We start from the raw sequence: 57,066 nt of genomic DNA, 5'->3' as shown, positions 1-57,066 counted from the left end.
CGTCCTTTTTCAGATGACCCAGTAGCACTATTAAAGGCTAAAGAGGTCTGGATTAGGCATCCCGGTGACCCTGGTAACTTAAAAAATTATCAGGTCTATTCTTCTCGAAATCATAGTGGTACGATTCTTTTGGAACTGACGGGATTAACTGATCGTGAGTTAGTTTTAAGTCTCAAATCTGCAGAAATCTTGGTTTCTCGCAAATCCTTTCCTAGCCTAAGTCAAGATGAGTATTATTGGTCGGATTTGATCGGCTTGTCAGTCGTCAATCAACATCAAGAAATACTTGGCAATGTTACTGAATTGATGGACAACGGCGTTCAATCTGTCTTAGTCATTGAGGATGATGTAAAAAAACAACGTTTAATCCCTTTTGTGGCACCTTTCATTCTGGAAGTGTTTTTACGGGGAACGGATGAGCCGAAAATTGTAGTTGATTGGGAAAATGACTGGTGATTCTAAAGCAAACTAATCTTCGATTAGCTTGAGTACTTAAATCAAAATTCATTGAAAATCAACAAAAGTTCAATTTCCAAGGAAGCATCGAAATGCGATTTGATGTACTAACTATTTTTCCTGAAATGTTTGAGGCTATTACTCAATATGGAGTGACTAGTCGTGCTTTTTCAAAAGAAATTCTCCATTTAAAAACCTGGAACCCAAGAGACTTTACTAGCGATCCTCGTAAGACAGTAGATGATCGTGCTTATGGTGGTGGCCCCGGAATGGTAATGATGGTTGGGCCATTAGAAGATGCTCTACAGGCGGTGCAAGAGGATATTGCTAGCTCCAGTGCGATGAAAAAAGGACCCACAGTTCTGATGTCCCCCCAAGGTAGGGTCTTCAACCAAGATTTAGCCAAGGAAATGAGTCAGTTAGAACAGATCACATTTGTTTGTGGCAGATATGAAGCGGTAGATCAACGATTTATCGAACGGCATGTTGATTTTGAATTAAGTATTGGTGATTACGTGGTTTCAGGAGGGGAGTTACCCGCTTTAGTGGTAATGGATAGCCTTATTCGATTGATGCCAAATGTACTTGGAGATGCAAATTCTGCTCAGCAAGATAGCTTTAGTGATGGACTTTTAGACTGTCCTCACTATACAAGACCAGAAAATTATAAAAATTTTTTAGTTCCGGGGGTGCTTTTAGGCGGACATCACGGTAGAATAGAGAGTTGGCGTCGTAATGAATCATTAATTGCGACACAAAAGAGTCGTCCTGATCTTATTTTGGCGGCTCGAAAAAAAGGGTTGTTGAGTTTAAAGGATGAAAAAGTTTTGCAAGAGTATTTAGAAACCTTGGCATCTGGGCTCAACAAATAACTGTTTAATCGTATCCTCTTACGAGTCCCGAATCAAAGTAGTTATAGATTCACGAGGGAATAAAACGTCGTAATGATACTTAAGGAAATCACATGAATTTGATTGAAAAAATTGAGCAAGAAGAAATTGCTCGTCTAACTAGTAATAAAGTAATTCCACCATTTGCTCCTGGCGATACACTCATTGTGAGCGTTAACGTGGTTGAAGGTACACGTAAGCGTGTGCAGGCATTTGAAGGCGTTGTAATTGCGAAACGTAATCGTGGCTTAAATTCTAGCTTCATCGTTCGTAAAATCTCCTCTGGTGAGGGTGTTGAAAGAACATTCCAAACTTACTCTCCTTTAATCGCAAGTATTGAAGTTAAACGTCGTGGTGATGTTCGCCGTGCGAAACTTTATTACCTCCGTGAGCGTTCTGGTAAATCAGCACGTATTAAAGAGAAGTTAGTTGCTCGTACTAAGGTTGCTAAGGTTGTAGAGACTCCAGCTCAATAAGCTTGGAATCAACGCTAGAGATAGCGGATCAATCCAAAGTAATCAGAAGCCCCGGGGTTTATCTTCGGGGCTTTTTTATTGGTAAGGTGGTCAACTAGTCGAAGATTCTTTATAATTGAATGATGCGACCTAGAGTTCCTAAGTATGACCCTCAATTGGTACCAATTTTGGTGCCCTCATTAGACACCCCCGCAATTGATGAAAAATTTCTCAATGAGACCGCATTGCGTGATCGTTTTACGAATCATGTTGAGTGGGTTCCAGAGTTAACAGACGAGTCTAGATTATCCATTGGTTATCTAGATACCTATGAGAAGCGCATTGCTGGTGTTTTAGTACCTCTCCTCAATATCGATGATCAAATTCATGTACTACTCACGAAGAGAGCCGCTCATTTAAACGATCACGCCGGACAGATTAGTTTTCCAGGCGGGCGTAAAGAAGATTCTGATTCGGATATTCAAATCACTGCACTACGAGAGGCAAAAGAAGAAATTGGCTTAAATCCATCTCATGTGGAGATTTTAGGATCCTTACCTGACTATCATACGATTACAGGTTATCAAGTTACGCCAGTCGTTGGTATGGTGAGTCAATTGAAGGATTTTTCGCCCGACACGAACGAAGTCGATGAGATTTTTATGGTCCCTCTCGCTTTTTTAATGAATCCTGCTAATCATCAAATTCGTCAACGAACCACTGAAGATGGAAGTCGTACTTTTTATGCGATGCCCTATGAGAATCGGTTTATTTGGGGGGCTACTGCTGGGATGCTAAGGAACTTGTATCACTTTTTGAGGGCGCCTCAACAATGACCTTTTTTTCAGTTTTATTTGCTTTATTTGCCGAGCAATATATTCCTGTCGGTAAGGATCACTGGATCGTAAGAATATGTCGCAATTGGGTAAAAAAAGTACCAAATTATTTTGATACAGGCGAAGCTGACTCGGCAAAAATTGCGATTGCAGTTCTTTTAATTCCACCTGTAATGATCGTTTTAGGTGTGCATTTATGGTTAATTTTTAATCAACCACTTTTCGCCTTAATTTGGAATGTTACGATTGTTTATTTTTTCATGGGCTTCAGACAATTTAGTCATCATTTCACAAAAATTCAAGAACTTCTCAATAATCGTCAAATTGAATTAGCTAGAGCCGAGTTAAGCGCATGGGTAGGTCCAAGTTTAAATACTGAGACCTTACCTGAATCTGAATTGGTAAGGCATACCTTGGAGCGATCTATTTTGGCCGTTCATTCACATGTATTTGGTGTGTTTTTTTGGTTTTTAGTACCGATTGGTCCTGCTGGGGTTGTGATGTATCGCTTGAGTTTAATGGCTCAAGAGAATTGGAAATTTGGTAATGCAAGCCCAATTCTGATCGATCATATCAATAAATGGCGTTATTTAATTGATTGGGTACCAACTAGACTAACTGCGATTGGTTTTACGATTGTGGGTAATTTTGAAAAAGCGGTTTATGCATGGCGATTTCATCAAAAAAAATGGGATAACCAGTCTGCGGCAATTTTAATTGGTACAGGAGGCGGTGCTTTGGGGGTTCAACTCGGAGAGCCTTTGGCGCAAGTCAATAGTTTAGAGGCTATTCAAATGGCAGAGGAGGGGGTTTTACCCGTGCAAGAATATGGAATGTTACCTATTGCCGCACATCTAGCCTCTGGAGCCTCTTTGGTGTGGAGAGCAGTCATTTTGTGGATGATTCTACTTGCTATGTTATCGGTAGCAATTTGGATTTGATCTTTTTCTTGGCTTTGACGCTTGACCAAATGAAGTTTTAGACTATTTAGTCGGACGCTCTAAAACTTGGGTCGTAGCATTTCTGGTTTCGTGAACTAATTGACGAAACAAGTTCAAGCGTTGTGGGGCGATTTTTCCTAAACCAACTGCTTTTAAGACAGCACAATCTGGTTCGTGTAAATGAGTGCAATTATGATATTTGCAGTGCCCAAGATAGGGTCCAAACTCAGTAAATGCGTGTTGTAGTTCACTTTCTGAAATATGCGCTAAGCCAAACTCTTGGAAACCAGGAGAATCAATTAAAGCGCCTAACTGGCCATTTTTGATACCCCATTCATTAGGTAAATCATAATATCGACATGCAGTCGTTGTGTGTTTACCCGTATCGAGTTTGATTGAGTGCTCACGAGTTTGTGCAAGTGCAGTTGGGATCCATTGGTTGAGAAGTGTAGATTTGCCCATGCCAGATTGACCAACTAAAACCGAGACCTTCCCAGCAAGGTGTTCTCTCAAAGAAAGCAAACTTTGTGGGGAGGACTTTGCCGAAATCTCGTGGATAGGAATATCTAAATTTCGATAAGGGGCCAAGAGCTCACGCGCTTTTTCGAGTGAATCGCTTAAATCTATTTTGTTCAATAAAATTCTAAATTCAATACCGTCATGTTCTGCAGCAATGGCGGCTCTACCCAATAAATCTGGTGAGAAAGCAGGCTGGGTTGCTAGGACTAAAATGACCTGATCCACATTAGCAGCGATTGATTTCGAGCGAAAGGCATCGGATCGAAAGAGTAGATTTTTCCTTGGCTGAATTTTTTCAATTACCGCTTGGTCATTTGATGTTTTCGAGAGCGATAAACGATCACCAACTGCAGCGAGGTGTTTTTTCCCGCGACTATTCACTTCCCAATATTCATCTTCCCCTGATGGGAGCTTTTGAATCGATCTAGCAATATAGTTTCTACCAAAAGAAGCAATTAATAACGAGTCAATAAGCTCAATTGGCATGAGTTAGTAATTTACCGAAGGGATAACTGGTAAAGATGCTCAATCCGAATCGGTGCTGGAGGATGGGAGTCATAAAATGCTGAATACCATCGATCGGGTGTCAAGGTTGCGGCATTATCTTGATAAAGCTTAATGAGTGCTTTAATTAGTTCATGGGCATCCGTTTTTTCAGCAGCAAATGCATCAGCTTCAAATTCATGTTTTCTAGATAAGAGGCTAGAGAGCGGTGTGATGAAGAAGGTAAAGACTGGCGTGACTAAAAAGAATAAGGCTAATGCGAGACCAGCATTGTTTCCAGTTAGGGACGGTTCAACGCCAAGACCCTCATAAAACCACACTTGATTCATGAGCCAACCTAGCAAAGCGAGACCTAATAAGGTCGTGATAAAGGTCATCACCATTCTTTTACGAATATGGTTTTTCTTAAAGTGTCCAAGCTCGTGTGCCAAAACTGCCTCAATCTCAGAAGGAGACAATTTTTCGATGAGAGTATCAAAAAATACAATTCGCTTACTTTTGCCGATACCAGTAAAGTAAGCATTGCCATGAGCGCTACGTTTACTGCCATCCATGACAAATAAACCTTTACTGACAAAGCCGCAACGGTTTAAGAGGAGTTGGATAGAGTCTTTTAATGAGCCATCTTCTAGCGGTTTAAATTTATTAAAGAAAGGTGCAATCCAAATAGGAAAGACCCAAGTCGCAATCAAGATAAAACTCACCATGGTGATCCAAGCATAAACCCACCAATAATCACCAGCTTTAGCCATCAGAGTTAAAACAACCCAAAGGAGGGGAACTCCGATACAAAGACTTAAGAGGATGTTTTTGAAAAAATCAATGAAAAAGAGCTTTTTACTCATCCGGTTAAAACCAAAGTTTTCTTCTAAATGAAACTGACGATACCAAGAAAAAGGAAGATCAATCGCGCTTGAGAGAATACTAATACTCAAAATTAATGCAATTTGTTGCCAAACGCCAGCTGATAAAAAATTCAATAACTCTAAATGGACTAGATACAACAAACCGAAGATGGTGAAAACTAATAACATCGCTTGAGATAATGCGATTTCTAAGATTCCAAAACGTAGTTTAGCGACGGTGTAGTCTGCAGCCTTTTGATGATTTTCTAAAGTGATTTTTTCTTCAAAGCCTTTAGGGACAGTAGGGCGATGTTGAATCACCGATTTAATTTGACGATTTGCCAAAATAAATTGGATAAAAAGTCCGAGAAATAAAAAAAGAAGGAAAATATAGGTAAATATCATTTAGTAATTATAAGAGCGAGAGAGAAATTGAACACAGAATTGAAAAAAGACCGTTTAGTTTGGTTGGATATGGAAATGTCAGGTCTTGATCCTGACAAGGAAAAGATCTTGGAAATTGCTATTTTAATCACTGATGGTGAGTTGGAAATTGTTGCTGAGGGTCCGGTTCTAGTCATTCATCAAAGTGATGAAGTTCTGGACGCTATGGATTCTTGGAACAAAGGTACGCATGGTAAGTCAGGACTTATTGAAAAAGTGAAGGCTTCCCAGATTTCAGATGAGCAAGCACAAAAGATTTGTTTGGACTTCCTCAAGGAACACATCAAGCCGAATACTTCTCCGATGTGTGGCAATACGATTCATCAAGATCGTCGCTTTATGGCGAAATATATGCCGGAGTTAGAGGCATACTTTCACTATCGAAATATTGATGTTTCGACAGTAAAAGAGCTTTGTAAACGTTGGCAGCCCCAAACTGCAAAACTCTTTACGAAAAAACAAGCGCACACGGCCTTGGCCGATATCGTGGAGTCAATTGAAGAGTTACGTTTTTACCGCGCTAACTTCTTCCGGTCACCCGAAAGCTGAATACATTTTTATAGGGCGAAAATCTTACCTCCTCCGAATCGCTGACTTAGGGCGAAATGCTTTGACAATTTCTGGGTTGGTCTCGATATAGGGACCACCTATTAAATCAATGCAGTAGGGTACCGCAGCAAAAATTCCAGAAACTAAGGATTTACCCTCTTTATCTTTTAAACCCTCTAAGGTTTCGGTAATTGCTTTGGGTTGGCCCGGTAAGTTAATCATGAGCGCAGCATGGTTTTCTATTTCTCTGAGTGCTCCAACTTGTCTAGATAGAATCGCTGTCGGCACAAAATTCAAACTGATTTGACGCATTTGCTCACCAAATCCAGGCATTTCTCGGGTTGCAACGGCCAGGGTTGATTCCGGGGTAACGTCACGTCGACTAGGGCCCGTACCACCAGTGGTTAGTACTAAATCACAAAGTTCAACATCAACTAGCTCTTTAAGAGCAGTTTCGATCATCGATTGTTCATCAGCAATTAGACGTGTTTCAAATATCAATGGGTTTTGAACCACTTTTTCAAGCCAAGTTTTTAAAGCCGGAATACCCTCGTCCTGATAAATGCCAAGACTTGCTCTATCAGAAATAGAAATTAAGCCGATCTTGACCGATTCAAGCGATAATAATTGATCTGTTGTAGTGTCTGACATGGTGTGAATTCTTTCTGCTTTAGGGCCAATCAAAATTTATCGTTATGATATTCGAATGACAAAAAAAATATTTACTTACTCAAAAGAGCAATTTCAACAAATTATAAAAGATACCCTCGCTGACGCCAAAGCTTTAGGGGCGACCGATGCTGCAGTCGAGATCTCTGAAGGGCATGGTTTATCGATCAGTACGCGTTGTGGAGAAATTGAAACCATAGAACAAAGTGTCGATAAATCCATGGGAGTCAGTATCTACCTTGGGTACAAAAAAGGCAATGCCAGTACGAGTGATTTTTCTGAGGCGTCATTGAAAAGAACAGTGCAAGCTGCTTACGATATAGCAAGATTCACAGCCGAAGATACCTTTTCAGGGCTTGCTGAGGGTGAACTTTTAGAATTGTCGCCAAAAGATTTAGATTTATTCCATCCATGGGAGCTGTCCGTTGAAGAGGCAGTAGAGATTGCACGAAAGGCTGAGGCAGCTAGTTTTGCTGTCAGTAAATTGATTACGAATAGTGATGGTGCGACAGTCGCATCGAATCAAGCGCATTTTCAGATGGGGACTACCAAAGGCTTCTTAGCTGGCTATCCATTTTCAAGACACTTTATTTCTTGTGCACCGATTGCGAGTAAAAGTAAAAAACAGGGTAGTGCCATGCAACGAGATGATTGGTATACCTCTTCTAGAATGCCTCAATCCTTGGCGAAGCCGGAAGAAATTGGTGCCTACGCCGCCAAGCGCGCTTTGTCTAGGCTGAATACCCGCACTATTAAAACCCAAAAATGTCCTGTGATTTTTGAGGCACCTTTAGCAGCAGGGCTTCTTGGTAGTTTCGTGCAGGCTGTTTCAGGTGGATCTTTATATAGAAAATCGAGCTTTTTACTTGATTCATTAGGAAAACAAATTTTTCCAAAACATATTCAAATTGATGAAGATCCTCATCGTCCGCGTGAGACTGGCAGTACCCCGTTTGATGATGAAGGGGTTAAAACTCGGAAGAGAATCGTAGTGGATGACGGCATATTGCAGGGATACTTTTTATCAACCTACTCAGCTAAAAAATTAGGCATGCAAACTACCGGTAATTCTGGGGGGTCTCATCATTTACGACTTCGAAGTAAGCTTACCTCAGTAGATCAAACTTTAGATGATTTATTGCAACAAATGGGTACTGGTTTATTAGTTACTGAGGTGATGGGGCAAGGGGTCAATTATGTAACGGGAGATTACTCCAGAGGTGCCTTTGGGTATTGGGTCGAAAATGGACAAATTTGTTACCCCGTGGAAGAAATTACTATTGCAGGAAATCTTAAAGAGATGTTCATGAATATTGCGACGATTGGTGGTGACAGCTTGGTTCGTGGCACAAAAGAAACAGGCTCAATCCTCATCAATGAAATGATGATCGGTGGAAGTTAAGCGACTAGGTTTCGCTGGTAGGTTATAAATGAATAAGCCGGAAAAGACTCGCCTGGCTTTTGAGGGTTATCTTGAGAAGGGTAATCTTCCCGATCTACAATCCTCCACCTTGAGTCAATTTTTGGAAAAAAGGCATCACCTGCAACCTCAATATCCACTTCTGTAATAATTAATTGGTCGACGAGGGGCAGAGCCTGTTCGTAAATCTGAGCGCCACCAATCACAAAGACCTCACTAGCACCCTTACACGCCGCAATCGCAGATTCTAGAGATGAAAAACACTCAGCTCCAGAGAGTTCTATATCAATCTGCCGACTAATGACGATATTTCTACGGTTCGGTAAGGGCCTACCAAGAGAGTCCCAAGTTTTCCGACCCATGACTATGGGATGTCCAGTTGTAAGCGCTTTAAAGTGCTTTAAATCGGCTGGAAGATGCCATGGTAATTGATTATTGATGCCAATCACACCTGATTTTGAACGCGCGACAATAATGCTTATAGCCAAAATAATTTCCTAAATAGCTACAGGCGCTTTAATCGCAGGATGACAAGAATAGTTAATTACCTCAAAGTCTTCGAATTCATAATCAAAAATCGAATCTGGATGACGTTTAATGACCAGTTTTGGTAAAGGATAAGGATCTCTGGAAAGTTGTAAATCGACTTGTTCTAAATGATTGAGATACAAATGGCAATCGCCACCAGTCCAAACAAAGTCACCTACGTCTAAATTAGTTTGTTGCGCAATCATATGCGTTAGTAAGGCATAACTAGCGATATTAAAAGGCACTCCTAAGAAAATATCCGCACTACGTTGGTAGAGTTGGCAAGATAACTTACCGTCAGCTACATAAAACTGGAAAAAGGCATGACATGGAGCAAGAGCCATTGATGGAATATCTGCAACGTTCCATGCAGAAACAATCAATCTTCTCGAATCAGGTGTTTTCTTAATTTGGTCAATTAATTGCGTAATTTGGTCAATATGCCCACCATTTGGGGTTGGCCATGAACGCCATTGATAACCATAAATTGGACCAAGTTCGCCATCTTCTTTTGCCCATTCATTCCAAATAGAGACACCGCGATCTTTAAGCCAATTATTGTTCGTACTTCCTTGCAAAAACCAAAGCAGTTCGTGAATGATTGACTTTAAGTGAACTTTCTTGGTGGTAACCAAAGGAAAGCCAGCAGACAGATCAAAACGCATTTGATGACCAAAGACTGAGAGCGTACCAGTCCCTGTGCGGTCCGTTTTCTTGGTGCCATGTTCTAAAACATGGCGCATCATGTGTAAATAAGAGTCCATAACTAATTCTAATTGATTAATCGGTTGAATTTAATAATCTAACCGATTTTTACAATCAATCGAAGGTTGGGGTTTCAACTCCTAAAACTTTGTGGAGTTTAGGTGAGGTAGTGGTGTACTGTAAATGAACCTTCTTATCAGGATACATATATTCTTTTGCAGCAAAAGCAGCCAGGGCTGCTTCATGAAATCCTGAAAGAATCAATTTCTTTTTACCTGGGTAGGTATTGATATCACCGACTGCGAAGATTCCCGGAATATTAGTGGCAAATTTTTCCGTATCGACGACGAGTTGTTTACGTTCGATATCTAATCCCCAGTCCGCAATTGGGCCTAATTTGGGAGATAAACCAAAGAAAACTAATAACATGTCGAGAGGAATCCGACGTGTTACACCATCAGTTCCGGTGAGTTTTATATGAGATAAAGAATCACCATTTTGCTCAAAGCCAGTGATCTGACCCACTTCAAACTGCATTTCATACTGTTCGCAAAGGTCTTTCATTTTAGCCACGGATGCTGGCGCAGCTTTAAAGCCATCGCGACGGTGAATTAAGATGACGCTCTCAGCCTTACCTACAAAGTTGAGGGTCCAATCTAGAGCTGAATCGCCACCACCAACTATGACTAAGTTTTTACCCATAAATTGGTCTGGGTTTTTAACACGATAAAAAAGTTGTTTGTTTTCAAACTGCTCAATGCCGTCAACTTTGATCGTTCTAGGCTGGAACGAACCAACTCCTGCGGCGATAAAAATTGTCTTGGTCAAAAAGCGTGTTCCAACTGAGGTTACCAAAATAAATCGGCCATCATCTTGGCGGGATACTTCAACAACTTCTTGATTTAAGTGAAACGTAGGACCAAATGGTTCTATTTGTTTGAGAAGGTTATCAGTGAGTTCTTGACCTGTACAGACTGGCACTGCTGGAATATCGTAAATCGGTTTATCGGGGTACAACTCAACGCATTGGCCACCAACCACTGGCAAGGAATCAATCACATGAGCTTTTATTTCTAATAGACCAAGTTCGAAAACCTGAAAAAGACCTACAGGACCAGCTCCAACGATAACAGCCTCTGTTTCGATTGTTTCTGATAGGTTGAATTGGGGGGTGTTAAGTTCTGCCACGAAAATTTCCTAGATACACAAAAAAGATTTTACAAGTCACTTCGGTTTTAAGCTGAGTGGAGGTTTGCATCAAACTATTTTGCAAACCTGTCAGATTAAAGACAATCAATCTTAGCGAATGAGTAACTCGAGTTTATTCTTTACATCTTTAAATTCATCAGCATCAGGGAGTGATGCCTTCGATTTAGTAATTGACTTCCACTTACGAGAAAGTTCAGTATTTAGCTGAATAAATGCTTGCTGGTCTCCAGGCACATCATCTTCCGCATAAATCGCATTAACAGGACATTCTGGAACACAAACAGCACAATCAATGCACTCGTCTGGATCGATGGTTAAAAAGTTAGGACCTTCTCTGAAGCAGTCGACAGGGCAAACATCGACACAGTCGGTATATTTACATTTGATACAAGCTTCGGTGACAACGTAAGTCATGTGATGTATAAAGTAGGTTGAAAAACATATTTTAGCCGAGAATATTGTGTTTCGGCAAAAACACTGTGAAATTCGTTATACATTGTTGTGATTTACATATTACGTTGTGAGAAAAATGTCCTTTAAAATCTAATTTTTTCTGTTGAAGAAAGTCTGCTTATGAATTCTAGTAATACTCGCCCTAAAATTCTAGTTGCCCGTAGGATTTTCCCTGAGGGGATTGAAAGACTAGAGGCTATCTGTGACATTGATTATGTTGATCAAATCGAGCCTTTGACTAAAGTTGAATTAGCCCAACGTTTAATTGGTAAAGATGGGGCACTCGTGACTGGTAGTGAAAGAATTGATGCCGATACAATTAAAGACGCAAAAGCACTCAAAATCATTTCCAACATCGCAGTAGGGTTTAATAATTTCGATGTTGAAGCCCTTAATCAAAGGGGGATTATTGGCACTAATACTCCTGACGTTCTAACAGATACAACTGCCGATATGGGATTTGCCTTGTTAATGGCAATTTCAAGAAGATTATCTGAGGCAGAGAGATGGCTTAGAGACGGTCAATGGCATCATTGGGAAATGGGACGTATGTTGGGTGTAGATATTCATCACTCAACCCTTGGGATTATGGGAATGGGCCGGATTGGACAAGCCATTGCAAAGCGGGGTTTAGCGTTCGGTATGAATGTCATTTATTACAATCGTAAACCTTTATCCAAAGACCTTGAACAAGCCTGTCAAGCTACCTATGTAGATAAAGAAACCTTATTAAAAAATGCAGATCATGTGATGTTAGTAATGCCATACTCTGCAGATAGTCATCATTTCATTGGTGCTAAAGAATTAGCAATGATGAAGTCCACGGCAACTCTTGTGAATATTGCAAGAGGCGGGATCGTAGATGATAACGCTTTGGTGGAGGCGCTTCAACGGAATCAAATATTTGGTGCTGGACTTGATGTTTATGAAGGGGAGCCTAAACTGCATCCAGGTTTACTCGATTTACCGAATGTGGTTTTAGCGCCCCATATTGGTAGTGCAACAGAAAAAACTCGTTATTCGATGATGAATCTTGCGATTGATAATTTATTAGCAGGACTTGCGGGTCAGAAACCAAAAACGATGATTAATCCTGAGATTTGGGGTAAGTAATCTTTAATTTTGGCTTGAGTTTTCTTTGGAGGTAGGTTGTTCAACTGGAATTTCTTTTAAGTCCAGCTCAATCCCTCCAAATTTACCAGCAACCCAGTTGTAAACTTTACACGCCAACCAAAGAATAGAAAAACCAAAAATAACGTTTAAAAATACCCCGTAAAGAACCACAAATAGAGGGATTTCGCCGTATCGAAAATAGGCGTCAAAGAAGAATAAGCCAATGATTGGTAATGAAAAACACAAATAAACTAAAACTAAGGTTTTAGCCGTATGTATGGGGTCAACTGAAATGATTTCTCTCTTACTACTGCTCATAACTACAATCCGGTTTGTGGTAACGATGGCGTTATAAAATTTATTATTGTAGGAATTATATTGGAAATGTTACAAAAGCATTTCTATATTTACCAGAGCACCTTCTTCTATCGAAGAAGTTTGGGCAGATAAGACAATTAAGCAATCTGCTTGACTCATTGAGCTAAGAACACCTGAGCCTTGATTTTTATAGGGCTCAACCCATAATTGGCCTGAGAAATCAGTTGAAAGCCGCGCTCTCAAAAACTCTGTCCGACCAACCCGTTTTTTAAAAGGAACTTTCAATTTTGCAACAAGTGAAACTTTTTTAGTTGTATTAGCACCACTTAAAAACTCAATCATGGGGCGCACAAATTGTAAAAAAGTAATCATGACTGCTACAGGGTTGCCAGGTAAGCCAAATAAAATAGATTCACTTTTGGGTTGGACTATTTTGCCAAATGCCATGGGACGTCCCGGCTTAATCGCTAGAGTCCAAAAAGCCACATCTCCTAACTCTCGCATTACATGTTTTGTGAAGTCTGCTTCTCCAACAGAAACACCCCCTGAAGTAATAATGATATCCGCTTGATCTGCTGCCTTTGAGAAGGCAATTTTGAGAGCCTCTGCATCATCTTTGACGATACCAAAATCTAGTAATTGGATATTTAGGTCATGTAATAGGCCAATTAAGGTAAATCGATTACTATCGTAAACTCGCCCTGGTAATAAGGGTTCCCCTAGAGGAGTTACCTCGTTTCCAGTAGAAAAGATGGCAACCTTTAATTGATCGTAAACCTCAACATCACTCAAACCCATGGATGCAAGCATGCCCAGATCGCTTGCCTTTAGACGCCGACCTTTGGATAAGACAATTTCTCCAATCTTTAAATCTTCGCCCATCATTCGACAATTTTCATGTCCACGAATCTTATTTTTGGGGAAGGTAATGACAGCATTTTCGTGCTGAACCCACTCTTGAGGAATGACCGTATCACAAACAGGTGGCAGAAGAGCGCCGGTCGTGATTTGGATTGCTTGGCTTGCGGGCTGAAAGTTCGAAAAATCCTGCAACATATCGCCGGCAAATTGTTTGCCAATCACATTTAATTGAATTTCTGACAAATCACCCTGAAGCACCTGGCTGTGAAAGGCATAGCCGTCCATGGCCGAGTTATTAGCAACTGGTACATTCATTGAGGCTTTTATATCTACCGCTAAGACTCTACCAAAAGCTTCTTCGATGGGAATTTTCTTAACCTTTAACTGACTCAAGCGGGTTTGTGTGTAGCCACGCATGAAGTCTAACGCGGCATCTAGACCTAATGACTTCGGGTTAAATAAATCAGATCCAAGCTTACTTTGCCACTCGTCTTGAAAAGTATCTAAGGAGGGAAGTTTACTGGGCATCATAGCAAGCTTTGTTCAATTTGCAATAACTCTTCAGGAGTATTGATATTCAGAAAGGCCTTAGGATCGTCAAATAGTACTTTTTGATGTGATAAGGAAGCAAACCATCGATCAATTTTTCGTTGTCCAGTTTGTAAAAAAAGATTCAAGCTTTCTAAAGTCGTTTTTTTTAATAAACAAAAGACGGGATGAACTTGTTCCTTACCATTCTCAATAGTCATCGCATAAGTGCAGTCAACTTCGGATTGAGTCATTGCTTGTGAGAGTCTTTCGACTAAATCAACTGGAAGTAAGGGGGTATCGCAGGGAAGGATGAGCACGTAGGGCGTTGAGGCTTTGGTTAAACCAACCTGAAATCCAGCCAGAGGTCCAGGGTAGTCAGGGGTTATATCACTTGTGACAGGCCAGCCAAAAATTTGATATTGGTCAATATGTCGGTTCGCATTCAGTAATATAGAGCCCACTTGATCTTTGCAACGATCAATTGCCCAGGCAACGAGTGCTTTATTTTGAAGTCGGATCAGTCCTTTATCTTGCCCGCCCATCCGTTGAGCTTGCCCACCACACAAGATTAATGCAGTAATCTCTTTTACATCAATTTTTTTCACTAGCCACCTATATAAGACATTTCAACTTTTGCATGAGAAATTTCTCCTGCATGAATTTTGCCTCTCAGTTCAGAATAGCGATCTTGCCTTCCCTGCCAAATATTTGCAATCGCATTACTAATTTCAAGATCGCTTACATTGGTTCTTAACAATTGCTTTAAATCAAAACCAGTGTTAGCAAATAAACAGAGAAATAATTTACCTTCCATCGAAATCCGTGCTCTAGTACAAGTGCTACAAAAGGCCTGAGTAACGCTAGAAATAACGCCGATTTCACCAGACCCATCTACAAATTGCCACTTTTGCGCAACTTCCCCAGAGTATCCTTGCTCAACTGGGACAATTGGGTATTTTTCGTTAATTAAATCTATCACTGATTGGGATGGGACTACTTCAGACATTTGCCAACCATTTGTATTTCCTACGTCCATATATTCGATAAAACGTAAAATTACGCCACTATTTCGAAAATGCTCGACCATGGGCAAAATCTCATGTTCATTGACCCCTTTTTTAACCACCATATTGACTTTAATATTCTTAAAGCCTACTAGGGAAGCAGTTTCAATACTGTCTAATACATCTTGGACTGGGAAATCAACATCATTCATTTGACGAAATACTGCATCATTGATACCGTCTAAACTCACTGTTACTCGACTGAGGCCAGCGTCAAATAGGGCCTTTGCTTTTTTCTGTAGAAGACTTCCATTGGTCGTAAGTGTCAGGTCAATAGGTTTTCCCGAGGGAGTCTTCATGACACTGAGCATACTTACGAGATCTTCAATGCCTTTTCTTAACAGAGGCTCACCACCTGTCAGACGAATCTTTTCAACACCATGACCAATAAATATTCCCGCAAGGCGGATAATTTCCTCAAAGCTGAGTAACTCTGACTGACCTAAATAGTTATATTGTTTTGTGAAAATTTCCTTTGGCATGCAATAGGAACAGCGAAAATTACATCGATCAGTGACAGATATTCTCAAGTCATGTAATAGTCGACCATGGGCATCTTGCAATAATCCTACCGGAGCTTTTAGCTCCTTTGGAATGATGGGTAGGGTGGTAAAACTACTCTTTAAATCATCGAGTGATGTAATCGGAATAGTTTTACTCATTTTCAAATTATCTAGTTAAGTGCAATCAATTACTTTAATTCAATAGCGCGCTCTTGACCGCCAGTTTCAACCAAAATCATTGGCCCTGAGGGGAGTTCTGCTGAGGGTTTGATCACTCTTGGGACATGAATGGGCTTTGGTTCAGCAGCAATTTGCGCCAAAACTTCTTCGTGTTTGACAGGATTTGTATCTACCCAAATGAGACCAACTTGATTTAACACTTCATCTAAGCTAGAGCGATCTAAGATGGTTGGGACGACTTGCGGTAAGGCTTTCACTTTTAATGCTACTGGCTCAGGTTTAGGAGTATTAATCACCGTTGAGCTAGGTGGAGTCTGGATAGTTGCCACTTGCTGAATTACGGGAGTAGCCTCTTGACTTATTACAGCCTTATTTTCTTCAGCTATGGAACTCTCAGAGATTACTGAGGCCGTTGATGATGGATTGGTTAATCCAGACTCGAACTCTCTAGCCTTTATTTCTTGGACCACAGGTGCAGAATCACTTACTGCTTGAGTATCACTAGTGGTTCTTGCTTGAACCGACTCAGGACTTGTTTCTTGATTTGTGCGATCTGCTTTATCTCGTCCGCGGTTTCTATTGCGACGGTTACGGCTCTTACGTTTTTCTTCACCAGTCTCATTCGTAGATAAATCCGTGGTTTGAGCAGTTCCAGTATCACTAGTATCGGTATTCGTTTCATCAGCACCTGACTCGCGTGGCTGGTTTTTACGGCCCTCATTACGTGGATTTGCATTACGACGTCCATTACCCCGATTTGTTTCCGCTTTATCGGATGTAGCTTCAGTTGTTGATGGATCTATGACTGCATCTTCATCAGTGGTTTTATTGACACGATTACCAGAGTTACGTCCCTTGCCTTTTCCTCTTCTAGGATTGGGATACTTAGGTTTAGGAGCCTCTACAACTACTACTGGGGTTGGTGCTACTGGCTTACTACCACCAAATAATTTTTTGATAAAGCCAATGATGCCAATACTCGGAGTATCTGCCGTAACTTGTTGCGCATTTACTTTTGGAGTTGATGCAGGAGCCGGTTGACTTGGCGTGATTCCCTTTACAGCAGCTACAGGACTTGGTTTGATATCTTGTGCGCGACGACTAACAATCGTATCTTCTTCCATTGCTTTTGATACTTCTTCAGCAATCGCATAACTTGCTTGTAGGTTGTCTAAACGTGGATCGTCGTGTTTTAAGCGCTCTAGTTTGTAATGGGGAGTTTCTAAATACTTGTTCGGAATTAACAAGACATTGACTTTCGAGCGAGACTCAATCTTGATTACTTCAGAACGCTTTTCATTTAATAAGAAAGCTGCTACATCAACGGGGACTTGACAATGAATAGCCGCCGTATTCTCTTTCATACTTTCTTCTTGAATAATACGCAGGACTTGAAGAGCTGAGGATTCCGTGTCGCGAATATGGCCTGTCCCTGTACATCTTGGACAGGTTACATGGGTTCCTTCCGATAAAGCAGGTCGGAGTCGTTGACGAGAAATTTCCATTAAACCAAATTTGGAGATTTTTCCAGTTTGAACCCTAGCACGGTCATGTTTGAGGGCATCTTTAATTCGATTCTCTACGTCCTTTTGACTTTTTGGCGATTCCATATCAATGAAATCGATCACAATTAAGCCACCCAAATCACGTAATCGCATTTGTCTTGCAATCTCGTCCGCTGCTTCTAAATTGGTTCTAGTAGCTGTTTCTTCAATATCAGAGCCACGAGTCGCACGGGCTGAGTTCACATCAACTGAAACTAGCGCTTCAGTATGGTCAATCACAATTGCCCCGCCAGATGGTAAATTGACAGTTCTGGAATAGGCAGTTTCAATTTGATGTTCTATTTGAAAGCGAGAAAAGAGGGGAACGTCTTCTTGGTAACGTTTGACCCGGTTCATGTTGTCAGGCATTACCACTGACATAAATGACTGAGCTTGCTCGAAAATATCTTCCGTATCGATCAAAATTTCGCCGATATCGGGTTGGTAATAATCACGAATTGCTCGAATCACCAAACTTGATTCTAAATAGATAAGTAATGGAGCTGAATTAGATTGTGCTGCAGAATCAATAGCAGTCCACAACTGCATCAAATAACTCAAATCCCACTGTAATTCTTGCGCATCACGGCCAATACCAGCAGTTCTAGCAATAATGCTCATGCCATTCGGGATTTCGAGTTGGGCCATTGCTTCGCGTAACTCTTGACGATCTTCGCCTTCAATACGACGAGAAACTCCACCACCTCTAGGATTGTTCGGCATTAATACCAAATAACGACCTGCTAGGGAGATAAAACTAGTGAGGGCTGCCCCTTTATTGCCACGTTCTTCTTTTTCTACTTGGACAATAATTTCTTGACCTTCTTTTAAAGCTTCCTTGATAGTTACTTTTTTAAGGTCGACACCTTCAGCAAAATAACTACGAGCAACTTCTTTGAATGGCAAGAAGCCGTGACGCTCTTCTCCGTAATTAACAAAGCAAGCTTCGAGGGAAGGTTCAATTCGAGTAATTACACCTTTATATATATTTCCTTTACGTTGTTCACGGCCGGCTGATTCAATATCTAAATCTACTAGTTTTTGACCATCTACAATCGCTACGCGTAACTCTTCCTGTTGAGTTGCATTAAATAACATTCTTTTCATATCTATTCCTTAGTAGAAAGGGCATGTGTCTAGAAGAATGTTCAACAGATACATCATCGCAGATTGCGAAATTTAACAAGGTAGTGATGTATTTATCTCTTGCCTTGCATGTGCTAATAAATATTCTTGAATCTATTAGCGAAAGGATGCTCGCCCAGTTAGCTTAATTTGAGTAACTTATGGCGTTCAATTAAAATCTGTTAACAACTCTTTGCTGGCAACACGCTAGCTTTCATTTCTTCTCCTCATTTCAACAAGGGGGGAGTTACCTTGGGGAATTATTTGCCTTCCCTAGCTATAATGTTATTCTTTGGTCTAATGTAGCAAGAACACAATGATCAGAAATTTAATTGATCCTGTTAGTTCTCTATCGCACACATTGTCTTGACAATAACCCTCTGATTATATGTCAAAGTTGCGCTGAAAAGTAAATCAATTCCGATTACCATATTAATAACTGTTTAAAAAGTTCAACCATGTCCGAAAATTCTGTCCAATTTATTACCATTTCCCCGGAAGAGGAAGGGCAGAGACTAGATAATTTTCTGATGAAATGGGGTAAAGGGGTACCTAAAAGCCATATTTATCGCATTATTCGCTCCGGAGAAATCCGAATCAATAAAAAAAGAGCCGATGTGACTAGTCGAATTGTGGCGGGGGACATCATCCGAATTCCACCAATTCGGGTAGCTAGTCCAGAAAGTCCAGCAGTTGTATCAGCGGTTAGTATTCAAAATGCTGACAAAATGGTACAAAATCTGCCAATCCTTTATGAAGATGACGCCTTATTAATTGTTAATAAACCCTCTGGTATTGCAGTTCATGGGGGTTCTGGAATTTCTTTGGGTTTAATCGAGGCCTTGCGAATGGCTAAACCTGAATTGAAATTCTTAGAGCTAGTGCATCGTTTAGATCGAGATACCTCCGGAATTTTGATGCTAGCCAAAAAAAGAAGTGCTTTAACGATCTTGCACGAGGATATTCGTAACGGAAATATGGATAAACGCTATATTTTTGTGGCCCATGGATCTTTTTCTGAAGGACTTGGCCATATTCCCTTGAAATATCCACTTCATAAATATATTTTGGCAAATGGCGAAAGACGCGTTAGAGTGGAAGATTTTGGTCAAGCTAGTCATACAGTGATAAAATTTCTCAGCCAGGCTCACGGAGGCAAGTGTTTTGTCGGAGAAGCCCAATTACGAACTGGTAGAACACATCAAATTCGAGTTCATTTACAACATCATGGATACCCTATTTTAGGTGATGATAAATATGGTGTTTTGGAGTTGGACAAAGCAGTAAAGGCAAAGAGACTTATGCTACATGCCTATAAGTTAGCCATTACGCACCCACTTACAAAAGAAAAACTCAATATTTCCGCACCTGCACCAGAAGGCTTTGAAATTCACCATGGAAAATAATTGCATTATCCAGTTACTTGGAAAGGGTCATTGATGACACAAAATACTAAAAAATTTGAAATGGTGATTTGGGATTGGGATGGCACCATCATGAATTCCACCCCAACTATTGTGGAATGTATGCAACAGTCCTGCCGTGATTTAGGAATGCCCGTACCATCAGACCAAATGGCAAGTCATGTTATTGGCCTTGGAATTATCGAATCGATTCGTATTGCTATGCCAACAGTTGCTGAAGCAGATTATCCTCTCGTTTTAGAGCGTTTCAGGCATTATTACCTTGGGAAAGACCACGAACTCATCTTATTTGAAGGAATACGAGAGTTATTAAGTGATTTAAAGGCAAATGGACACATATTGGCAGTGGCAACTGGAAAGCCGAGGGTCGGATTAAATCGATCCCTAGATAATCATCAATTGAATGATTTATTCCATGACTCTAGAACCGCCGATGAAACCCGTTCAAAGCCACACCCCCAAATGCTTCTAGAATTAATGGAAAAATGGGCTATACCTGCTCATAAAATTGTCATGATTGGTGATACCACCCATGATCTAAAAATGGCGAAAAGTGCTGGTGTGAGAGCGATCGGAATGACCTATGGTGCTCATTCTACTGAAGAACTGATGGCGCATGAACCCCTAGCTTGTTTTGATAATGTAGACGATCTTCGCCGTTTTTTAATGGAATAACGATTGAAAATTCACTCTAATCGTGCAAAATTTACTGGATTACTTAAAATAGTTGAATTAACTAGGGATAGATATGACTACAAATGACGCTAATTGGGAAAAAACAGCCCTAGAAAACTTATTGAAAGAAAATTTAAAAGAACGTCAGAGTAATCGTCGTTGGCGTACTTTTTGGCGTTTGTTGGGGTTGGCAATTACGATTGCGCTGGTTTATTCCTACTTTGCCCCTTTTAAAAAAAGTGCCTCTGTACTAAGTCACCATACTGCTTTGATTAAATTAGATGGTGAAATTTCTAGTGGAACTTCGGCTAATGCCTCCGATATTATGATGGCGTTACAAAATGCCTTTGAAACTCCAGAAGTTGGCGGTGTCATATTAAAAATTAATAGCCCTGGTGGTTCTCCCGTCCAATCTGGCATGATTTATGACGAGATGATGCGCTTACGAAAAGCAAATCCCGAAAAACACCTATATGTTGTCATAGAAGATATTTGTGCTTCAGGTGGGTACTATATTGCTGCAGCTGGTGAAAAGATTTTTGTGGATAAAGCTAGTTTGGTTGGTTCTATCGGGGTTATTATGGCTGGATTTGGGTTTACTGGTCTGATGGACAAGGTTGGAGTGGAACGCAGAGTCCAAACAGCTGGAGAAAATAAAGCCATGTTAGACCCCTTTATGAAACAGAATCCGAAAAATACCCAATCGATACAAGCTATGTTGGATGAAATCCATCAGCAGTTTATTAAGGCTGTCAAAGATGGTCGTGGTACGCGCTTGAAAGAGACACCTGATATGTTTAGTGGCATGGTTTGGAATGGATCAAAGGCAGTCGAGCTGGGTCTAGCTGATGATTTTGGCACGGTTGAATCAGTCGCCAGAGATGTAATTAAATATACTGATGTGGTTGATTACACGCAAACAGAAAATGTTGCTGAGCGTTTAGCAAAAAGATTTGGGGCGACTTTAGGCAATTCTTTTGCTAGTGCATTACAAAAAGTTGACCTAAAGTAACTTCGTCTTAAAAATCCAATCAAAACAGAAGTCAAGCCTGCATTAGAAATACTGCAGGCTTTTTTTCTAGATATTTAATTTGTGGTGATTGGTTAGACCAAGCTTTACGCCATTCACCAATTGTTTGACTCACAATCGACTCATCCGCCAATGTCAAATGGGTAGCGATACATAATTGCGTATTGGAATGTAGTGTTTCGATGCAACTTTCTAGCATCCCTAAATTTCGATAAGGGGTTTCAATCCAAAGTTGTGTGGCATGATTTTTTTTCGATTGTGATTCGAGTGCCTTTAACTCTTGGGTTCTGTCAAAAGGTTTGATCGCTAAATAGCCATGAAACATAAAGCCTTGACCATTCATGCCGCTTGCCATTAAAGCTAGCATTAGAGAGCTGGGTCCAGTAAGTGGTTTGACTGGAATCTTTAAACGATGAGCTAAGGCGACGATTTCAGTACCAGGGTCTGCTACTGCTGGAAGTCCAGCCTCCGAAAGTAGTCCAAGATGGTGACCTGATAGAAGAGGTTGTAATAGATGATTGACATCAATTTTAGAGCTAGGGCCTGACCACTCGACCATCTTCATTTCTTGTATGGGCTTAATCAAAGGGTAAACAGAGTTAACCGCTTTTAAAAAAGATCTAGCCGTTTTGGCATTTTCCACAATCCAATATTCAAGCTGACTCGCCTGTTTTGTTACTTCGTCAGGCAGTACATAGGGAAGCTGTTCTTCTCGAGCTTCATCGCCTAAGGTATTTGGAATTAAAAATAAGGTACCTTTGTTCATTTAGAGCTCGCCGGGGGAGGAAATAATTGAAAGCCAACTGACATTAATAGGCCAGTTAACTGAATAAGGGGAAGACCAATAATGGCAGTTGGGTCAGTAGATTTCATTTCTGACAGTAATCCAATGCCTAAACCTTCTGCTTTAGCACTACCAGCACAATCATAAGGCTTTTCAGTCAAAAGATAATTCTCAAGCGTTGCTTCATCGAAATCTCGAAAAGATACTTCAGTGTCAACACAGGTATACAGGGTTGTATTCGACTTGAGTTGCATGAGGCACATCCCTGTTCTAAAAATGACCGTTTCTCCTTGCATCATTTGGAGTTGTGCCAAAGCCCGATCATGTGTCAGCGGTTTACCAATTGCTGCGCCATGAAAGTCGGCAACTTGATCCGATCCGATAACCCAAGCATCTGGGTACTGCTCGCTAATACAGCGAGCCTTGAGATGGGATAATCTTTCAACCAATTGGGTCGGAGATTCACCAATTTTGGGGGTTTCATCGACATTCGGAGAGTAAACTAAAAAGGAAACGTTCAAACGTTCTAACAATTCTCTCCTATACTTAGAAGATGAAGCCAATATCAGAGTCTGTTCTTTCATATAAAAGGACTTAATTTTATGAACCAAAAACAAATTATCGCTCAAGAGTTGCATTCTACTCAGAGCGCATTATCCAATATCGATTTTAAAAGTGGCCAAACCTTTAAAGGTCAGGGAGAGTTTCCCCTTGAAAGTTTTCCTCGACTACTTCTGGAAATGCCGCTAGCGCAACGCCAGAATTCTTACAAAGTCGAGTGGGAATGTTTATCTTGGATTGATGTTTTGCCTACTGGACAAGAACAATATCGCTTAAAAATTAAAGCGCTGACAACAATACCTCTAACTTGCCAGCGTTGTCTTGATGATTCTTTACAAAATATTGAAGTCAATTCTCAGTTTGTTCTTTTGAATACGCAAGCTGAGGTAGATGATTTTCCGCTAGAAAATGATGATGAAGATGCCCTGTTGAATGCATACGAATTCAATCTTTTTGAATTAATTGAAGATGAATTACTTCTTGCTCTTCCTTTAGTACCGAAGCATGCAGATCAACATTGTCAGAAGTATCTTATAAATATCTCGGAGCCAAGTGAAGCGCAATTAGATGAAGTTGACGACTTAATAGACCCAAAGACAGGCAAGTTGAACCCTTTTTTACAACTCAAAAAGCTTAAATTGAACTAATCATTGAAAAAAATCTCGCGAAATGTATCAAGTAATGCTAAAATATCGGATTGTTTAGGAGTTAAATATGGCCGTTCAACAGAATAAAAAATCCCCATCCAAGCGTGGCATGCACCGTGCACATGACTTTTTAGAAAGCCCTTCTTTGGCTGTAGAGCCAACAACTGGCGAAGCCCACTTACGTCATCACGTTAGCCCAAATGGCTATTATCGTGGTCGTAAAGTTGTCAAAACTAAAAACGATTAATTTCGCGCAATCTCCGATTTCATTTCCGGTGATAATGAATTAATGAATTCTCTAACAGGATTCATAACAGCTAAACAACAGGAGCAATCTTCGTTGGGTGTTCATTTTTTAATACGATGACAGTTACTATCGCCGTTGATGCAATGGGTGGTGACCATGGTATATCTACCACTGTACCCGCTGCGATTGATCTACTAAAAGAACATCCTAATTGTCGGATTCTTTTGGTCGGTCAATTAGAGGCCATTCATCATGCCCTTAAAAAAATCCCTAATGATTTAAGAGATCATGTCACCGTAGTAGAAGCTGCCGAAATAGTGGCTATGGATGACTCGGTTGAAGTTGCCCTTCGTAAGAAGAAAAACTCTTCAATGAGGATTGCTATCGAGTTGGTGAAGGACGGTCAGGCAGATGCCATTGTCTCAGCTGGAAATACCGGAGCACTGATGGCTATTTCACGTTATCTTTTGAAAACATTAGAAGGTATTGATCGTCCAGCAATCTCTACGCGTATGCCCAATCAAAAGGGTACCGGAACAACTGTGCTTGATTTAGGTGCCAATAGTGATTGTGAAGCCTTTCATTTATTGCAGTTCGCCCAAATGGCAGATGTGATGGTACGTGTAATTGATGGTAAAGAAAGACCTTTAATTGGACTACTTAATATTGGCGAAGAGGTTATCAAGGGAAATGAAGTTGTAAAACAAGCAGGGATTCTACTGCGTAATAGCACTTTAAATTTCCACGGTAATGTTGAAGGAAACGATATTTTCAAAGGTACCACTGATGTGGTAGTTTGTGATGGTTTTGTTGGCAATGTCGCACTTAAAACTAGTGAAGGTTTAGCTAGTATGATTTCACAGATGATTAAAGAAGAATTTGGACGATCTTTATTGACCAAGTTTTTATCTTTCTTAGCACTTCCAATCTTACTGCGCTTTAGAAAAAGGGTAGATCATCGGCGATATAATGGCGCAATGTTACTTGGCTTGAGGGGACTTGTCATCAAGAGTCATGGTTCAGCAGATCGTTATGCTTTTTACATGGCTTTGACAAGAGCCTATGAGGCAGCCAATAATCATATGGTTGAAAAAATTGCTAAGGCATTTGATCAAATTGAAAAACAGAAGGTGGATGAAGCTTCTAGCACACCACCCATCTCCTCCACTAACGCTATTAGCTAATCCTTAGATAATTTATTTATGGCTACTTTTGCAAAAATCGCTGGAACCGGAAGTTATTTGCCCGAGCAAAGAATTGATAATGAAGAGTTAGCTCTAATGCTCCTGAAGGATGGGATATTAACGAGTGATGAATGGATTTTTTCGCGAAGCGGGATTAAGGCGAGACATTTTGCACAAAAGAACCAAATGGCCAGTGATTTAGCTGTCCTCGCAGCAAAAAACGCTTTGAGTGCAGCGAGTCTTGAAGCAAGTCAAATTGATTTAATTATTTTAGCGACATCAACGCCAGATAATTTGGGTGGTTTTCCTAGTACGGCTAGTTCAGTTCAACATAAATTAGGTATTACTTCAGGTTGCGGCGCGTTCGATGTTCAGGCTGTCTGTTCAGGTTTTATTTACGGTACTCATTTAGCCAACGCTCTGATTAAAAGCGGTGATCATCAACGTGTGATGGTCATTGGTACAGAAGTCTTTTCTAGAATTCTTGATATGAAAGATCGAACTACCTGTGTTTTGTTTGGAGATGGTGCTGGTGCTGTGATTTATGAAGCTTCCTCTGAGCAAGGGATTATGAGTTCAGCAATCCATTCTGACGGTTCCCATCAGCAAATATTATGCGTTCCTGGATACATTGGTCACGGTGGAATACAAGGTTCTGCTTATTTAACGATGGATGGACAAGCAGTCTTTAAGTTGGCAGTAAAAATGTTGGAAAAAGTTGCCACTGAGGTGTTGGAAAAGGCACATTTAAGTACCAATCAGATTGATTGGTTAATTCCCCATCAAGCGAATATTCGTATTATGGAGGGAACTGCTAAGAAATTGGGTATTCCACTTGAGCAGGTGATTGTGACCGTAAATGAACATGGCAATACCTCAGCCGCCTCCATTCCATTAGCGCTAGATACTGGTATTCGTGATGGTAAAATTACGCGAGGTCAGAATTTACTATTAGAGGGTGTTGGTGGTGGATTTACTTGGGGTGCAGCTTGTATCCGATACTAAGCGGCCTTTTATAAAAACAGTGATGCAATCGGAAAATTAAACTTAGGGTTTTACTCCTACAAAAAATGGTTTTTAATAAATGACTCAAAAATTAGCATTCGTTTTCCCAGGACAAGGTTCCCAATCAGTTGGGATGTTAAATGGTTTTGCTGACAACGCTTTGGTGCAGCAGATTATTAGTCAGGCGAGCCAAGTATTAGGTCAAGACTTAGGCCAATTAATCCAGGATGGGCCTGCTGAAGCTTTAGCTTTGACAGAAAATACTCAGCCAGTCATGTTAATTGCTGGAGTTGCTATTTACCGCGCATGGATTGAGGCTGGTGGTCAAATACCCGATTTTATGGCAGGTCACAGTTTAGGTGAGTACACCTCTTTAGTGTGTGCTAATAGTTTAGACTTCACGCAAGCAGTTCCACTTGTCAGATACAGGGCGCAAGCAATGCAAGAGGCTGTTCCCGTTGGGTCTGGTGGTATGGCAGCAATTATCGGCTTGAGTGACGAAATCATCGTGAATTTATGCCTAGAAGTTTCTCAAGAAACAGGCTTTGTCGTGGAACCAGTAAACTTTAATGCCCCGAATCAAGTCGTTGTTGCTGGACATATTCAAGCCATTAATCGAATCATCGAAATAGCCAAATCTGCTGGCGCAAAACTAGCGACAAAGTTGCCCGTTTCTGCACCATTTCATTCTAGTTTGCTATTACCGGCTGCTGCGAAATTAGAAAAACATCTCACCGCTATTCAATTTCATCAACCGGCTGTTCAGGTAATTAATAATGTGGACGTAATGATCGAAAATGACCCATTGAAAATGAAAGATGCCTTAATTCGCCAGTCTTACTCCCCGGTGAGATGGGTTGAAACGATCGAAAAAATGGCTGATTTAGGTGTGAATCACCTAGTTGAGTGTGGCCCCGGTAGAGTTTTAGCCGGTCTTGTTAAGCGCATTGCTCCACAAATAAAGATACACGGTATTTCAGATCCACAAACAATTCAAACTGTTTTATCCGAGTTAAAAAATTAATTGTTAAAATTCAAAGCTAAATGATGAATAATCTATTCGAAGGTCAAATTGCAGTAGTAACTGGTGCCTCTAGAGGAATCGGTAAATCTATTGCACAAAACTTAGCCAGTCAGGGTGCCCTAGTCATTGGCACCGCGACAACTGCAACTGGTGCACAAAATATTTCTGACTATTTAAAAAATAGTGAGACTATCGCAGTAAGTGGTCTCGGTGAGGTGCTCAATGTAACTGAACCTCAAGCTTGCGAAAATTTTATTGATAAAGTGGTCAAACAATTTGGCGGTATTAATATCCTTGTTAATAACGCAGGGATTACGCAAGATCAGTTAGCAATGAGAATGAAGGATGATGAGTGGAACTCTGTCATTGATACAAATCTAAATGCAGTATTTCGACTGTCAAAAGCGGTTTTAAGACCAATGATGAAAGCCAAGGCTGGGAGAATTATCCACATCACTTCAATAGTTGGTCACAGTGGTAACCCTGGTCAAGCAAATTATGCCGCGGCCAAAGCTGGCGTTGCTGGAATGAGTCGTGCACTGGCAAGAGAGATTGGTAGTCGAGGTATTACGGTGAATTGTGTCGCACCTGGCTTTATCGACACAGATATGACTAGAAGTTTGTCTGAAGATCAGCAAAATGCATTAAAGGTAAACATCCCATTAGGAAGACTTGGAAGCCCTGAAGACATTGCTCACGCAGTCTCTTTTTTGGCCTCTGAAAATGCTGGATATATCACTGGTACGACTTTACACGTCAACGGTGGTTTATATTTAGCCTAATGACTTTTGAAAATGATAAAATAATTTTAATTTAACAACATCCCCGGAGGGAAAGCATGGATAACATTGAACAACGAGTAAAGAAAATCGTAGCTGAGCAACTTGGCGTAACAGAAGCTGAAGTTAAAAACGAATCATCATTCGTTAATGACTTAGGTGCGGATTCACTTGATACCGTTGAATTAGTGATGGCTTTAGAAGATGAGTTTGGAATTGAGATTCCTGACGAAGAAGCTGAGAAGATTACTACAGTTCAGTTAGCAATTGATTTTGCATCTTCGAAAGCTCAAGGCTAATCCGTGTCTTATCCAAACAACCGACGACGTGTCGTTGTCACCGGTTTAGGTCTTATTAGTCCCGTTGGAAATGATGTAGATTCTGCCTGGAACAATTTACTGCAAGGTAAATCTGGTATTGCCACGATTTCAAAGTTTGATTCCAGTGGCTTGTCAGTCCATTTTGCAGGCGAAGTAAAAAACTTCAATATTGAAGACTATCTTTCAGCAAAAGAAGCCAGACATATGGATACCTTTATTCATTTCGGTATCGCAGCTGGGACGCAGGCATTTAAGGATAGTGGGATTGAAGTGACTGAAGCCAATTCTGAACGAATTGGTGTTTTAGTTGGTTCAGGTATTGGTGGTTTGCCAATGATTGAACAAACGCATCAAGAGTTAATTACTCGTGGTGCAAGACGTATTTCTCCCTTTTTCGTGCCTGGTTCCATCATTAATATGATTTCAGGTCATCTCAGTATTAACTTGAATCTTAAAGGTCCCAACCTCTCTGCTGTGACTGCCTGTACCACAGGTCTTCATAGTATTGGGTTAGCCGCTAGATTAATTCAATATGGAGATGCCGATGTAATGATTGCTGGCGGAGCTGAGTCAACTGTTTCGCCGCTCGGTATTGGTGGTTTTGCTGCAGCTAGAGCTCTATCATTACGTAATGACGATCCAGCAACCGCTTCAAGGCCATGGGATGTCGATCGTGATGGCTTTGTTTTAGGTGAAGGCGGTGGGGTTGTCGTACTTGAAGAGTACGAACATGCCAAAGCACGTGGAGCTAGGATTTATGCTGAAGTAGCTGGATTTGGTATGAGTGGTGATGCTTACCATATGACAGCGCCGAATATGGATGGTCCAAGAAGATGTATGCTTAATGCAATCAAGGATGCTGGCGTCAATTCGGAAGAAATTGGCTATATCAATGCTCACGGTACATCGACACCATTGGGTGATAAAAATGAAACTCAAGCAATTAAAGCAGCATTAGGTGATCATGCCAAAAAGCTCATCGTCAATTCTACAAAATCGATGACGGGTCATTTGCTTGGTGGGGCTGGTGGTCTTGAATCCGTATTTACGATCTTGGCCTTGTATCATCAAAAATCTCCCCCAACGATTAATATTTTTAACCAAGATCCAGAATGCGATTTAGACTACTGTGCAAATACAGCTCGAGATATCAAATTAGATGTTGCGGTTAAAAATAACTTTGGATTTGGTGGTACTAACGGTACGCTAGTTTTCAAAAGAATTTAAAATAGTTGAATGTAAACAACTATTTCTTGATAAAACCAACGTTCTATGAATAAAGTTAGTAAATTCAACAAGTTATCTCATTTTTTCTTTGCCTTAGTGATGGCGTCAAGTTTGCTTGGCGTTGTCAAAGCTCAAAGTGACTCTACAAATAACCTTAATAATTTAAGTTCAAATCCAAAAAGATTCCTTGACTTCGCCGATTTAGTAGAAAAAGCGAGTCCTGCTGTTGTCAATATTCGTACAACCGAAAAGGTGATGGTTTATCAGATGCCATCTAATATTACGCCACAGGATCAAGCAGAGTTTTTCCGCCGTTTTTTTGGTATTCCACTCCCTGTACAACCTCAACCAACACCTCAACAACGTCCACAGCAACAACAAGCACCGCAGGCGCAAGAACAAAATCGCGGTACGGGTTCAGGCTTTATCTTGGATTCTAGTGGATATATCCTAACAAATGCTCATGTGATAGAAGGTGCAACAAATATCTATGTAACCTTGACCGACAAAAGAGAGTTTAAGGCAAAATTAATTGGGTCTGACCCAAGAACAGATGTAGCGCTTGTTAAAATTGAAGCAAAAGATTTACCGAAATTACCCATTGGCGACTCTTCCAAGGTAAGGGTAGGTGAGTGGGTTTTAGCAATTGGATCTCCTTTTGGTTTAGACAATACTGTTACTGCCGGTATTATTTCTGCCAAAGGGCGTGAGACAAACGATAGTATCACCCCATTCATTCAGACGGATGTTGCGATTAACCCCGGAAACTCCGGCGGTCCACTGATTAATACCAAGGGAGAGGTAATCGGTATTAACTCCCAAATTTATAGCAAATCAGGTGGTTACATGGGAATCTCATTTGCGATTCCAATTGATGAAGCGATTCGTATTTCGGAACAGTTAAAGTCTAATGGTCGAATTGTTAGGGGTAGGATTGGTATTACTATTACAGAACTGACAAAAGAATTAGCAGAATCGATGGGCTTTAACCTTAAATCAAAGGGCCTTTTAGTTCGAGGAATCGAGGCTGGTGCCCCTGCTGCCATGTCAGGAATTGAAGTTGGTGACGTAATTGTGAAGATTAACGATCGTGAAATCGAAAAAACAATTGACCTAACCAGGACTATTAGTGACATCAAACCAGGAAATCGGGTAAAAATTCAAGTTTGGCGTAAAGGCAATATTCGAGAAATCAATGTGATGGTCGTTGAGGTAGATGTGCCTCGCCGTCCTTAAAGCATTACAATAACGTAGACGTCTTATTGCAGCGCGACATGTTGTTGCGCTACAGCAAGACGTTCTAAGGAATCCATGAAACATATAAGAAATTTTTCTATCATTGCCCATATTGATCATGGGAAGTCTACTTTAGCCGATCGAATTATCCAGCTCTGTGGAGGTCTTTCTGAGCGGGAAATGGAAGCCCAAGTTCTTGATTCAATGGATATCGAAAAAGAACGAGGTATTACGATTAAGGCACAGACCGCTGCATTGAGCTATCGAGCTCGGGACGGTCAAGTCTATAATTTAAATCTGATTGATACGCCAGGTCATGTGGACTTTTCGTATGAAGTCAGTCGCTCACTGTCAGCCTGTGAAGGAGCCCTTTTAGTCGTTGATGCTAGTCAAGGGGTTGAAGCTCAAACGGTTGCAAACTGCTATACCGCGATCGAACTTGGTGTTGAGGTAGTTCCTGTTTTGAATAAAATAGACTTACCTTCGGCGGATCCTGAAAAAGCCAAGCAGGAGATTGAAGATATCATTGGTATCGATGCTACAGATGCAGTAACTTGTTCAGCTAAAACCGGTCTTGGCATTGAAGATGTAATTGAACGCCTGATTGTTGAAGTTCCAGCACCTGAGGGAGATCCTGCCGCACCACTTCAAGCTTTAATTGTAGACTCATGGTTTGATAACTACGTTGGCGTAGTGATGCTCGTGAGAATTAAGAATGGCACTATCAAGCCCAAAGAGCGCATCTCTCTCATGTCTAACAAGTCGATCCATTTAGTTGATCATGTTGGGGTATTTACTCCCAAATCAATTGATAAAACTGAACTAGCCGCAGGTCAAGTAGGTTTTATCATCGCAGGTATCAAAGAATTAAAAGTGGCGAAAGTGGGTGATACCATCACTCACGCACCTGGTCAACCTGGCAGAGTTCCAGCAATGGAGCCATTACCCGGCTTTAAAGATGTTAAATCGCAAGTTTTTGCTGGTTTGTATCCAGTAGAGGCTAATCAATACGAGGCTCTAAGAGAGTCTTTAGAGAAGTTAAAACTCAATGACGCTGCGCTTCAATATGAACCAGAAGTATCTCAAGCTTTAGGTTTTGGCTTTAGGTGTGGCTTTTTAGGCTTACTGCATATGGAAATTGTGCAAGAGCGCCTAGAGCGTGAGTTCGATATGGACTTAATCACCACGGCTCCTACCGTAGTCTATGAGGTCGAATTGAGTGATCATTCAAAGGTGATTGTCGATAATCCTTCAAAGATGCCAGAGCCTAGTAAGATAGAAACAATTTTTGAACCGATGGTAGTGGTCAACCTCTATATGCCTCAAGAATACGTTGGCGCCGTCATTACCTTGTGTACTGGTAAGCGTGGTATTCAAACGAATATGCAGTACTTAGGGCGTCAAGTACAGTTGACCTATGATTTGCCAATGGCTGAAATTGTCATGGACTTTTTTGATCGTCTGAAATCGATTTCAAGAGGCTATGCTTCGATGGATTACGAGTTTAAAGAGTACCGTGCATCGGATGTGGTCAAGGTTGATATTTTAATTAATGGCGATAAAGTCGATGCCTTATCGATTATTGTGCACCGCAGTAATAGCCAGTATCGTGGGCGTGAAGTGGTGGCAAAAATGCGAGAAATTATTCCGCGTCAAATGTTTGATGTAGCGATACAAGCTGCGATTGGTAGCGGGATTATTGCTCGTGAAAACGTCAAGGCATTACGTAAGAACGTTTTAGCGAAGTGTTATGGCGGTGATATTTCTCGTAAGAGAAAACTCTTAGAGAAACAAAAAGCAGGTAAAAAACGAATGAAACAAGTGGGCAATGTGGAGATTCCACAAGAGGCCTTTTTAGCAATTTTACAGGTGCAAGATAAATGAGTATATGGGCTTTGATTGGTCAGCAATTCGCAAAGATTCTTTTGGCTTTATTTGTGGTCTTTGGTATTTTATGGACACTCGATAAACTGGTATTAAGCAAGCAGAGAAAAGCCCTAGGTATACAAAAGCGGCCAATTTGGTTAGAGTTCACTGCCGATTTATTTCCTGTCATTGCCTTTATTTTTGTTTTGCGTTCATTCTTGTTTGAGCCTTTTAAAATTCCTTCAGGATCGATGATTCCGACTTTGCAAATTGGGGATTTTATTTTGGTGAATAAATTTACCTACGGAATTCGCTTTCCAGTAATTAATAAAAAAATCATTGAAGTCGGTGAGCCTCAGCGTGGTGATGTCGTTGTCTTTCGATATCCAGTAGATGAAACAGTCGACTATATCAAGCGTGTGGTTGGGGTGCCAGGTGATGTTATACAGTACACAGATAAACGTTTAACTGTGAATGGTAAAGTCTTTAATTACGAACAAATTAGTAAAATTCCTCAGGTCGGTGATGAAGATAATCAGGTTTTATTTGGTGCAGTTCCCGACTTTTTAAAAACCAGGCATTTTAAAGAAACCTATCCAGCGGAGTTAGGTGGAGTTTCTCACTTTATCGAAAATGATCCACAGCGCCCAAGCGGTTTTGCGAGTACTTTCATTCGGGAAAACGCTTTTCCACAAATGGAAAACTGTGAGTACAATGCCTCCGGTTTTACTTGTAAAGTACCAGCCGGTTCTTACTTTATGATGGGCGATAACCGTGATAATAGTTTAGATTCGCGTTACTGGGGTTTTGTGCCTGAGAAAAACTTGGTTGGAAAAGCAGTGTTCATTTGGTTGAATATTAGCGCTTTTAGTCGGATAGGAAGCTTTAACTGACATGAATGCTAGAGCCACAATTGATACGAAGCAACTGGAAGATCGCTTAGGTTATCAATTTCAAAAGCATGAATTGTTGGTTCAAGCATTAACCCATCGTAGTCATGGTAAAAAAAATAATGAACGCTTAGAATTTTTGGGCGACTCGGTCTTAAATTGTATTGTGGCAGAAATCCTCTTTGATAAATTTAATCACCTTGACGAAGGTGATCTCTCCAGAGTTCGTGCTAACTTAGTGAAGCAACAGGCTCTATACGAAATTTCTCAGAGTTTAGCTCTATCTGATTACCTTCGATTAGGTGAGGGGGAGTTAAAAAGTGGGGGATTTAAAAGACCATCGATTTTGGCAGATACTTTGGAAGCAATTATTGCTGCCATATTTGTGGAAGCTGGATTTGAAAAAGTAAGAGAAATTCTTAGAAAGCTCTACAGCCTCATTTTAGATAACGTCGATCCTAAAACCTTAGGTAAAGACGATAAAACCTTGCTGCAAGAATATTTACAAGGACATCAATTACCATTGCCTGTTTATCAAGTAATTGCTACAACTGGAGTTGCGCATAATCAAAACTTTGAAGTGGAATGTTGTGTTGAACCTCTTGATATTAGGGTGTCTGGAACAGGCACCAGTCGACGAGCTGCTGAACAATCTGCAGCCAAGTTAGCCCTCATAAAAACGCAAAAAGCATTGCCACAAATTTTAAAGCCGTCAAAAAAAATGACGACTAAAAAGAAAAAGAGCCTTCTTGAACCAAGTCAAGGTGATGAACAACTGAACTTAACCCTAAAAGGCTGAAATGACATTTAAATGTGGATCCATTGCTCTTGTTGGTCGACCTAACGTGGGTAAGTCAACTTTATTAAATGCGCTGGTTGGCCAAAAGATCAGTATTACCTCAAGAAAAGCGCAAACGACTCGTCATCGGATTGCCGGAATTAATACCACTGAAAGTGCACAATTTATCTTTTTGGATACACCAGGTTTTCAAACGCATTTTGTGAGTGCTTTAAATAAATCACTCAATCGAACCGTCACAAATACTCTCGGTGATGTCGACGTCATCTGCCTTGTTGTGGAGGCCGGTAACTTTTCAAAAGATGATGCACAAGTTTTAGACATGCTGTCTGGGGATATTCCAGTCATCCTAATCGCAAATAAGCTGGATGTGTTTGCCAGCCGTGCAGAGACTCCCTCTGACCGTGATTACTATTTGTTGGAATTTTTAAAAGAGATGGCAGGTAAGTTTGAGTTTGCTGAAATTGTGCCAATGACAGCAAAACATCCTGGGGATATTGTTCGGCTAATGTCGACCATTGAATCGTACTTACCAGAGCGTGAGGCAATTTATGATCCAGATACCTTGACGGATCGAAGTGAGCGATTTTTGGCTGCTGAAATATTGCGGGAAAAAGTTTTTCGTCATACTGGCGCAGAGTTACCCTATGCTAGTTCTGTAGTAATTGATAAATTTGAACTAGAGGGTAAGATGCGCCGTATTGCAGCGACGATCCTTGTGGACCGTGATAGCCATAAGCCAATGATTATTGGTGAGAAGGGTGAACGCCTGAAAAGAATTTCGACCGAGGCGAGGGTGGATATGGAAAAACTATTTGACGCTAAAGTTTTTCTAGAGACTTGGGTCAAGGTTAAAAGAGGTTGGGCAGATGACCGTGTGGCTTTAAGAGAGCAAGGATTGGAATAAGTTATGCGGGTGTTAGAAGAGCCTGCCTTTGTGTTGCACTCCATTGCTTATAAAGAGACTAGTTTAATTTTAGACGTCTTTACACGGCATTACGGCAGGATTGCTTTAGTTGCTAAAGGCGCTAAAAGACCACATTCAGCCTTGCGTCCGGTATTACAACAGTTTCAGCCACTCCACATTCACTTTTCAGGCAAGCTTGAACTCAAAACATTGACTAAGTCCGAATGGACCGGTGGTGTTGTACCCCTAGTTGGTGATGCTTTGCTGTGCGGTTTTTACATGAATGAGTTAATTGTTAAGTTTTTAGCAAGAGAAGATGAGCACGAATCGCTTTTTGATGATTATCATCAAACGATTGCCCAGTTGTCAGTTGCTAAGGATCAATTTGAGAAAATCTTACGCCCATTTGAAATACGCCTCTTACAAGAAACAGGGTATTGTGCACCCCTTGATATCTGTCAGGAAACAGGTGCAGACTTGGATCCAGACTTAGATTATGTCTATCAACCAGAGGTAGGAGTGCGCCCACATGGATTGAGCGATCCAGTCTTTTGGCCAATTCTAAAAGGTAAGCATTTTTCGGCTCTGGCTAAATTCTATTTAGAAGATCCTGAAACCTTACAATTAAGTAAACCTTTAATGCGCTTTTTATTAGGATTGCATTTACAAGACCAAGTATTAACCACCCGTCAGATATTAATAGATTTAAAAAAACTTTAGGAATCTCCATGATCCAAACGATTGATCTGGGCGTCAATATTGACCATATCGCAACACTTCGAAATGTCCGAGGGGTTAGTTACCCTGATCCAATTCGAGCAGCATTAGAGGCTGAAGAAGCTGGCGCAGATCTAATCACATTGCATTTACGAGAGGATCGAAGACATATTAAGGACCAAGATTTATTTGCGCTGCGCCCTCTTCTGAAGACGCGTATGAATCTAGAATGTGCGATTACCCAAGAGATGTTAGACATTGCCTGTCGAGTTCACCCTCAAGATGTTTGCCTAGTTCCTGAAAAAAGAACCGAAGTTACTACCGAAGGTGGTTTGGATGTAATCGGTAAAATTCAAGAAGTTCAGTTGGCGACTCAAACCTTGGTAAAAGAGGGGGTTAAAGTATCACTTTTTATTGACCCAGAGATTGAAGTGATACAAGCGTGTCGGGATATTGGCGTTGGGATTGTTGAATTACACACTGGCGCTTATGCTAACGCAACTGGCGAATCCAAAGGCCGTGAGTTATTAAGAATCCAAAAAGCTGCAGAATTCGCTCACCAAATTGGTATAAAAGTCAATGCAGGCCACGGTCTTCATGAAGGTAATGTGTGGGACATTGCCCAAATTTTACCAATTGTTGAGTTAAATATTGGCCATGCTTTAGTTGCACAAGCGGTCTTCAAAGGCTGGAAAATGGCAATCAAGGACATGAAAGCATTAATGCAAGCAGCACGAAACCAATCTTCAGAAAGACTTGCATGATCTACGGCATTGGTAATGATTTGCTAGTCATTGCACGGATGGAAAAAACTTTCGAGAGGACAGGTGGGCGAATCGTTCAGCGTATTTTAGGACCGAATGAAACACGGGTTTACGAATCGCGCTTAAAAAGAAATGAGCGTCGCGGTTTAGCGTATTTATGTACCCGGTTTGCTGCTAAAGAGGCTTTTTCTAAAGCAATCGGGCTAGGGATGCACTTTCCGATGACTTGGCGATCGGTAGAGATTTTGAATGATGTGTCAGGAAGACCTTATTTGGTCTACCATGGCGAACTTGCCAAGATGATGAAAGAGAAAAACTTACAAGGTCAAGTAACGTTGACGGATGAAGAAAATATGGTGAGTGCAGTCGTCATTGTGACATTGACTTCATGAGGATTTTAAAAAGGAATTTGCTTGATGAAAAGAAAAAATTTTGCACCAGGACCTGTAGTTTTAGATGTAACAGCTGATGAGTTAACCATCGAAGATGCAGAGAGGATTGCGCATCCCTTAACGGGTGGCGTCATTCTATTTGGTAGAAATTTTCAAAGTAAAGCACAACTAACTGAGCTTACGAAATCAATTAAAAAAGTTCGTGATGATGTACTCATTGCAATTGATCATGAAGGCGGTAGAGTGCAACGCGCTAAGACTGATGGGTTTACCCATCTGCCGGCGATGCAACGCTTAGGTAATATTTGGTCAGGTAAACAACTCCCCGCTGGACGATATACGCCCGCTGAGACAGCCCTTATGGCCATGAAAGCGGCTACGGCAGTTGGTTATGTATTAGCTAGTGAGCTCCGCGCCTGTGGCGTTGATTTTAGTTTTACCCCAGTACTTGATTTAGATTATGGCAATAGCCAAGTGATTGGTGATCGTGCTTTTCATCAAGAATCCAGCATAGTGACGATGCTAGCGCGTAGTCTAAATCATGGTCTTTTGCTGGCAGGGATGAAAAATTGTGGCAAGCATTTTCCTGGCCACGGTTTTGCTAGTGCAGACTCTCATGTAGAGATTCCGACTGATGATCGAAGTCTTGAGCAAATTTTGGGTAAGGATGCCAGACCTTATCTTGATCTGGGTTTAACCCTTGACTCAGTGATGCCGGCCCACGTTATTTACTCAGCCGTTGATAAGATGCCTGCGGGATTTTCGAAGATTTGGCTGCAAGATATTTTGCGTCGCAAACTTGCATTTAACGGAGTCATTTTTAGCGATGATTTATCTATGGAGGGGGCCTCAGTAGCCGGAAATGTAGTGCAAGGTGCTCAGGCTGCTTTAAGTGCTGGGTGCGACGCCGTATTAATTTGTAATCGCCCGGATTTGGCAGACCAACTTCTGAGTGAATTAAAAATTAATGAAAAATTATTTGCTGTTTCAAGACAACGCTTGATTCGATTATTTCCAGTAGGTTCAGCCCTTAATTGGAAAGAAATGCAAATGGAGCAGCAGTATGCTGAAGCCAAAATGTTGTTACAAACTTTTGGATTAGTTGCCTAAAAATTGATCAAAATTCATAAAAATTGATAAGCAAAATAGCTAGATTTTTAGTAATCGATTTTAAAGAATCTGTTAAAGAAGGATCAATAAATTAACGTATCTGTTGGAGTCTGTTAAAGGTGTATGAATTAATGAGTATCGAAAATATTGCAGCTGATATTGGGCAAAACATTCGGCTAGCTCGCGCATCTCTGTGCTTACAACAAGAAGAATTGGCAAAGTTGAGTGGAGTAAGTTTGCAGGCAATAAAAAATCTCGAAGGAGACGGAAAAGTGAAATTAATTACTTTTTTACGTGTTGCCAAGGCCCTAAATATAGATAAAGAAATTTGGCAAGTCTGTCAGCCTAGGCCTAATACTTTGGATGAGTTGCAACGAATTGAGTCTGCTCGGGCAAGTTCTTCACGAGTTAGGATTTTGTCTTGACTTCAAAGCTCAGCTTGATTGTTTAGTTAAGGCAATAGTCTTGAGCGACTGAAGTTGTCATGTTGGAAAACATTAATTTTGACATCCTACTCTACTAAAAGAACAAGCCCCTCAATGGAGTATCCAGAAAGAGGCTTGAAATCTAATCAAAGAATACAAGTTAAAAGTTATCTTTTAACTTGTATTAAAACGAATTTGAAGAGAAAATTTAGTTAGCGCGGCTACGGTATTCGCCGGTACGCGTATCAATTTCGATTTTGTCACCAGTAGCGCAAAACAGAGGAACTTGTAATTCATAACCTGTTTCAATCTTCGCCATTTTCATGACTTTTCCTGAACTGGTATCGCCCTTAACTGCTGGTTCTGTATAAATGATTTCACGAACAATCATAGTTGGTAAATCGACAGATAGAGCCTTACCTTCATAGAATACGACTTCAACAGTCATACCGTCTTGGAGATAATTGAGCGCGTCACCCATGTTGTCAACCTCAACTTCATACTGATTGTATTCAGTATCCATGAATACGTACATCGGGTCAGCAAAGTAAGAATAAGTACATTCTTTCTTCTCTAAAACAACCATATCGAATTTATCATCTGCTTTATAGATTCCTTCGTTAGGAGCATCTGTCATTAGATTCTTAAATTTCATTTTCACAACAGCAGAGTTGCGGCCAGAACGGTTATATTCAGCACGTTGCACAACCATTGGCTCGTTACCAATCATTACAACATTACCTACACGAACTTCTTGAGCAGTTTTCATCCGACAATTTCCTTGAATTTCAAACCTACGATTTTAACCTTTTTTTAATAAAGGTTTAATGAAATTGATAATTCTTACTCCCAAGTCAGCGTCTAATTGACTAGAGTGAAGAGTGTTGGCCCATTCTTGAGCATATGAATTGATATTGCTAAGGTCATTCCACCAGGTATCAACTGCATGATTTTTCATCATATTTATAATTTTTTGCGCTAATTGAAGATTATCTTTGGGTAAATAGATATTTAAAAATGCATCGAGTTTTTCTAGGTGAACCTGATCTTCTTGCGGATAGATATCCCAAATAAAAGGTTTAGCAGCCCATTGGGCTCTAACAAAAGAATCTTCCCCTCTAACCCAATTTAAATCACAGCGCGCTAAAAGAGCGTCATATTCCTCTTGATTTACAAATGGTGTTGGTATCAATCGTATTTGATCTAGATCAATGGGTCGGTTGAAAGGTTTACCGAGCCATTTAGTTACTGCTTCTTGCGCTTTACCATAGCAAATAAATAAATCGGCCTTGGTGCCTTGATTCATTAATTGGTCTAAAAAATCGATGAAATTATTCTCACCATAATTAAAAATAGAGATGACGGACGATTCAGTACGAATCTCTTTAAAAAGTTCATTGAGAACTTTTGAATTGTTCGCGTCGGTAGAAAATGGCTCCGACGGTCCCAACAACCCACCAGTCCTATTGTTGAAACCAGGATAATAAAAATAACGAGGATGCTGATTAGGAAGGCTAGGTAGCGTCGCTAATCCATGCATGTCCTCAATCCAAGGTTCAGCACTAAGGTATTCCACATTTATTAAGAGGCTATCTGTGATTTGAGTCAGGTAAAGCTCTGGTAAGTCACAGGAAAAGGTTTCTAGTACCACTTCAGGCATTTCATTAGGTTTAATAATCTGTTCTGCATGATCCCAAGATTCAATTCTTAAACCAAGTGACATTAGCTTTGCAATAATCGCCTCTCCAGCGAGCTTCTTAATTAAAGGAATATCATCACAAAATAATCGAACTTTATTTTCATTAACCGTAAAATGGTTGCTTGCAAGAATTTCTGTCAAGCGCCGAGTAAGACGCCATGAAAATCCAGCATCGCCATAGTTATCAACCACTTTACAAAAGATATCAATTCGCATGACAACGCCTTCGCCCGAAGAATATTTTGAAAAACTCCAAGAAGAAGTGAAGCAATTGACTGAGCTTCCGGGAGTTTATCGATTTTTTGATCAAAATAATCATATTTTGTACGTTGGTAAAGCTAAGAACCTTAAAAAAAGAGTAAGTAGTTATTTTCAGCGCACTCAATTATCTCCCCGAATTGAGCGCATGGTTCAAAAAATTGTGCGTTTGGAAACAACGGCAACTCGCACCGAAACAGAAGCCTTAATTTTAGAGAATAACTTAATTAAGGCTCTTGCACCGCCCTTTAATATTCTATTCAGAGACGACAAGTCTTATCCTTATTTGATGATCACGGGTCATAGCTTTCCTAGGATTGCTTCATATCGCGGCAAGGTCGATAAGAAAAACAAGTATTTTGGACCTTTCCCAAATTCATGGGCAGTTAAAAGTAGTGTACAAATTTTGCAAAAAGTTTTTTTACTCAGAACTTGTGAGGATACAGTTTTCAAAAACCGTAGTCGCCCATGTCTATTACATCAAATTCATCGATGTAGTGCTCCCTGTGTTGGATTGGTCTCAACTTCTCAATATCAAGAAGACGTGGGTAAAGCAGTCTCTTTTCTAGAAGGTAATCATGCTAGTGTCATGAGTGAATTAGAAAGTGCCATGTTGTCTTATAGCGATGAGCTTGAGTTTGAAAAGGCTGCCTCAGTAAGAGATCGAATTGCTGATTTATCGAATGTCTTACAACAGCAATCAATGGATGCGGTCGCTGATGGACAAAACAATATCGATATTGTTGCGGTTGCAGAACACCATGGACAAATCTGCGTGAATTTAGCCATGGTAAGAGGGGGTAGGCATCTAGGAGATCGCCCTTATTTCCCGATAGTTGTAAAAAATGATACGGGTGCTGCGTCTGAAATTGCTGAGTACTTGTTATCTTTTATGGTGCAAAGATATTTAGATGATACTGATTTGCATGATGGTAGTGATTTACAAAAATTAGTACCTACCGTGTTTGTATTGAGTCATCATTTAGGTGATGATGAGGCGCTCTTGATGCAGTCTTTGGAGGAGCGTTTAGGTAAAAAGGTACAGTTTATAACCCACCCGCAAGGTCAGCGTAAACATTGGCTCGCGATGGCGCAGGGCAACGCCCAGATTGCCTTAGCTAAGCGTATTAGTGAACGAAGTGGAGCGCAAGCAAGAAGCATTGCGTTAATGGATCTATTGCAAATTGATTTAGATGAATCCGACTTATTGCGTATTGAGTGTTTTGATATCAGTCATACATCTGGTGAGGCGACACAAGCCTCTTGCGTGGTTTATCAAAAAAATGACATGCAAAATAAAGAATATCGACGATTTAACATCGAGGGAATTACGCTGGGTGATGATTATGCTGCCATGCGTCAGGTGTTAGAGCGACGCTATGCAGGGTTTTTAGAGCTACCGGAAGATAAACTTCCTCATGTTATTCTGATTGACGGCGGTAAAGGGCAGGTGGAAGCCGCTAAAATGGTGCTGAATGAATTAGGAGTTGATAATAAGTTAATTGTCGGTGTGGCAAAAGGCGATGGGCGTAAGGTTGGTTTAGAAACTTTGATATTTGCCGATGAACGTGCCCCTTTAGCTTTGGGAGTTGATAATATTGCTTTGATGTTAGTTGCGCAAATTCGGGATGAAGCGCATCGCTTTGCCATTACGGGCATGCGAGCTAAAAGACAGAAAACTAGAAACGTATCAAGACTTGAAGAAATTGAGGGGATTGGCGCTAAGCGTCGACAAAAATTACTGGCGCGCTTTGGTGGTATCAAAGGGGTGGCAGGTGCAACAATAGAAGAGCTATCACAAGTTGAGGGAATATCTCAATCTTTAGCTGAACAAATTTATAAACAATTACACTAGTAGTTTCTTTCATGAAATTAAAAAATGCCATTTAACTTTCCAATCTTTTTAACCTGGTTAAGAATTGCTGTGATACCGCTCATCGTTGGTATTTACTATTTGCCAGAGGGACTATTTACCTTAGCTGAAAAGAACCTAATTGCTACCATCTTTTTTGTGGGTGCAGCAATCACAGATTGGTTGGATGGTTTTTTAGCCAGAAAATGGGGTCAATCCTCTAATTTTGGAGCTTTTTTAGATCCTGTTGCTGATAAATTGATTGTGGCTGCCACTTTACTGGTGTTACTAAATTTTGATCGAGTACCAGTATGGGTTGCTTTAATTATTATTGGTAGAGAAATTACTATTTCAGCGTTGAGGGAGTGGATGGCACAGCTAGGTGCTTCAGCAAGTGTTGCAGTGCACTTTTTAGGGAAAGTAAAAACGACTATGCAGTTAGTCGCCATTAGTTTTTTACTTTATGACAGCACTTTATTTGGCATCATCAATACTGGGATTTTAGGTAAGTACCTCATTATTATTGCTGCGATGATTACTTTATGGTCGATGGTTTATTATTTACGTAAAGCTTGGCCAGTTATTGCAGAGAAATCTTAACAAACTTTTGATTACACTAGTCAGATGAAAAAAAGTTTGTTACAATTACATTCTTAGTTAATTAGCAGATCAAATAAGTAATAAATTTTGAGCTGTAAAAACTACTTAAAGCAGTATGGCATAAGTTTCAGTTGTAAATTATGCGGGATTAGCTCAGTTGGTAGAGCGATACCTTGCCAAGGTATAGGTCGAGAGTTCGAGTCTCTTATCCCGCTCCAAATTTAATAAAGGGAAGCTTTGCTTCCCTTTTTATTTTGAGTATGAAATTGGTGTAACGAATTAAGATTTATAATTACTTCAGTTTGTACACGTAAGTGCAGTGGCGCGATGGCCGAGTGGTTAGGCAGAAGCCTGCAAAGCTTTGAACGGGGGTTCGATTCCCTCTCGCGCCTCCAAGATGACACCAACCAACACCCACAATTACCCATTAAAGTATTATAAATATAAGGCTTAGACGGCTATTTGGGTAACACTTGGCAACCCTTGTAATTGTGAGTATGATGATAAAAATGTGAGTATAAGTGTGAGTAGAAATCGTTCCTCTCAAAATCCTACTCACAAAATGAGGTCATCATGAAGCTAAATGATTCATTAATAAAGAAAAATACTTCAAAAGTCCCAAATGTGCCTATCAGTTATCCTGATGGACAAGGACTTGCCTTATATCACTTCCCAAATGATTCAAAGATCTGGCGATATCGTTATCGGTATCTTGGAAAAGCTAGGATGTTATCTCTTGGAAGCTATCCTGATGTAAGTCTTAAGAACGCAAGAATCAAGCATCAAGAAATGAGACAACTCTTAGATAAGGGTATTGATCCCTCTTTGGATCGCCAAGAAAAGCTCTTAATTAAAAAATCAGAGCATGAGGATAGTTTTCAAGCTATTGCGACTAAATGGCATGAGACTTGGAAATCAGATAAATCTACCCAGCATCAAAAGGCAGTATGGAATCGTCTTGAAGATGATTTGTTTCCATTTTTGGGGAAAAAGCCTATTAATGAAATTACTGCGCCCCAAATACTAATGGTTGTAAAAAAGATTGAAGCAAGAGGGGCGATTGATATTGCCAAAAGAACTTATCAAACTTGTGGACAAGTATTTAGATATGCAGTTGCTCATGGATTGTGTGAAAGAAATCCAGCAAAAGACATTAAGCCATCGGATGCGCTTAAGCCAAGACAAGAGCAGAACTTTGCTCGAGTTGATGAGAAAGAATTTCCTGAGTTATTGAGAAAGATAGATGACTATACGAATCAGGGAGGGACTGAGATTGTTCAATTAGCAATCAAATTAATGTCATATACATTTGTGAGAACAAGTGAGCTGATTGGTGCAAGATGGTCTGAAATAGATTTAGAGGCTAAACAATGGAGGATTCCAGCAGAAAGAATGAAGATGAAAGATCCTCATATAGTTGCGCTATCCACTCAATCTATTGAGATCTTAAAAAGACTTAATGAAATCTCTGGGGGCAGAGAGCTTGTATTTCCATCAAGTGCAAGTCCATTAAAGAGTATGAGCAACAACACCATCCTATTTGCGTTATACAGAATGGGTTATCACTCAAGGATGACAGGGCATGGATTCAGAGGGATTGCCTCCACAATCTTGCATGAGCAAGGCTATCCCCATGAGCATATTGAATTGCAGCTGGCTCATCAAGAAAGAAACAAGGTTAGCGCAAGTTATAACCATGCAAAGTATCTTCCTCAAAGAGCAAAGATGATGCAGAATTGGGCTGACTATTTAGATGGTGTTAAAGCTGGTGCAAAGGTAATTAATCTAAAAAAAGCCTAGTTAATCTCGATTTAATATTGCCATTAATTGTTAACAAGTATAAGATGGAAGCGTAGTAGAAATTGGCATTCTTTAGACAAAAAGAATCGAGCTTTTTTGCTAAGTCGCTAACTTTAATAAGTTAGTTATTTACTTTGCTCATTAAGGATTGCCATGAATAAATCTACCAATATTATCTCTAGTCTTTCACAAGAATGCTTAACTCTACCCAGCATAGGAATGTCTCGCTGGTCTCAAATCAAATCATTCATTCCATTTTCTAAAGAAAAATTTAGGCAGTTATGTCTCGAGAAAAAAGCACCTCAACCCATACGGATGGGGATTAGATGCACTTTTTACTCGAATCAAGAGATTCATCGTTTTCTTAACGATCCTCTCAATTACTCTGCCCAATAAAAAAACCTAGTCAGCTCGGCAAAGCCCACTAGGTCTATCTCTTTAAGGAAAAACAAATGAATATCGATATTATACTTTCACGTCTAAATAAAGTGCAAAAGACGTCTAAACTAAATGAATACAAGGCATTATGCCCAGCTCATGAAGATAAAAATCCAAGCTTATCCATCGGAGAATTATCAGATGGTCGAATCTTAATTAATTGTTTTGCTGGATGTGAATCGAAACAGGTTCTCGATTCAATAGGACTAAGCTTTGAAGATTTATTTCCAGAAAAATTAGGGGATTTTAAATCTGAGAAAAAACCTTTTAGCTCTAATCATGGTCTTAAGCTAATTGGCTATGAATCAAGCATTATTCTTGCTTGTGCTGGATTTTTGCGAGAGGGAAAAGAGTTATCTGAGGCAAACTTTTCAAGGATAGTTGAGGCAGTTTCACGAATCCAAAATGTCTTGAGGGTCTGTGGACTATGACTACTCAAACTTATGTAGAGCATTTAACTCCAATAGAACTTACTAAGACTTTATATTGGGAAGATATAAATACTGATAGATTAATTGAGGAAAAATCTTTTCCAACACAGGACTTACCTTTTGAGATTAGGGAGGTAGTAGAAGCGATTGCTGATGCCAAGAAAGTGCCTGATGTATTGGCATGGGCAAGTATTCAAAGCTCGATTAGTGCCTCTTGTGGAGGCTTATATGATGTCCAAATTGATAGTAGTAATACTCATCCAATTACAACAAACATTCTTTTGATCTGCGAGTCTGGAGATCGTAAGACATCTACTGACAATATGGCAAGTAAAGGAATTTCTGATTGGCAGAGAAAGCAATTCACAATCTATGAGGAGGAAAATAGAAATTATCAAGCTATCAAAAAAATAAGCAAAGATGAATTTTTACCTGAGCCACAACTTAAATCATTAATACAGGGTGCAATTACTCCACAAGCTCTAATTAAGTCCCTCAAGGCTCATCCTGAGATATATATATCCTCAAATGAAGGGGGGAGTTTTGTAGGTTCGCATAGTATGAAAGAGCAATCTATGAACTTTCTTTCCTTGCTTAATCAAGCTTGGGATGGATCGGACTTGAGAAATAATACTCAATCAAATGGATTTATGAGTGCTACAAATCCAAGAGCTACTGTAAATCTCTCGATGCAACAAAATGTATTTGATGAGTTTATCGGTAATGGACAAGCTAAAGGAATGGGAACTTTAGCAAGGTTCTTAATTGCAAAGCCCATATCATTAATGGGAACACGATTTTATGAAGAGCCTAAGCCCACAAATCAATGTATGTTAGGTTTTACTAATCGGATTATTGAATTACTTGAAACTCCAAGAAACTATGAGTATGACTATTTAAAACCTGAAATATTAACTCTTTCACCTGAGGCTAAAGAATTATGGATTGCCTTTTATAACAATATTGAAAAAGAATTAGTTTATGAATTAGAGTCAATTAAGGCTTGGAGTGCTAAAGCTGCGGATAATGCCTCCAGATTAGCAGCGCAATTTCATGCTTTTAAGGGTAATGGCTCAATAATTAATGTGGACTTTATGATTGCAGCAATTAAGGTCATGGAGTATTTCTTAAATGAACAATTACGACTTGAGCAATCAGGTGATCTGGTTCACAAGCAAAAAATGCTTAATTGGATGATTAAAGAATATAAGGATAAAGGCTTTATCGTTGAGTATGAGATTCAGCAAAGATGTCCAAATGACTTGAGAAAGAAAAAAGATTTCAGAGAGAAAATAATTAAAGCTTTAATAGATGATGGTTACATTCAAAGAAATGGATTAGATAAGGCTTATATATTCGTTAATCCTAAGTTATTGGGGGAAATATGAGAATCTTTAATCAGATAGAAGAACTCATAAAGTCTGCTAAGTCCGCTAAGTCATCTAATGAATTGTTATCAGTTGGTAAAGAGTTAGCGAATTTAGCAGAATTTCAGACACTCATTAATTTCATATCAGATAGATTATCTTTAGATGAGGATGATTTAAGAGCTTGGAATTTAAACTTTAAGGAAGATCCTTATACGACTGTTTTTTGTCTTAAGTTGATGAAGAAAGCAATTAATCAAGGGAGAGTCCTCAGTCATGGATGGCTTTCTCATTTATAAATCAAAACGATAGGAGTTAACTCAATGGGCGCACCAATAGGTAATAGAAATAATTCAAAGGGCAAGATGTTTAATGATGCTCTTAGGAGGCAGTTAATACAATCACCAGAGCGAATAGCTAAGATAGTTGAGGTATTAATTGGTGAGGCAGAGCAAGGTCAAGCATGGGCGATTAAAGAGATTATTGATCGCATTGATGGAAAGCCTACACAATTCATTGAGACAGATATGCAATTGATGACGGGTATTGAAGTTAGCTTTGTGAAACCAAAGAATGAATATTTAACTCAGAATTTTGCTCTGTTATCCCAAGGCTCACAATAGCCATTTATATTTGTAAGTTTTGAGGGGAGTCCAGATAGAGCCAAAATGCCTCCGCTACCAAACTCTGTAACTTCCCACTTGGTAGTTTGCCGATCAATTAAAAACATTCTATTTGTAATATCCGACTCACCATAGGAAATGTCCTCACTATAGACAATCATTAATGGCTTGTAGGTGTAATAACCAGAGTGTTTTCTAATATTATCGTTTCCAGCTTCTATTTCTTTTCTAGTATGCTCAAAAGTTATTGTGCCGATATGCTCAACCACTTTATTTTGTGATAACTCGTAATGTCGAACAATATTTTCATAGGTCTTTGTTGGATAGTCTTTATAAGTTTCAGTCATTACCCCGATGCACTTAAGGCTGATAGGTGGAAGATCAATTTCTTTAGCAACAACAGAAGTTGAAACTATCAGAATAAAGACAAGAGCATGGTTCTTATTTAGTATCATTGTTGTCTAGTTTGATACCAGCCTTTAGATCTCAAGCATTGATTTTGAACAATTGATATTTGCATTATTGGTGCATTTGGTATTGAAAATGCCCTAGCATTGCAGTCAGCCTGATCCATATAAAATTGCTCTTGAGTAAAAGGTTGATTTTTTGTCCAGGCAGTTGTGCCACAACCATTTATGGATATTACCAAAACTAAGAGAGTTAATTTTTTATACATTTTTTCTTTTTTTAAATTTAATTCTTAATGTAGTCTAAAAGCCGTGGCTTGTAAACCGTGGATTATATTAAGCCAATAAAGGATAACCCTATTATTTAAGGGAAATATCCATGAGTTATGAAAAAGAACTTGCAAATCTAAAGGCTAATCTATCAAAAAATATCAAAAAGCATCGAAAAGAGATTGGATTAGCTCAAGAGAGACTTGCCTTGGAGGCTGGTGTTGACAGGACTTTGGTAAGTAAAATCGAAAGAGAAATTGCAAATCCATCCTTAGAAATACTATTTAAGATTTCTATAATTTTGGATGTATCATTGAGTGATTTATTGGGTGACTAAAGGTTGGGTAAAAATCAAAGTGTGAGTATCTTTGTGAGTATCTTTGTCATATTAAAAATTAATACATAATATAATCAATTGCTTAAATTTATGATGTGATTCCCTCTCGCCCTCCAAGACCTCTTCAATAGACACCTCTAGTTGCCAATAAAACTTATGGACATCCTTCCCGTCCTTTAGGGCGTGGAGGATTCAAAACTTACACCTATTTATGGTGGTAACTATTCCCAGAGTAACCATTGCGCAATTGCTTTACCCATCACTAGCTCAATTTCTTCAGGACTAATCCATTGGTATTCACGAACAAACAAATCAATTGACTCACGCCAAGTACATTTCAATTTGGTAATATCGCTTCCCCAAAAGAAACGTTCAGGTCCAAAATAGCTATAAATTTGGTGAACGTGGTGCTCAATACTTTTGTAAGGGTAAGGATCATTAGCATATGCTGGAACTGCTGTAGCCTTCACTGCGATATTGGAAAAGGTAGCTAATTCTTTTAGGATGTCCATCTTTGCAAACGCTGACTCCCCGGTAGCATCTATAGGAACCCCTAGATGATCAATGATGAGCTTTAACTCTGGATAACGCCTTGCAATCGATGCAAAAACTTCGAGGTGACTACTAGCAGCTATGGCAATCGGAATTGCGTTCTCCTGAGCACCAGCCCACAGCCAATCTAATTCACTACCCATCATCCAAGTTTTATGTTTAGGCTCATTCAGAATATATCTCAGTCCCAACATACCTGCTTGTTGCTTCCAATGCTTCAAAATTGATTTAGGATCTTCACTATCTAATGGAAAATTTCCTAAAATACCAAAACGTTGCGGATATTTTCTTGCCGCCTCTATAGCAATTTGATTAGCATTAAGATCCCAAGCTGGGGGTTGAATGATGGCCGCATCTACCCTAGCGAATTGCATATCCTCTAATATTTCTGAAGATGAATATGGTTCTTGACGGTGAGCTCCACGCGGTTTACCACTTTCCCAAATATGCACATGTGCATCAATAATTTTCATATGTTAGTTCTCAGGAATAAATACATGCATACCATTTGCTAATCCATCTTGAACAGCTTTATAAACCTCAATGGCATTTTTTAGTGCATGGGTTTGTATATGTTGAGGTGGGTGCAGTAGGTGTTGATCAAAATCTTTCGCAAGACCATCAAAGATGGCTGCACATTCACTCCCTGAATAGAGTAAAGAATTTACTCCGATAATACTTGCCCCATTTCGATATAAATCCCTAACTGAAATCGTGACTTGTCCATTCCCTGGAGCAACGATTACTGCAACTTGACCAAATTTACCTATTGCGGATATTGAACCAGGTAACCAATGGCCAGTGGTGTCAAAAATCACATCAGGCCCTTCTGGAAAGTATTTCCAAATTAGGCTTTTTAATGCTTTCTCATCAGCAGTATTTGGTAAGAGATCTGCAAATATTTCTTGTTCTTTTATAGTCGCTAGATGTTCTTCTTTACGCACCAAACCTAACACAGTAGCTTTATTTTTTTTGGCTAACTCTACAGCAGCATTACCAACCGCGCCATTTGCACCAATAATAACGATTCGCGTCCTTTCTTTTACATGACACGATTGAATAGCTCCCCAAGCAGTTATATAGGGAGTCCCGCAATTAGCCGCCTCAACAAAAGACAAGGCTTGTGGCTTCAGCGAAATCGCACTTTGATGAACTTTCATATAAGCAGCGTGACTACCGTCTTGAATAAAGCCATTTTCTTTGCCCGTTCCCCAAACTTCTTTACCAATGAGTTCGGCAGGACCTTGCTGAATAATCCCAGAATAATCACGACCCGGAGTTCTTGGAATGGTTGTATATGGTAGTCGACCCATTACGTTAGATATATCGTTTCTATTCAACCGTCCTGCTTTAACTTCAATTAAAACCTCATCTTTACCTAAAGATGGGATAGGCATTTCAACTAGCTCTAAATTATTTAAATCTCCAGTTTGATTAAATCGTAATGCTTGCATGATTCTTCCTTATTTATTCGATCTTAATACCAGCTTTTTTTACTACTTTTGACATCCGTTCTGTTTCTTCACGAATAAACTGACTAAACTCCTGAGGTGAGTTTGATGTGGGCTCAGATCCTTGTGCATAAAATTGTTCTTTAATTTCTGGTGTACTAACCACTTTGACAATTGCAGCATTTAATTTATCAATAATGGCTTTAGGAGTTCCTGCAGGCGCGAGTAAGCCATACCAATTTTTCATCTCGTAGCCCTCAATGCCAGCCTCTTTCACAGTTGGTACGTCTGGCAAAATTGCTGAACGAACATTTCCGCCCACAGCAAGTGCTCTTAACCTACCTGACCTAATCAATGCAATGGGTCCTTGCATTGGTGTAAAAACCCACTGTGATTCACCTGATAATAAAGACATCACTGAAGGTCCAGCCCCTTTATAAGGAACATGTACCGCAGATACATTTGCCATGGATGTCAACATTTCACCTGCTAAATGGCTGGTTGATCCAATTCCTGCAGAGGCCATATTCAAACTATTGGGATTGATTTTCATACTCGCAACTAAATCTTTGACGTTCATCGACGGTGATGTTGCTGCAACTGCTAATACGTTTTGACCAACTGCAAAAATAGAAACCGGAGCTAAATCTTTTTGTGCGTCATAACTTAATTTGCTATAGACGTGGGGGGCAATCGTAATCCAAGAGGTTGCCCCAATTAATAGGGTATATCCATCAGGTGCAGATTTAGCAACATAGTCTGCCCCAATAATTCCGCCTGCACCTAATTTGTTTTCTAAGATAAGTGGTTGTCCCAGTTGCTCAGTTAATTTAGGAGCAATGAGACGAATTAAGGTATCTGTTGCTGATCCCGAACTTTGAGGAATAATAATCCGGATTGGTTTATTGGGGTAATTCGTCTCAACATTTTGCGCTTGAGTAAAAGAAGCAAGTAATAGGAGAAAAAAACCAATTAATCTTTCTATGGATTTGGCGCTCATCTACATTTTTACCTTCTGAAATTAGGCTTACGTTTATCTAAAAATATTCTACACCTTCTTGTGATTACTCAGTTTCATAAAACACCTTAAGAGCTTTTATCACAAGCGAGCCAATGCCTTTAATGGTCTTTGAATCCGAATTAAAAGATCACTTGGCTAGCAGGTAACCATAGATAGGTTCTCCATGGACGGACCTTATTCACCTCGCTCCTAATAAATTTAGAGTAGCCTTCAATTTTTTGTAAACCTTTTTTTGCGCTAACCCGTTAAAGATAAAAATATGGGAGGTTAATGATGAAAAAGTTCTTGATTGTTTTAGTACTTACAGCTTCCATTACTGGTTGTGTCAGTTACCCAGTTTCAAGTGAATATCCTCGAGCTTATTACAAGCCATATCCTACTTATTGGTATGAATATCATCAGGCTTACCGATATACTCCTCATCACAGATACTATCGTTGGTAAATAACTTCAAAAACTAAAAAGCATTGCATTTCCTTATAGAGGTTTTGGCTTTTTCTGAACCACATAAAAATTTCTTTTGTTAAGAGGATGGCCGATAAAGCCGCAAACTAATTACTTACCAAACTGTTGTAAATTGTGCTTTTTGAATAACTAAATATAATAGGAACTGTTAATTGGTTATTCGTTAAGAATGTTTTTCTCTAACCGTTCATTCAACTCCCCAAACTACAGTTATCATTTTTTGGATTGATTTAAGCTCAATCCAAGTAGATATTTGTAGAACATAACTTGTATTTAGATATCGAACATTTGGTTTTCAGTGTTTCAAACTATGGATAAAATTCATCAAGTATTACTAAATGTTTTTGGCTTCGAAAAATTTCGCGGGGTCCAGGAAACGATTGTTCAGCATATTGTGCAAGGGGGTGATGCCTTAGTACTGATGCCTACTGGTGCCGGTAAATCTATTTGCTATCAAATTCCTTCATTGGTGCGGTCAGGGGTCGGTGTTGTTGTTTCGCCATTAATTGCCTTAATGCAAAATCAAGTGGATGCCCTGAAACAACTAGGTGTACGCGCTGCATTCTTGAACTCTAGTTTGGATTTCGACACAGCTCAACACGTTACAAGACAACTATTGGCGGGTGAGTTAGATTTGATCTATGTTGCTCCCGAGCGATTACTAAATACCAATTTCTTATCGCTATTAGATCGATTGAATTCGATGTCAAAAATTGCTTTATTTGCGATTGATGAAGCACACTGCGTATCCCAATGGGGGCATGATTTTCGTCCTGAGTATCGACAGTTAACCGTCTTACGTGAACGTTATCCCAAAGTTCCCAGAGTGGCTCTAACAGCAACAGCTGATGCCCCAACCCGAGCAGAGATTATTGAGCGTTTGTCTTTAGAGTCTGCGCAACAGTTTGTATCTAGCTTTGATCGACCGAACATTCGTTATCGGGTTCTTCAAAAAGACCGAATTAAAGATCAGTTAGAAACATTTTTAGAAGCAGAACATCCACAAGATTCAGGGATTATCTATTGTCTCTCGAGACGTAGCGTGGACGAAACTGCTCAGTGGTTAAAAGACCGTGGATGGGATGCTATGCCTTATCATGCTGGCTTAAGCTCACAGGTACGCGATTTTAATCAGGGCCGTTTTCTGAGGGAAGAGGGAGTCATTATGGTCGCTACTGTTGCTTTTGGAATGGGCATTGATAAACCCAATGTTCGTTTTGTTGCCCACCTTGATTTGCCTAAAAGTATGGAAGGCTATTATCAGGAGACGGGCAGAGCTGGTCGCGATGGTCTACCTGCTAATGCTTGGATGGCTTACGGTTTTGGCGATGTGGTAAGCCTTCGGCAAATGGTGGATTCTGGAGAAGCTTCCGAAGAACGTAAGAGAGTAGAGCGTCAAAAGCTGAATGCTTTATTAGGATACTGCGAATCAATCACTTGTCGTCATCAAAGTATTTTGCGATATTTTGGGGAAGATCATCCTGGGGGCTGTGGCCATTGTGATAATTGTTTAGAGCCAGTATCAACTTGGTTAGCTACTCGCGAAGTGCAAAAGGCCTTATCTTGTGTATATAGAACTGGACAACGATTTGGAGTCACGCATCTAATTGATGTGCTTCTTGGCAAAGAAACCAATAAAGTCAAAGAGTTTCAACATGATCGGGTAAGTACCTTTGGTATTGGTAAGGAACTTAGTCAAGGGCAGTGGAATAGTGTCTACCGTCAGCTAGTCGCTGCTGGATACCTAAATGCTGATATTGCCTTGTACGGCGGTCTACAGTTGGTTGATGATATGGCCTTACCCATCTTAAGAGGTGAAAAGGAAATTTGGCTACGACGCGATGCTGGAAAAACCAAAAGTCAAATTGCTAAAGGAGCAAGTCCTAAAAAGAGCAATCATGAAGTGGCAAGTTCTACTGAGGAAAAACTTTTTATTGCTTTGAAAGCACAACGTACCGAATTAGCTCGTGAGCAGGGTGTGCCTCCTTATGTCATATTTCATGATAGTACCCTACTCGAAATGATGAAGCAGACCCCGACAACTCTTGCACAATTTGAAAGGTTAAGTGGTGTGGGGCAAGCAAAATTAGAAAAGTATGGTCAGCAATTTATTCAGGTCATAAAGTCTAGCTTGGATGATTCTGAATAAGCGTTCATGTCTGCGCACCAAGCATGTGCAAAATTAGATGATCAACTCTCTTCAGCAAGTCAATAGATTACTCAATGAAAGTTATAGTTATTATACTTAACTAAGGAATGAGAATTTCAAGCTAAATTTCTGCATTTACTTGAATTTATTCAAATTTCTTTGTTGTAAAAGCCATTAAAAGCTTAAAAATGATTGACAGGCTCTTGTGAGTAGAAAATAATGAGCCTATGTGAAATTCTGATTAAATTCAAAACTTTATATTAGATATTTATAGTTATATCTCCATTTGTATCAAAATCATTATTTGTGACCAAAACAATTGAAAAACTTTAGTAAAGATACACAAGAACAATTAATCAAAGAAGCCGAAAGTCTGTCTGGTTTACTGCGAAATCTTCATCAAGGTCAATTTCAAATTAGAGAACAAGCCCTGAGCGTTATCAGCATCTTGTTTATTATTGCTTTTATAGTGATTTGTATCCTTGCCTCTACGCTTCAATTAGAGATTCAAAGCAGTATCATTCTTGCTGGCAGTCTTACTCTTAGCTTAGTTACCTTATTAGCATTGTTAAAGTTTAAAAAACTTCAATTTAATCAAGGTGTTGGATTCATCGTAACGCTGACATGCATTTTTTTCTATGTCTTAGCAATCATTTTCAATGAAACTGGACCTCTCTTTTATTTACCTTCATTATTAGTCTTGATATCTATCATGATTAATCCGAGGTGGTCACTAATATTCAATGTTGGATTAATTGGTTTGGCTACATTCACTTTATTCACTTCAATAATTGATGAAAAACAATCCGCTAGGATGTTAATCGATTTTGTAACAGTGGTCTTGATTATGCAGGTTGTAAAGCGTGAGAGAGCTTTTTTAGGTTCTAAAACGGCCATGATTTTAGATAACTTGAGAGAGTTATCATCTCGACTCTCGCTGAATGTGATCGAAATTACGAAAGAAAGAAATGATGCTTTATCGAGAGATTTTCAAACTGGTTTATTAACGCCTAATTCCTTAAAAAAAGAATTAAGTAATTACGCAGCTAATCACCCAGATGAGACTCTAGTATTGTGTAGTATCAGAATCTTACAACTCGATGAATTTCTAATCATCAATAACAGCAAGTTCGATGATTTTATTTTGGATAATTTAGTTATTAAATTAGGTCAGTTTTTAAGACCAGAACTGACAGCTAGAACTTCAAAAGGTGAGTTTGTTGGTGTCTTACATCAATCTCTCTTAGAAGAGGCTTCGGAAGCCAATCTTCAAAAATTATTCGCTAATTTCCAAGCAAGTTTTGACATTAAAAATGAGTCCTTACTTACGATTCAAAGAGTAGGAATCGCTATTTGGCCCGAGGATGGTAAAAATGTTGACGAATTGATCAGTAACTCCAATATGGCGTTGCTTAAAGCAATTGAACTAGACTCCAATTCCCCCATTTATTTTCATCATCAAATGTCCGCTGATTTACAAAAAACGGTGAAACTAGCGAGCGAAATTGAAGAAGCGATTAGGGATAATCAGTTTGAATTGTTCTTTCAACCCATTGTTTTTCGGAATCCCCATACTTTTTCAAAAGTTGAAGCTTTACTACGTTGGAATCATCCACAATTAGGACTTTTGGGACCGAATCTCTTTATACCTTTAGCGACTAATAATGGCAGTATCATCAAACTAACTAATTGGGTATTAGAACAGTCGATTCAAAAACTACAAATTCTGCAATCAGAAAACTCCATGGAGTTTAGAGTCAGTATTAATTTCCCACCGGAGTGTTTAAATCACTGTCTAGAAAACCCTGCATACTTTGATTATTTGAAGAGTTTTGGCAATTCTATTCGCGGAATTGTTCTAGAAATCACAGAAGGGGCACTTCTATACGTTACGCCGGAAGTATTAGCGGTAATTCATGAGCTCAAAACAATCGGCTTTCAATTGGCTTTAGATGATTTCGGTATTGGGTACTCTTCTCTTTCACAACTCAATCAACTGCCATTTGATTATTTAAAAATTGATAAGTCCTTGATCGACAATATTGAATCAAGTTCTAAATCCTTACTCATTTGTAAGTTCATTACCCAACTAGCTCACGAATTTAATTGTGAAGTTATTTCTGAGGGAGTAGAGAACACGCAACAACTATCCTTACTTGATGGTGTTGGTATGGATTTTGTACAGGGGTATGTCTACTCTAGACCAATTCAATTTGAAGCATTAAGAAAATTTGTAATTGATCCGAATCTCACAAATTAAGTGCTATTCATTTAGAACGTCGTATTGAACTATGACGAGTTAATCAGCGATATACTAAAATAAGTCTTTATCTTGATTTGCATTGTTATGGACTTATCTAAAAACCCCCACTCTCTAACCAGTCGATTAAAAAGGCACCAACTTGCCACTGAAAGTGGTGATGTTGTTTGGTTCGAATTGGGCTCAGGGGCTCCACTATTGCTGTTGCATGGTGGTTTTGGAAATCACTTGCACTGGGAAAAAAATATTGAGTTTTTTGCTCAAAAATATCGGGTGTTGATTCCCGATATGCCAGGTTTTGGCGAATCAGATAAAGCTCCAGAGCATACTATTGAGGCATTATTAATCCCCCTCATTAGTAGTCTTCATCAGTTGATTAAGTCAGATGAGTTAATTGATGTGGTCTGTTTC

The 57,066-nt window shown here is 39.7% G+C and carries 61 protein-coding genes, 2 tRNA genes and 1 pseudogene (2 of these 64 only partly in view); 44 read left to right on the top strand and 20 right to left on the bottom strand.

The features are described from left to right. The 5 genes from rimM to AOC35_RS06775 form a co-directional block, all read left to right on the top strand. Positions 1–456, top strand: the 3' portion of a protein-coding gene (rimM, locus tag AOC35_RS06795; protein ID WP_108646371.1) for a ribosome maturation factor RimM. The gene continues 93 nt to the left of window position 1, outside the view; the window shows 456 of its 549 coding nt (coding positions 94–549); the start codon falls outside the window, past its left edge; the stop codon is at positions 454–456. Between the two features lie 92 nt (positions 457–548). Continuing rightward, entirely contained in the window at positions 549–1,328 is a 780-nt protein-coding gene (trmD, locus tag AOC35_RS06790; protein ID WP_108646370.1) for a tRNA (guanosine(37)-N1)-methyltransferase TrmD, read from the top strand. A gap of 92 nt (positions 1,329–1,420) precedes the next feature. Beyond that, complete coding sequence (gene rplS / locus AOC35_RS06785; protein WP_108646369.1) at positions 1,421–1,822, top strand: 50S ribosomal protein L19; 402 nt, start codon at positions 1,421–1,423, stop codon at positions 1,820–1,822. A 122-nt stretch (positions 1,823–1,944) separates the two neighbouring features. Then, entirely contained in the window at positions 1,945–2,637 is a 693-nt protein-coding gene (locus AOC35_RS06780; RefSeq protein ID WP_108646368.1) for a CoA pyrophosphatase, read from the top strand. Beyond that, the gene (locus AOC35_RS06775) at positions 2,634–3,578 is read left to right on the top strand and encodes a CobD/CbiB family protein (protein ID WP_108646367.1); all 945 of its coding nucleotides are present in this window, start codon (positions 2,634–2,636) and stop codon (positions 3,576–3,578) included. Before AOC35_RS06780 ends, AOC35_RS06775 begins: the two co-directional genes overlap by 4 nt. 42 nt (positions 3,579–3,620) lie before the next feature. On the opposite strand, the gene rsgA is transcribed toward AOC35_RS06775, so the two are convergent. Continuing rightward, positions 3,621–4,583 (bottom strand): ribosome small subunit-dependent GTPase A, encoded by a 963-nt coding sequence (gene rsgA / locus AOC35_RS06770; protein WP_108646366.1) that lies wholly within the window; start codon positions 4,581–4,583, stop codon positions 3,621–3,623. Positions 4,584–4,594: 11 nt separating this feature from the next. Beyond that, complete coding sequence (locus AOC35_RS06765) at positions 4,595–5,851, bottom strand: M48 family metallopeptidase (RefSeq protein WP_108646365.1); 1,257 nt, start codon at positions 5,849–5,851, stop codon at positions 4,595–4,597. Positions 5,852–5,878: 27 nt separating this feature from the next. On the opposite strand from AOC35_RS06765, the gene orn reads away from it, so the two are divergent. Then, the gene (orn, locus tag AOC35_RS06760; protein WP_281259260.1) at positions 5,879–6,439 is read left to right on the top strand and encodes an oligoribonuclease; all 561 of its coding nucleotides are present in this window, start codon (positions 5,879–5,881) and stop codon (positions 6,437–6,439) included. Positions 6,440–6,463: 24 nt separating this feature from the next. On the opposite strand, the gene mog is transcribed toward orn, so the two are convergent. Next, the gene (gene mog, locus AOC35_RS06755) at positions 6,464–7,090 is read right to left on the bottom strand and encodes a molybdopterin adenylyltransferase (protein ID WP_108646364.1); all 627 of its coding nucleotides are present in this window, start codon (positions 7,088–7,090) and stop codon (positions 6,464–6,466) included. Positions 7,091–7,145: 55 nt separating this feature from the next. Here mog and pmbA point away from each other — a divergent pair, with 55 nt between their 5' ends. After that, positions 7,146–8,510 carry a metalloprotease PmbA gene (gene pmbA, locus AOC35_RS06750; RefSeq protein WP_108646363.1) on the top strand — a complete coding sequence of 455 codons (1,365 nt, stop codon included), beginning with the start codon at positions 7,146–7,148 and terminating at the stop codon, positions 8,508–8,510. On the opposite strand, the gene AOC35_RS06745 is transcribed toward pmbA, so the two are convergent. The 4 genes from AOC35_RS06745 to fdxA form a co-directional block, all read right to left on the bottom strand. After that, positions 8,507–9,019, bottom strand: a complete 513-nt coding sequence (locus AOC35_RS06745; RefSeq protein ID WP_108646362.1) for a dihydrofolate reductase — start codon at positions 9,017–9,019, stop codon at positions 8,507–8,509. The genes pmbA and AOC35_RS06745 overlap by 4 nt on opposite strands. A 6-nt stretch (positions 9,020–9,025) precedes the next feature. Continuing rightward, positions 9,026–9,820 carry a thymidylate synthase gene (locus AOC35_RS06740; RefSeq protein WP_108646361.1) on the bottom strand — a complete coding sequence of 265 codons (795 nt, stop codon included), beginning with the start codon at positions 9,818–9,820 and terminating at the stop codon, positions 9,026–9,028. Between the two features lie 55 nt (positions 9,821–9,875). After that, complete coding sequence (locus tag AOC35_RS06735; RefSeq protein WP_245898446.1) at positions 9,876–10,949, bottom strand: NAD(P)/FAD-dependent oxidoreductase; 1,074 nt, start codon at positions 10,947–10,949, stop codon at positions 9,876–9,878. A 111-nt stretch (positions 10,950–11,060) separates the two neighbouring features. Beyond that, positions 11,061–11,384, bottom strand: a complete 324-nt coding sequence (gene fdxA, locus AOC35_RS06730; protein WP_108646359.1) for a ferredoxin FdxA — start codon at positions 11,382–11,384, stop codon at positions 11,061–11,063. Positions 11,385–11,543: 159 nt separating this feature from the next. Here fdxA and AOC35_RS06725 point away from each other — a divergent pair, with 159 nt between their 5' ends. Next, positions 11,544–12,536, top strand: coding sequence for a 2-hydroxyacid dehydrogenase (locus AOC35_RS06725; RefSeq protein ID WP_108646358.1), 993 nt, complete (start codon positions 11,544–11,546; stop codon positions 12,534–12,536). Between the two features lie 3 nt (positions 12,537–12,539). On the opposite strand, the gene AOC35_RS06720 is transcribed toward AOC35_RS06725, so the two are convergent. From AOC35_RS06720 to AOC35_RS06700, 5 genes are all read right to left on the bottom strand, one after another. After that, the gene (locus AOC35_RS06720) at positions 12,540–12,854 is read right to left on the bottom strand and encodes a hypothetical protein (protein WP_108646357.1); all 315 of its coding nucleotides are present in this window, start codon (positions 12,852–12,854) and stop codon (positions 12,540–12,542) included. 69 nt (positions 12,855–12,923) lie between these two features. Then, complete coding sequence (moeA, locus tag AOC35_RS06715; protein WP_108646356.1) at positions 12,924–14,246, bottom strand: molybdopterin molybdotransferase MoeA; 1,323 nt, start codon at positions 14,244–14,246, stop codon at positions 12,924–12,926. Further along, on the bottom strand, positions 14,243–14,851 hold the full coding sequence (gene mobA, locus AOC35_RS06710) for a molybdenum cofactor guanylyltransferase MobA (protein WP_245898445.1): 609 nt from the start codon (positions 14,849–14,851) through the stop codon (positions 14,243–14,245). The genes moeA and mobA overlap by 4 nt, the downstream gene beginning before the upstream one ends. Further along, positions 14,851–15,972: a GTP 3',8-cyclase MoaA gene (gene moaA / locus AOC35_RS06705; protein WP_108646355.1), complete on the bottom strand. Its 1,122-nt coding sequence runs from the start codon at positions 15,970–15,972 to the stop codon at positions 14,851–14,853. Before moaA ends, mobA begins: the two co-directional genes overlap by 1 nt. Before the next feature lie 29 nt (positions 15,973–16,001). Further along, on the bottom strand, positions 16,002–18,644 hold the full coding sequence (locus AOC35_RS06700) for an Rne/Rng family ribonuclease (protein WP_108646354.1): 2,643 nt from the start codon (positions 18,642–18,644) through the stop codon (positions 16,002–16,004). A 476-nt stretch (positions 18,645–19,120) separates the two neighbouring features. Here AOC35_RS06700 and AOC35_RS06695 point away from each other — a divergent pair, with 476 nt between their 5' ends. From AOC35_RS06695 to AOC35_RS06685, 3 genes are all read left to right on the top strand, one after another. Next, positions 19,121–20,068, top strand: a complete 948-nt coding sequence (locus tag AOC35_RS06695) for an RluA family pseudouridine synthase (RefSeq protein WP_108646353.1) — start codon at positions 19,121–19,123, stop codon at positions 20,066–20,068. A gap of 33 nt (positions 20,069–20,101) precedes the next feature. Next, entirely contained in the window at positions 20,102–20,761 is a 660-nt protein-coding gene (locus tag AOC35_RS06690; protein ID WP_108648750.1) for an HAD family hydrolase, read from the top strand. Between the two features lie 73 nt (positions 20,762–20,834). Next, positions 20,835–21,773 carry a S49 family peptidase gene (locus tag AOC35_RS06685; protein WP_108646352.1) on the top strand — a complete coding sequence of 313 codons (939 nt, stop codon included), beginning with the start codon at positions 20,835–20,837 and terminating at the stop codon, positions 21,771–21,773. Positions 21,774–21,804: 31 nt separating this feature from the next. Here the strand turns inward: AOC35_RS06685 and AOC35_RS06680 are convergent, their stop codons facing one another. Together AOC35_RS06680 and AOC35_RS06675 are read right to left on the bottom strand one after the other, a co-directional pair. Continuing rightward, positions 21,805–22,557 carry an SAM-dependent methyltransferase gene (locus AOC35_RS06680; RefSeq protein ID WP_108646351.1) on the bottom strand — a complete coding sequence of 251 codons (753 nt, stop codon included), beginning with the start codon at positions 22,555–22,557 and terminating at the stop codon, positions 21,805–21,807. Continuing rightward, positions 22,554–23,159, bottom strand: a complete 606-nt coding sequence (locus tag AOC35_RS06675; protein ID WP_108648749.1) for a Maf family nucleotide pyrophosphatase — start codon at positions 23,157–23,159, stop codon at positions 22,554–22,556. Before AOC35_RS06675 ends, AOC35_RS06680 begins: the two co-directional genes overlap by 4 nt. A gap of 18 nt (positions 23,160–23,177) precedes the next feature. Here AOC35_RS06675 and AOC35_RS06670 point away from each other — a divergent pair, with 18 nt between their 5' ends. The 18 genes and pseudogenes from AOC35_RS06670 to AOC35_RS06585 all read left to right on the top strand — a co-directional run bounded on the left by AOC35_RS06670 (position 23,178) and on the right by AOC35_RS06585 (position 38,675). Next, entirely contained in the window at positions 23,178–23,783 is a 606-nt protein-coding gene (locus tag AOC35_RS06670) for a YceD family protein (protein ID WP_108646350.1), read from the top strand. A 67-nt stretch (positions 23,784–23,850) separates the two neighbouring features. Continuing rightward, positions 23,851–24,030, top strand: a complete 180-nt coding sequence (gene rpmF / locus AOC35_RS06665; RefSeq protein ID WP_108646349.1) for a 50S ribosomal protein L32 — start codon at positions 23,851–23,853, stop codon at positions 24,028–24,030. A 116-nt stretch (positions 24,031–24,146) separates the two neighbouring features. Further along, positions 24,147–25,214 (top strand): phosphate acyltransferase PlsX, encoded by a 1,068-nt coding sequence (gene plsX, locus AOC35_RS06660; RefSeq protein WP_108646348.1) that lies wholly within the window; start codon positions 24,147–24,149, stop codon positions 25,212–25,214. A gap of 18 nt (positions 25,215–25,232) precedes the next feature. Further along, complete coding sequence (locus AOC35_RS06655) at positions 25,233–26,219, top strand: beta-ketoacyl-ACP synthase III (RefSeq protein ID WP_108646347.1); 987 nt, start codon at positions 25,233–25,235, stop codon at positions 26,217–26,219. A gap of 79 nt (positions 26,220–26,298) precedes the next feature. After that, positions 26,299–27,243, top strand: a complete 945-nt coding sequence (gene fabD, locus AOC35_RS06650; protein ID WP_108646346.1) for an ACP S-malonyltransferase — start codon at positions 26,299–26,301, stop codon at positions 27,241–27,243. 23 nt (positions 27,244–27,266) lie between these two features. Then, positions 27,267–28,025 (top strand): 3-oxoacyl-ACP reductase FabG, encoded by a 759-nt coding sequence (gene fabG / locus AOC35_RS06645; RefSeq protein WP_108648748.1) that lies wholly within the window; start codon positions 27,267–27,269, stop codon positions 28,023–28,025. A 56-nt stretch (positions 28,026–28,081) separates the two neighbouring features. Beyond that, positions 28,082–28,321, top strand: coding sequence for an acyl carrier protein (acpP, locus tag AOC35_RS06640; RefSeq protein WP_108646345.1), 240 nt, complete (start codon positions 28,082–28,084; stop codon positions 28,319–28,321). Positions 28,322–28,324: 3 nt separating this feature from the next. Further along, positions 28,325–29,569 (top strand): beta-ketoacyl-ACP synthase II, encoded by a 1,245-nt coding sequence (gene fabF, locus AOC35_RS06635; protein WP_108646344.1) that lies wholly within the window; start codon positions 28,325–28,327, stop codon positions 29,567–29,569. A gap of 45 nt (positions 29,570–29,614) precedes the next feature. Further along, positions 29,615–30,784, top strand: a pseudogene (locus AOC35_RS06630) (Do family serine endopeptidase); the annotation flags it as partial. Between the two features lie 96 nt (positions 30,785–30,880). Then, positions 30,881–32,689, top strand: coding sequence for a translation elongation factor 4 (lepA, locus tag AOC35_RS06625; protein WP_108646343.1), 1,809 nt, complete (start codon positions 30,881–30,883; stop codon positions 32,687–32,689). Then, entirely contained in the window at positions 32,686–33,564 is an 879-nt protein-coding gene (gene lepB / locus AOC35_RS06620) for a signal peptidase I (protein ID WP_108646342.1), read from the top strand. The genes lepA and lepB overlap by 4 nt, the downstream gene beginning before the upstream one ends. 19 nt (positions 33,565–33,583) lie before the next feature. Then, the gene (gene rnc / locus AOC35_RS06615) at positions 33,584–34,360 is read left to right on the top strand and encodes a ribonuclease III (RefSeq protein ID WP_211307556.1); all 777 of its coding nucleotides are present in this window, start codon (positions 33,584–33,586) and stop codon (positions 34,358–34,360) included. Position 34,361: 1 nt separating this feature from the next. Continuing rightward, a complete protein-coding gene (gene era / locus AOC35_RS06610; RefSeq protein ID WP_108646340.1) occupies positions 34,362–35,267 on the top strand; it encodes a GTPase Era in 906 nt (301 codons plus the stop codon). A gap of 3 nt (positions 35,268–35,270) precedes the next feature. Beyond that, a complete protein-coding gene (gene recO / locus AOC35_RS06605) occupies positions 35,271–35,987 on the top strand; it encodes a DNA repair protein RecO (RefSeq protein WP_108646339.1) in 717 nt (238 codons plus the stop codon). Between the two features lie 8 nt (positions 35,988–35,995). Continuing rightward, positions 35,996–36,748 (top strand): pyridoxine 5'-phosphate synthase, encoded by a 753-nt coding sequence (gene pdxJ, locus AOC35_RS06600; protein WP_108646338.1) that lies wholly within the window; start codon positions 35,996–35,998, stop codon positions 36,746–36,748. Then, positions 36,745–37,140, top strand: a complete 396-nt coding sequence (gene acpS, locus AOC35_RS06595; protein ID WP_108646337.1) for a holo-ACP synthase — start codon at positions 36,745–36,747, stop codon at positions 37,138–37,140. Before pdxJ ends, acpS begins: the two co-directional genes overlap by 4 nt. Before the next feature lie 24 nt (positions 37,141–37,164). After that, positions 37,165–38,250, top strand: coding sequence for a beta-N-acetylhexosaminidase (gene nagZ, locus AOC35_RS06590; RefSeq protein ID WP_108646336.1), 1,086 nt, complete (start codon positions 37,165–37,167; stop codon positions 38,248–38,250). A 131-nt stretch (positions 38,251–38,381) separates the two neighbouring features. Beyond that, on the top strand, positions 38,382–38,675 hold the full coding sequence (locus AOC35_RS06585; protein WP_108646335.1) for a helix-turn-helix domain-containing protein: 294 nt from the start codon (positions 38,382–38,384) through the stop codon (positions 38,673–38,675). A gap of 208 nt (positions 38,676–38,883) precedes the next feature. Here AOC35_RS06585 and efp read toward each other — a convergent pair whose 3' ends face one another. After that, on the bottom strand, positions 38,884–39,444 hold the full coding sequence (gene efp, locus AOC35_RS06580; protein WP_108646334.1) for an elongation factor P: 561 nt from the start codon (positions 39,442–39,444) through the stop codon (positions 38,884–38,886). Between the two features lie 33 nt (positions 39,445–39,477). After that, positions 39,478–40,590, bottom strand: a complete 1,113-nt coding sequence (gene earP / locus AOC35_RS06575) for an elongation factor P maturation arginine rhamnosyltransferase EarP (protein ID WP_108646333.1) — start codon at positions 40,588–40,590, stop codon at positions 39,478–39,480. On the opposite strand from earP, the gene uvrC reads away from it, so the two are divergent. From uvrC to AOC35_RS06525, 10 genes are all read left to right on the top strand, one after another. Continuing rightward, a complete protein-coding gene (uvrC, locus tag AOC35_RS06570) occupies positions 40,589–42,487 on the top strand; it encodes an excinuclease ABC subunit UvrC (RefSeq protein ID WP_108646332.1) in 1,899 nt (632 codons plus the stop codon). The genes earP and uvrC overlap by 2 nt on opposite strands. A gap of 24 nt (positions 42,488–42,511) precedes the next feature. Further along, positions 42,512–43,084 (top strand): CDP-diacylglycerol--glycerol-3-phosphate 3-phosphatidyltransferase, encoded by a 573-nt coding sequence (gene pgsA / locus AOC35_RS06565; protein ID WP_108646331.1) that lies wholly within the window; start codon positions 42,512–42,514, stop codon positions 43,082–43,084. Between the two features lie 142 nt (positions 43,085–43,226). Then, positions 43,227–43,302: transfer RNA gene (locus AOC35_RS06560), tRNA-Gly, on the top strand. A 103-nt stretch (positions 43,303–43,405) separates the two neighbouring features. Next, positions 43,406–43,479: transfer RNA gene (locus AOC35_RS06555), tRNA-Cys, on the top strand. Between the two features lie 178 nt (positions 43,480–43,657). Further along, positions 43,658–44,884 (top strand): tyrosine-type recombinase/integrase, encoded by a 1,227-nt coding sequence (locus tag AOC35_RS06550; RefSeq protein WP_108646330.1) that lies wholly within the window; start codon positions 43,658–43,660, stop codon positions 44,882–44,884. 153 nt (positions 44,885–45,037) lie between these two features. Next, positions 45,038–45,280: a helix-turn-helix transcriptional regulator gene (locus AOC35_RS06545; protein WP_108646329.1), complete on the top strand. Its 243-nt coding sequence runs from the start codon at positions 45,038–45,040 to the stop codon at positions 45,278–45,280. A 56-nt stretch (positions 45,281–45,336) separates the two neighbouring features. Next, positions 45,337–45,753 carry a CHC2 zinc finger domain-containing protein gene (locus tag AOC35_RS06540; protein WP_108646328.1) on the top strand — a complete coding sequence of 139 codons (417 nt, stop codon included), beginning with the start codon at positions 45,337–45,339 and terminating at the stop codon, positions 45,751–45,753. Then, positions 45,750–47,141 (top strand): YfjI family protein, encoded by a 1,392-nt coding sequence (locus tag AOC35_RS06535; RefSeq protein ID WP_108646327.1) that lies wholly within the window; start codon positions 45,750–45,752, stop codon positions 47,139–47,141. Before AOC35_RS06540 ends, AOC35_RS06535 begins: the two co-directional genes overlap by 4 nt. Continuing rightward, entirely contained in the window at positions 47,138–47,419 is a 282-nt protein-coding gene (locus tag AOC35_RS06530) for a hypothetical protein (RefSeq protein ID WP_108646326.1), read from the top strand. The genes AOC35_RS06535 and AOC35_RS06530 overlap by 4 nt, the downstream gene beginning before the upstream one ends. 24 nt (positions 47,420–47,443) lie before the next feature. Further along, positions 47,444–47,743, top strand: a complete 300-nt coding sequence (locus AOC35_RS06525; protein ID WP_108646325.1) for a hypothetical protein — start codon at positions 47,444–47,446, stop codon at positions 47,741–47,743. On the opposite strand, the gene AOC35_RS06520 is transcribed toward AOC35_RS06525, so the two are convergent. After that, positions 47,707–48,198 (bottom strand): hypothetical protein, encoded by a 492-nt coding sequence (locus tag AOC35_RS06520; protein WP_108646324.1) that lies wholly within the window; start codon positions 48,196–48,198, stop codon positions 47,707–47,709. The two genes, AOC35_RS06525 and AOC35_RS06520, sit on opposite strands and share 37 nt — an antisense overlap. Before the next feature lie 331 nt (positions 48,199–48,529). Between AOC35_RS06520 and AOC35_RS06510 the strand changes: the two genes are divergently transcribed. Beyond that, entirely contained in the window at positions 48,530–48,757 is a 228-nt protein-coding gene (locus tag AOC35_RS06510) for a helix-turn-helix domain-containing protein (RefSeq protein WP_108646322.1), read from the top strand. Positions 48,758–48,978: 221 nt separating this feature from the next. Here AOC35_RS06510 and AOC35_RS06505 read toward each other — a convergent pair whose 3' ends face one another. From AOC35_RS06505 to AOC35_RS06495, 3 genes are read right to left on the bottom strand one after another with little or no spacing between them, the layout of a single operon-like run. Continuing rightward, complete coding sequence (locus AOC35_RS06505; protein WP_108646321.1) at positions 48,979–49,782, bottom strand: amidohydrolase family protein; 804 nt, start codon at positions 49,780–49,782, stop codon at positions 48,979–48,981. Positions 49,783–49,785: 3 nt separating this feature from the next. Next, complete coding sequence (locus AOC35_RS06500; RefSeq protein WP_108646320.1) at positions 49,786–50,763, bottom strand: quinone oxidoreductase family protein; 978 nt, start codon at positions 50,761–50,763, stop codon at positions 49,786–49,788. Positions 50,764–50,776: 13 nt separating this feature from the next. Continuing rightward, positions 50,777–51,760 (bottom strand): Bug family tripartite tricarboxylate transporter substrate binding protein, encoded by a 984-nt coding sequence (locus AOC35_RS06495; protein WP_108646319.1) that lies wholly within the window; start codon positions 51,758–51,760, stop codon positions 50,777–50,779. A gap of 294 nt (positions 51,761–52,054) precedes the next feature. On the opposite strand from AOC35_RS06495, the gene AOC35_RS15520 reads away from it, so the two are divergent. The 4 genes from AOC35_RS15520 to AOC35_RS06480 all read left to right on the top strand — a co-directional run. Continuing rightward, positions 52,055–52,225, top strand: coding sequence for a hypothetical protein (locus AOC35_RS15520; protein ID WP_159077499.1), 171 nt, complete (start codon positions 52,055–52,057; stop codon positions 52,223–52,225). 331 nt (positions 52,226–52,556) lie between these two features. Continuing rightward, on the top strand, positions 52,557–54,395 hold the full coding sequence (gene recQ / locus AOC35_RS06490) for a DNA helicase RecQ (RefSeq protein ID WP_108646318.1): 1,839 nt from the start codon (positions 52,557–52,559) through the stop codon (positions 54,393–54,395). A gap of 319 nt (positions 54,396–54,714) precedes the next feature. Then, positions 54,715–56,655 (top strand): GGDEF domain-containing phosphodiesterase, encoded by a 1,941-nt coding sequence (locus AOC35_RS06485; protein ID WP_108646317.1) that lies wholly within the window; start codon positions 54,715–54,717, stop codon positions 56,653–56,655. A gap of 72 nt (positions 56,656–56,727) precedes the next feature. Beyond that, on the top strand, positions 56,728–57,066 hold the start of the coding sequence (locus tag AOC35_RS06480) for an alpha/beta fold hydrolase (RefSeq protein ID WP_211307489.1). 537 nt of this gene lie beyond the right edge of the window; 339 of the gene's 876 nt are visible here — the first part of the coding sequence; the start codon lies at positions 56,728–56,730; the stop codon falls past the right edge of the window.

Source organism: Polynucleobacter rarus, assembly GCF_003072505.1.
GTDB lineage: Bacteria > Pseudomonadota > Gammaproteobacteria > Burkholderiales > Burkholderiaceae > Polynucleobacter > Polynucleobacter rarus.
The sequence above is the reverse complement of the archived record's forward strand: the minus strand, read 5'-3'. Positions and strand labels throughout refer to the sequence as shown.

What these genes read in the sequence shown, in the direction of transcription:
- trmD (WP_108646370.1), top strand. Translation starts at nt 549, where the DNA reads ATGCGATTTGATGTACTAACTATTTTTCCTGAAATGTTTGAGGCTATT.
- rplS (WP_108646369.1), top strand. Translation starts at nt 1,421, where the DNA reads ATGAATTTGATTGAAAAAATTGAGCAAGAAGAAATTGCTCGTCTAACT.
- AOC35_RS06780 (WP_108646368.1), top strand. Translation starts at nt 1,945, where the DNA reads ATGCGACCTAGAGTTCCTAAGTATGACCCTCAATTGGTACCAATTTTG.
- AOC35_RS06775 (WP_108646367.1), top strand. Translation starts at nt 2,634, where the DNA reads ATGACCTTTTTTTCAGTTTTATTTGCTTTATTTGCCGAGCAATATATT.
- rsgA (WP_108646366.1), bottom strand. Translation starts at nt 4,583, where the DNA reads ATGCCAATTGAGCTTATTGACTCGTTATTAATTGCTTCTTTTGGTAGA.
- AOC35_RS06765 (WP_108646365.1), bottom strand. Translation starts at nt 5,851, where the DNA reads ATGATATTTACCTATATTTTCCTTCTTTTTTTATTTCTCGGACTTTTT.
- mog (WP_108646364.1), bottom strand. Translation starts at nt 7,090, where the DNA reads ATGTCAGACACTACAACAGATCAATTATTATCGCTTGAATCGGTCAAG.
- pmbA (WP_108646363.1), top strand. Translation starts at nt 7,146, where the DNA reads ATGACAAAAAAAATATTTACTTACTCAAAAGAGCAATTTCAACAAATT.
- AOC35_RS06740 (WP_108646361.1), bottom strand. Translation starts at nt 9,820, where the DNA reads ATGGACTCTTATTTACACATGATGCGCCATGTTTTAGAACATGGCACC.
- fdxA (WP_108646359.1), bottom strand. Translation starts at nt 11,384, where the DNA reads ATGACTTACGTTGTCACCGAAGCTTGTATCAAATGTAAATATACCGAC.
- AOC35_RS06725 (WP_108646358.1), top strand. Translation starts at nt 11,544, where the DNA reads ATGAATTCTAGTAATACTCGCCCTAAAATTCTAGTTGCCCGTAGGATT.
- AOC35_RS06720 (WP_108646357.1), bottom strand. Translation starts at nt 12,854, where the DNA reads ATGAGCAGTAGTAAGAGAGAAATCATTTCAGTTGACCCCATACATACG.
- moeA (WP_108646356.1), bottom strand. Translation starts at nt 14,246, where the DNA reads ATGATGCCCAGTAAACTTCCCTCCTTAGATACTTTTCAAGACGAGTGG.
- moaA (WP_108646355.1), bottom strand. Translation starts at nt 15,972, where the DNA reads ATGAGTAAAACTATTCCGATTACATCACTCGATGATTTAAAGAGTAGT.
- AOC35_RS06700 (WP_108646354.1), bottom strand. Translation starts at nt 18,644, where the DNA reads ATGAAAAGAATGTTATTTAATGCAACTCAACAGGAAGAGTTACGCGTA.
- AOC35_RS06695 (WP_108646353.1), top strand. Translation starts at nt 19,121, where the DNA reads ATGTCCGAAAATTCTGTCCAATTTATTACCATTTCCCCGGAAGAGGAA.
- AOC35_RS06690 (WP_108648750.1), top strand. Translation starts at nt 20,102, where the DNA reads ATGACACAAAATACTAAAAAATTTGAAATGGTGATTTGGGATTGGGAT.
- AOC35_RS06685 (WP_108646352.1), top strand. Translation starts at nt 20,835, where the DNA reads ATGACTACAAATGACGCTAATTGGGAAAAAACAGCCCTAGAAAACTTA.
- AOC35_RS06680 (WP_108646351.1), bottom strand. Translation starts at nt 22,557, where the DNA reads ATGAACAAAGGTACCTTATTTTTAATTCCAAATACCTTAGGCGATGAA.
- AOC35_RS06675 (WP_108648749.1), bottom strand. Translation starts at nt 23,159, where the DNA reads ATGAAAGAACAGACTCTGATATTGGCTTCATCTTCTAAGTATAGGAGA.
- AOC35_RS06670 (WP_108646350.1), top strand. Translation starts at nt 23,178, where the DNA reads ATGAACCAAAAACAAATTATCGCTCAAGAGTTGCATTCTACTCAGAGC.
- rpmF (WP_108646349.1), top strand. Translation starts at nt 23,851, where the DNA reads ATGGCCGTTCAACAGAATAAAAAATCCCCATCCAAGCGTGGCATGCAC.
- plsX (WP_108646348.1), top strand. Translation starts at nt 24,147, where the DNA reads ATGACAGTTACTATCGCCGTTGATGCAATGGGTGGTGACCATGGTATA.
- AOC35_RS06655 (WP_108646347.1), top strand. Translation starts at nt 25,233, where the DNA reads ATGGCTACTTTTGCAAAAATCGCTGGAACCGGAAGTTATTTGCCCGAG.
- fabD (WP_108646346.1), top strand. Translation starts at nt 26,299, where the DNA reads ATGACTCAAAAATTAGCATTCGTTTTCCCAGGACAAGGTTCCCAATCA.
- fabG (WP_108648748.1), top strand. Translation starts at nt 27,267, where the DNA reads ATGAATAATCTATTCGAAGGTCAAATTGCAGTAGTAACTGGTGCCTCT.
- acpP (WP_108646345.1), top strand. Translation starts at nt 28,082, where the DNA reads ATGGATAACATTGAACAACGAGTAAAGAAAATCGTAGCTGAGCAACTT.
- lepA (WP_108646343.1), top strand. Translation starts at nt 30,881, where the DNA reads ATGAAACATATAAGAAATTTTTCTATCATTGCCCATATTGATCATGGG.
- lepB (WP_108646342.1), top strand. Translation starts at nt 32,686, where the DNA reads ATGAGTATATGGGCTTTGATTGGTCAGCAATTCGCAAAGATTCTTTTG.
- era (WP_108646340.1), top strand. Translation starts at nt 34,362, where the DNA reads ATGACATTTAAATGTGGATCCATTGCTCTTGTTGGTCGACCTAACGTG.
- recO (WP_108646339.1), top strand. Translation starts at nt 35,271, where the DNA reads ATGCGGGTGTTAGAAGAGCCTGCCTTTGTGTTGCACTCCATTGCTTAT.
- pdxJ (WP_108646338.1), top strand. Translation starts at nt 35,996, where the DNA reads ATGATCCAAACGATTGATCTGGGCGTCAATATTGACCATATCGCAACA.
- acpS (WP_108646337.1), top strand. Translation starts at nt 36,745, where the DNA reads ATGATCTACGGCATTGGTAATGATTTGCTAGTCATTGCACGGATGGAA.
- nagZ (WP_108646336.1), top strand. Translation starts at nt 37,165, where the DNA reads ATGAAAAGAAAAAATTTTGCACCAGGACCTGTAGTTTTAGATGTAACA.
- AOC35_RS06585 (WP_108646335.1), top strand. Translation starts at nt 38,382, where the DNA reads ATGAGTATCGAAAATATTGCAGCTGATATTGGGCAAAACATTCGGCTA.
- efp (WP_108646334.1), bottom strand. Translation starts at nt 39,444, where the DNA reads ATGAAAACTGCTCAAGAAGTTCGTGTAGGTAATGTTGTAATGATTGGT.
- uvrC (WP_108646332.1), top strand. Translation starts at nt 40,589, where the DNA reads ATGACAACGCCTTCGCCCGAAGAATATTTTGAAAAACTCCAAGAAGAA.
- earP (WP_108646333.1), bottom strand. Translation starts at nt 40,590, where the DNA reads ATGCGAATTGATATCTTTTGTAAAGTGGTTGATAACTATGGCGATGCT.
- pgsA (WP_108646331.1), top strand. Translation starts at nt 42,512, where the DNA reads ATGCCATTTAACTTTCCAATCTTTTTAACCTGGTTAAGAATTGCTGTG.
- AOC35_RS06550 (WP_108646330.1), top strand. Translation starts at nt 43,658, where the DNA reads ATGAAGCTAAATGATTCATTAATAAAGAAAAATACTTCAAAAGTCCCA.
- AOC35_RS06545 (WP_108646329.1), top strand. Translation starts at nt 45,038, where the DNA reads ATGAATAAATCTACCAATATTATCTCTAGTCTTTCACAAGAATGCTTA.
- AOC35_RS06540 (WP_108646328.1), top strand. Translation starts at nt 45,337, where the DNA reads ATGAATATCGATATTATACTTTCACGTCTAAATAAAGTGCAAAAGACG.
- AOC35_RS06535 (WP_108646327.1), top strand. Translation starts at nt 45,750, where the DNA reads ATGACTACTCAAACTTATGTAGAGCATTTAACTCCAATAGAACTTACT.
- AOC35_RS06530 (WP_108646326.1), top strand. Translation starts at nt 47,138, where the DNA reads ATGAGAATCTTTAATCAGATAGAAGAACTCATAAAGTCTGCTAAGTCC.
- AOC35_RS06525 (WP_108646325.1), top strand. Translation starts at nt 47,444, where the DNA reads ATGGGCGCACCAATAGGTAATAGAAATAATTCAAAGGGCAAGATGTTT.
- AOC35_RS06520 (WP_108646324.1), bottom strand. Translation starts at nt 48,198, where the DNA reads ATGATACTAAATAAGAACCATGCTCTTGTCTTTATTCTGATAGTTTCA.
- AOC35_RS06510 (WP_108646322.1), top strand. Translation starts at nt 48,530, where the DNA reads ATGAGTTATGAAAAAGAACTTGCAAATCTAAAGGCTAATCTATCAAAA.
- AOC35_RS06505 (WP_108646321.1), bottom strand. Translation starts at nt 49,782, where the DNA reads ATGAAAATTATTGATGCACATGTGCATATTTGGGAAAGTGGTAAACCG.
- AOC35_RS06500 (WP_108646320.1), bottom strand. Translation starts at nt 50,763, where the DNA reads ATGCAAGCATTACGATTTAATCAAACTGGAGATTTAAATAATTTAGAG.
- AOC35_RS06495 (WP_108646319.1), bottom strand. Translation starts at nt 51,760, where the DNA reads ATGAGCGCCAAATCCATAGAAAGATTAATTGGTTTTTTTCTCCTATTA.
- AOC35_RS15520 (WP_159077499.1), top strand. Translation starts at nt 52,055, where the DNA reads ATGAAAAAGTTCTTGATTGTTTTAGTACTTACAGCTTCCATTACTGGT.
- recQ (WP_108646318.1), top strand. Translation starts at nt 52,557, where the DNA reads ATGGATAAAATTCATCAAGTATTACTAAATGTTTTTGGCTTCGAAAAA.